We start from the raw sequence: 51,902 nt of genomic DNA on the forward strand, positions 1-51,902 counted from the left end.
GGTATTAGGTCCAACTTTATGGGGTCACCACAAAGATCCAAGGAGTTTTGTTTTACATAAAAGTCAAAGCGTATTTGACACCAATCCCAATCACTGCACCAAGTCCTATTAGCTTAAAGAGGTCTACCTTCTTCATGTAGAGGACAAAGCCAATGACAAAGGAGATAAGTGCAGCCATACTCATACCTTGAAGCTTAAGACCCTCAGGAAAGACTGATGACTGGAAGAGTTTTAGTGTTGTTATAAAGATAAGTGACACAACTCCTGCCTTTATTCCAAGGAGGGAGTAGTCCATGATTTTAAATTTTTTGCCCTTGCTAAAGAGGAAGTAGCCAAGAATCATCATGAGGATGAACTGAGGAAGGACTAAGCCTGTTGTAGCAAGAATTGAACCCAGGATTCCATGGACACTTTGGCCAACAAAGGTTGCCGAGTTAATGGCAATTGGTCCTGGAGTCATTTGTGAAATGGAAATTAAGTCTATAAATTCCCTTGTTGATATCCATGCGTGTTCTTCAACAACGTATTTTGAAATCAAGGGGATAACTGCGTAGCCACCACCAAAGGCGAAGCAGCCGATTTTAAAGAAAATTAAAAATAAATCAAGCATTTTTGTATCTCTCCATTACGCTAAAATAAGAAATTCCTGCCAAAGCACAGAATAAGATGATAAATCCTGTGTTGATTTTTGTAAAGAAGGCTACTAAGAATACGAGGACAATCATAAGTGCAGAGAAGCGCGCATTGTTCTTGTAAGATGAAATCCCCATACGGACCACAGTGATAAATAGGACTGCAGATATTACTCCACTGATACCTTCTAGGGCTGCGTTGATAAAAAAGTTTGCCTTAAATTCTTGATAGAAGTTTGAAATAACTGACAAGATTATAAGACAGGGTAGGGAGGATGCAAGAAGACAAGTTATTGCTCCAAGGGGTCCTCTTAGGTAGTAGCCTGTTAGGACTGAACAAGAGATTGCCATGGCACCAGGGCCACCTTGGGAGATGGCAACTATGTCCATCATCTCTTCCTCGTCAATTAATTCGAGGTCAGATACAAAAATGTCCTTTATAACTGGGACAATTGTATAACCACCACCAAAGGTTATGGCATTTATTTTAAAAAAAGTTAAGAATAACTTTGCAATAGAAATGTTTTTCATGAAATCACCTTGTTAAATTATAGCACAAAAATGAATTTTTAAGGAATATCGTGTATAATCTACTTAAGGAGTGATGCGATGAAAATGGGAATTATAGGCCTAGGCAACATGGGTGCTGCCATGGCACATGGTCTTTTAGATAAGAATATAGAAACTTTTCTTTACGACAGAAATGAAGATAAGCGAGACGCCTTTAAGGTAAGTGAAGCAGCAAGAGTAGTCCAGTCAGAAGTAGACGTAGTGAAGGGTGCCGATGCAATTATACTTGCAGTTAAGCCCTACGCTTATGAAGCTGTAATAGAAAAAATAAAAGATGAAGTAAGGGATCAAATAATTATTTCTATTACTTCAGCCTTTGACCTTAAAAAACTTGAGGAGTGCCTCCCAAATAAAAAACTTATGATGGCACTTCCAAACACGCCAGCAAAAATTTTAAATTCTATGACAGGAATTTGCCCAGGCAAAAATATTTCAGAAGAAGAAGTCGAAGAAATAAGAAAAATTTTATCTAACTTTGGCGAAACTGAAATTGTGGAAGAGAAAAACATAAAAATTTATGAGGCAGTATCAGGTTGTATGCCTGCCTATGTCTATATGTATATTGAAGCAGCAGCAGACGCAGCAGTTTCTTATGGTATGAAAAGGGACATGGCTTACAGGGTTATATCTCAAGCAGTTGCTGGCTCAGCAAAAATGGTGAGAGAGTCTGGCATTCACCCAGGTGAATTAAAGGACCAAGTTACAACACCAGGTGGCACAACTATTAAGGGAGTAAAATCTTTAGAAAGGGATGGATTTAGGTCTGCAATTATAAATGCAGTGGATTCTATTATGAATAAATAGGAGGTCATTATGAAAGATTTATTGGTATTTTTGGCAGAAGGTTTTGAAGAAGTTGAAACTCTTACAATTGTTGATGTCCTTAGGAGGGCAGACCTAAAGGTCGAAACAGTTTCAGTCAAGGACAGACTTGAAGTAAAGGGAGCTCACGATGTTAAAATTTTCGCTGATAAGACTTTTGATGAAATTAACATCGAAGACTACAGGGCAATGTATATCCCGGGAGGTCAACTTGGGGCTACTAATCTCATGAATGATAAAAAAGTTCTTGAGTGTGCCCATGTATTTAATGACGAAGGTAAAGAAGTAATAGCAATTTGCGCAGGCCCACAAGTTCTTGATGCAGCAGGACTTTTAAAAGATGGAAAGTTCACTTGCTACCCAGGAGTTGAAAAGAGACTAAAGGTTAAGGACCCACAAGATGCAGCAGTAGTTGTTGAAGAAAATATAATTACAGCTATGGGACCAGCCCTTGCAATCCTACTTGGACTTAAGTTAGTTGAAGTTTTAGCTTCAAAGGAAAAGGCAGAAGAAGTTGCAGAAGGCCTACTACTTCCAAAACTTAAAAAATTTATTTAAGATAAGTAAATGTGCCAGAGGAATCTGGTGCATTTTTTTGTCTTATTAATACTTATTAATACATATTAATACATATTAAGACTATAGCTAACTTCTTTTCCTTTTATTACCAATATACTAGTGTTATAATGATTGTAACTTAAGAAATCTTAGTAAGTGGGCTTTTGGCCTATTTTTATTTATTATAAAAAACTGGAGGATAAATGTTCGCAAAACTTATTTTAAAGAGGGGGAAGTCAGCCAAGGGTTATGACAGAGAAAAGATCTCTAATGAGACATCCTTTCTCGGATTTATATCAAATATAATTGCAGCAGCCTTAAAGGTTATTCTATATATCTTTACAGGTTCAATTTCAATTTTATCTGATGCAGTTAACAACATTACAGACTGTGTCAGCTCAATTATTGCTATTTTAGGAATAAAACTTGCTGCCAAACCAAAAGACAAGGACCACCCCTATGGACATGGGAGACTTGAGTATTTGATCTCTCTTGTAGTTTCTGGTATCGTACTTTCCGTTGGTTTTCAATTTTTGAAGACTTCTGTGGGAAAGATCCTTCATCCAGTAGCCATTTCCTATCCAAAGTCCACCCTTGCGATTTTGCTTATGACTGTGGTAATAAAATTTTGGCAGGCTTCACTTTATTCAAAGGTTGCAAAAGAGATTGACTCTGTAACCCTAATGGCACAAGAGAAGGATTCACTAAGTGATACTCTTATAACTTCTGTTGTCATTGTTTCTATTGTTATAGAAAAATTCACAGGCAAGATTTTGGATGGTTATGTTGGTTTAATAGTTGCTTTATTTATTTTGTACACAGCCATCTCACTTATATACGAAACAATTTCAATTATACTTGGTCGTGGTCTTAGCGACGAGACTAAGCACGAGATAAAGTCCAAGGTTTCCACTTACGAGGGCATATCCAATGTCCACAATATTATGGTGACAGACTTTGGACCTGACAATATAGTTGTAATTATTGATGCAGTATTAGATTATGATCTGACCTTAGAAGAGGCACATAATATTGTTGACAAGGTTGAGAGGGAGGTCTCTGCCATACTTGGAATAAGGTTAATAATCCATCCAGAACCAAGAGGAAGTGGAAGCAAGATTATTAATTCTATTTCTAGAGATTTGAGAAAAATAGTGAGGGAGTCACTTAACATTTACTCCTTCCATGACATAGTTCTTGAGGACAAGAAAATTTTTATAGACATTGATTACAATGGCGATTTGGTAAAGAAGAGAGAAGAAAAGGATACTCTGAAAAAAGAGATAATAGATAAATTAAAGTCCATCTACCCAGATTACGAATTTGAAATTAAACTAGATGCGATTTTTTAGGAGGAATATATGAAGGCTTTAGTTGTAGGCGCCGGAAAATTAGGATATAGACTTGCAGCTGCATTATTAGATGAGGACTATGAGGTTACTGTAGTTGATAACAATGAAGATGTAATTGAAAACATATCAAATTCATTAGATGTTTTTAGTATTTGTGCAAATGCTTTGGACTTTGGTGTATTGGAAGAACTTGATATTTCTCTATTTGACTATGTTGTTGCAACTACAACAAATGACGAGGCCAATGTTATTCTCTGTACAATTTCCAAAAAACTTGGAGCTAAGTATGCCATTGCAAGGGTAAGGGACCCTGAGTATAGAAAGCACCTTGACTTCATATCAGAAGAACTTGAAATAGATAAGATTATAAACCCTGACAATGCAACAGCAAGATCAATCTTCAAATACTTAATGAAGAGATACCAACTTTATTCCGATGAGTTTGCAGGCGGAAAAATTTCTCTTGTTGAATTTAACATAGGCAATGACCCAAGCTTTGTTAACAAAAAAATCATGGAGATTGATAGCATTAACGACCTTCTTATTGCTGCCATATCAAGAAGTGGCGATGCAATTATACCTAATGGTCGTACTGTCCTTGAAGAAAATGACGTTATCATCCTTGCAGGCAAGTCTGAAAATATTGAGGCCTTTGACAAGGACCACACAGGTGTAAATAGGACAAGGGCCCTTAGGAGTACCATGATACTTGGAGGAGGTAAGACTGGACTTTACCTTGCCATGCTTCTCTTAAAGGAAAATGTTGAGGTTACTATTGTTGAAATAAATAAGGAAAGATGTCTTGACTTAAAGGATATGGTGCCAGAAGCCAACATCATAAATGGAGATGGAACTGACATCGCCGTACTTGAAGAAGAAATGGTCCACACTTATGACTCCTTTGTTGCAGCAACAGGTATTGATGAGGCCAACCTCCTCATGAGTCTTGTGGCAAAGCAAAGTGGAATTTATAAGTCTGTTGCCAAAATTTCTAGGACAAACTACGATAAGGTCCTAGACAAGCTTGACATAGATGCAGTCTTTAACACATCCTATATTACAGCAGCAGAAATGCTAAAAGAAATTAGAGGTAAGAGCTCACTTGCCCTTCACCTACTTTTAAATGGTCAAGTAGAATGTGTTGAGTTAATGATTAGGGCAAGCCATCTTGTTTGCGGTCATGCCCTTGAAGACCTTAGCCTACCTGATGGTACTTTAATTATTTCTATCATAAGAGGTCAAAATATGATAGTCCCTAATGGTAAGACAGTCCTTGAGTCAGGAGATAGGATAATATTATTCTCTATGCACGAAGTTGCCCCAAGGGTTCAAAAGATTTTTACTTCTGAGGGGAAACTAAAGGACGCAATTAAGTTAATTAAGAAGCGAGGAAAGAAAGATGAACTATAAGCTTATTTCCAAAATATTAGGCTATATTTTATTAATAGAAACTGCCTTTATGGCCCCATCTCTTATCTTAAGTTTAGTTGAAAGAGATGGATCGGTCTACGGTTTTTTAATCCCAATGGCTATAGCAGTCTTTTTGGGATTAATTTTAATTAATTTAAAAATAAAGAAGAACTCTCTATCTCCAAGAGATGGGATCTTAACAGTTACTGCATCCTGGGTCTTGGTCTCCATTGTAGGTGCACTTCCACTTTGTATATCTGCAGGTATGACTTACGTTGATTCCTTCTTTGAGATTGTATCTGGATTTACAACTACTGGAGCATCAGTTATCACTGGTATAGAGTCCTTTCCAAGGTCTGTTGTACTTTGGAGATCTATCACCCACTGGATTGGTGGTATGGGTATCTTGGTGTTTACTGTGGGACTTCTTCCCAAGCTTGGAGTTGGAGCCTTTCAAATTTTTAAGGCAGAGTCACCAGGACCAGTTGCTGGAAAAATAGAGTCTAGAATTTCTCAATCATCTAAGAGGCTATACATAATTTATCTTATTTTGACTTTAATATTATTCATTTGCTTAAAGCTTGCCGGTATGCCAGTCTTCGATTCCCTAGTCCATACCTTTGGTGTCCTAGGAACCGGTGGATTTTCATCCTATAACGACTCACTTATGTCCTATGAAGGCAACGCAGTCCACTTTATTCTTGCATTTTTTATGTTCTTGAGTTCTACAAACTTCACCATCTATGCTCTGCTTTCCAAAAAGAAGTTTAAGGAAGTTTTGCAAAATGATGAATTAAAACTCTGGATACTTATAACTGTTGGAGCTATTGCCTTAATAACCATAGACCTCTTCTCAAAGGGTTACTCATCACTTTTTATGGCTTTTAGAGACTCTGCCTTCCAAGTAACATCTATTTCATCTACCTCAGGTTTTGCCAATGCAGACTATGATTTGTGGCCAAGCTTTTCAAAGTTTATCTTGCTTATCCTAATGATATTTGGTGGCTGCGCAGGATCAACTGGTGGTGGAATTAAAATAGTAAGAATTTCAATTCTTTTAAAACTAATAAAAAGAGAAATGAAAAAGGCAACTCACCCCAAGGCAGTCCTTCCTGTAATTGCAGATGGCAAGTCCTTGTCTGATGAGGTGGTCCTAAGTATAAACGCCTATCTTGGAACCTACTTTGTAATAGCAGTCCTATCCACAGGTCTTGTAACTCTTTCAGGAGTAGATGTCATAACAGGATTTTCTTCAGTTGCCACAACCTTATCCAATGTTGGTCCAGGCTTTGGAGAAATAGGTCCTACAAAAAACTTTCATTTTTATAGCGACTTTTTCAAACTCTACTTCAGCCTGCTTATGCTTTTAGGTAGACTTGAATTCTTTACAATAATGGCACTTTTTACTAGGGTAAGACATAGAAAGGAAATCATTAAATTATAATGAAAATTTTAATTATAGGTTCGGGAAAAGTTGGTTCGACTATTGCCAAGACTTTGAGTCTTGAAAAATTTGAAGTTGACCTTGTGGACAGGAACGAAAAAAACTTTGAAGAGATAACAAATAGCGTAAATAAAATAAGGGCAGATGTCTTGGAAGAAGACTTCTTCATAAACCACGACTTAAGCAAGTACGACTATGCCATCATTGCCACTGATTGCGACAAGACCAACCTAATAATGGCATCAATCTTCAAGGGCCTAGATGTAAAAATAATTCTCCGCCTAGATGAAATGGAAAATATTTCCGAAATAGGAATTATAAAAAACTCCCTTCCTAATGTTGTAAATGTATTTAACCTAAGTCTTGAGACAGCTAAACTTGTTACAAAGTTAATTGGGTCCACAAATTACTATGAAGCAGACTACTTTGGCAAGGGAAAGATAGAAGTAACAGGTCACTACATTGATATGGACGAGGAATTTGAAAACCAAAAGATAAAAGACATTGGTTCCCTTTCCACAATTCTCGTTGTTGGAATTTTAAGAGAGGGAGAACTAATCGTTCCTGATGGAGAAACAGTCTTAAAGTCTGGCGACTACATCTACCTAATGGGTCTTTCCTTCGACATAAGAAACTTCAAACGCTCCCACTTTGAAATAAAAGAAAAAGAAGACCAAAGAGAAGTTGTAATTGCATCGGGAGACTACAACTTCAACAGAATCATCTCAAATCTTGAAAATATAAATTTAAAAATAATTGAACCAGATAGGGAAAAATTTGAAAACTACAGGCGAAATATCAACAAGGCCTTTGTTATTAATAAAAAACTTAGAAACGACAAGATCTTTAAGGATGAAGATATTTCTAAAGATGGCGTATTTATTTCTATGACAGACTCTGACGAATTAAACATTGTACTTGGACTTCTTGCAAGGAGCCATGGGATTTCAAAAAATATTGTAATCCAAAAGGACAACAACTACGACACAATCTTAGAAAGCTTGGGGATCTATAGGGTTATTGACCCTAAGGTAATTGTTGCCAATGAAATCATAAAGGCAATTAACACAGATATGAAGGTTTCAATCAACTATATGTTTGGTGGCAAGGCCCAAGTTTATGAAATAAAAATTCCAGATGACTTTGTCTACATTGGCAAGAAGCTATCAGAAATTAATCTCCACAAGGAAATTATTATCGGTGGAATAATCAGGTACGACAACTCAGCAGTTATTCCAAGGGGAAATACAAAAATTGAAAAGGGCGATAGGCTTGTAATCTTTTCAACTAATGAAAGCAGGAAGGAACTTGAAGAGTTAATCGACCCAAGCCTAAAGAAGAGCATCTTTGACTTTTTCAGGAGGTAAGTGGTGAAAGAAATTTTAAAAAATGATTGGCAGGAAATTTTGGAAGATGAGTTTGAAAAGGACTACTACAAGGACCTTAGAAAACTTTTAATCGATGAGTACAAACATTATGAAATTTTTCCAAAGGCTCAAGATATTTTTAACGCCTTTCATTACACAGCCTACAAGGACGTTAAGGTTTTAATCCTAGGACAAGACCCCTACCACAATGTGGGTCAGGCCCATGGACTTGCCTTCTCTGTCAAAGAAGGTGTGGCAATCCCACCTTCACTAAGAAATATTTACAAGGAACTAAAGTCTGACTTGGGACTTGAAATTCCAAGGACAGGTTACTTAAAGTCTTGGGCAGACCAGGGGATAATGCTCCTCAACACAACCCTAACAGTTAGGGCCCATCAACCCATGAGTCACTCAAAGATTGGCTGGGAGATTTTTACCAACGCAGTAATAGAAAAAATTAGCGAGAAGGAAGACCCAGTAGTCTTTATACTCTGGGGCAACCACGCCAAGGCTCGCAAGAAATTTATAAGACCTGGCAACCACTTAATCATAGAAGGAGTTCATCCATCGCCGCTTTCTGCAGCAAGAGGATTTTTTGGATCAAGACCCTTCTCAAGAGCCAACGAATTTTTAAAAAATAATGGAGTCACACCTCCAACTTGGGAAGTTAAATAAAATTATAAATCTTAAGCAAGGAAAATTTATTTCTTTGCTTTTTTTATTAGAATTAAAGTTACTCTTTAAGAAATTTTTTATATCTTTGCTATAATGGAGGTGAGGTGAATTATGGAGTATTTAAAAACAAATTATTCAGATATAAAGAAAGTCATGATAGGGAAGGTCCCTGCAGTAATAATTGAGCCCAAGGAAGCGACTAATAAGACCCTAGTCTTTTATCACGGTTGGGGATCAGACAAGGAAAGGCAAATTTTTAGGGGAAATATTTTTGCATCCTATGGTTACAGGGTAATTCTTCCTGAAGCAAGACACCACGGCGAGAGAAATGTAGAAAAGCTTGACCACGAGGACAAGGATGTAGAAGGCGAATATATTTTAAAAGTCATTATGCACAACATCGAAGAGGCACCTTCCATCTTCAACTACATTGAAGAAAATTATCCGGGAAGCGAAATAGCAGTGGGAGGTCATTCTATGGGAGCCATAACTGCTGGAGGTCTTTATGCTTTTAAAAAAGATTTAAAGATGGCATTTATCTTTAATGGAATAAATAATTGGAAAGAACTTGTTCGTGGAGTCAACGAACTGAAAGGTCAAGACAAGATTGATGAGAGGGGATTTAGGATTAACGAATTCTTCTTAGATATGAACCCAATGGACAGTCCAGAAGCCTTTAAGGACAGACCTCTTGTTCTCTTCAACGGAAGGAATGACGATGTAATTAATCCAGCAGGTCAAGAGTCCTTTGTCAAGGAAGTTGAAAAAGTTTATGAAGACAAGAAGCTTTTGAACTTCAAACTTTTTGACATGACCTACCACCAAATAACAACGCAAATGCTTGAAGAGGCTATAAAGTTCTCAAAGAATCTTGGAGGATTTTAAATCGTATTAAAAACCAATTTTTTAATAACCTCTTAAAGAAAAATTTATGGCTTTTGTAACTTGAAAATTAAAAATCTAAGATAATTAAAATTATTTTTAACAAATATTTTTAAAAAGTTAGAAAGATTTGATATAGACTCCATATTATGGAGTCTTTTTTGTTTTATCTTTTTATTTATTGTACTTAAGTATAGATTTACATCACGAAAGCATTGTGCTATACTGTCAATAATTTATTCAAAAAAGGGAGGAATAATTATGAAAGATCAATGGCAGTTTGCTAACAGTCCACTTATGTATATGGTTTGTTCTGTTGGTATTATCCTAGTTCTTTTTCAAGGTACTTATCTTTTGAGAAAGGCCCTCAAGGCTACAAAAGAAATGAACATGGATAAGAAGAGAATCAGAAAGGGAATAGTGACAGCAGGGATCTCCTCTATTGGACCAGCACTAGGTATTTGTGGATCCATACTTGCGCTTATAGTAACCTTAGGAGCACCAGTCACAGCCCTTAGGATGTCAGTAATTGGTGGAACTAATTACGAAACTATGGCTGCAAACTTTGGTGCCAAGGCAATGGGAGCAGAACTTGCTACCACAATGGACCCAACAGTTTATGCCAACGCTCTTTGGACACCTGCTCTTGGTGTAATGGGATGGTTAATCTTTATGATAATTTTTGGCCACAAGATGGAGTCAGTTAACCACCTTCTCACAGGTGGTAGGAAGGCACTCCTCCCTGCAGTTTCTGTAGGAGCCATGCTTGGAGCCTTCGCCTACTTTTGTGTTGACAACTTGTCAAAGATAAAGGCGAATCCAAAGGTAACTTTTGCAACTGTGTTTGGCTTTATAATTATGTTTATCTGCCAAAAACTTGGCAAGAGGTACACTTGGTTGAAGGATTGGGGTCTTACCTTTGCGATGTTTATTGGTGCAATTGCATCTCAATTAATATTTTAAGGGGGAGAAAAAATGACAGCTTACGAAAAATTTTCACAATCAATCCATAAGTTTGGAAGACTTACAATGCTACTAGGTATGATTGCTGTACTTCTTCCACCTATGCTTATGACTTTTTACTATGGATATAACCCAGGTATAGCAGCTATTATAGCAGGTGCAGTTTCACAAATGTCTGTGTCAGGTGCCTTTTATTTCTCAGAGCCCATTGCTAACTATCCAATAATTGGGGCAGCAGGTCTATATATGTCAACTCTATCAGGTAACAGCGTTAATTTAAAAATACCTGCAGCAGTATCAGCAATTTCTGGATCAGGATATAAGCAAGGAACAGATGAAGGTTCAATGATGGGAACAATAGGTATTGCAGTTTCAATTTATATTGCAACATTTTTTGTAATATTATCAACAATTTTTGCTCAAACAGTAATTGTGAACTTGCCAGAACACATTAAAGAAGTTCTAACTCTTATTATTCCAGCACTTTATGGTGGAATCTTTGCACAATTTTCTGTTAAGTCTTTTAAGACAGGAATTTTTGCTTTACTTGTAGCTTTTGTTATGTCCAAGCTTGTTGCCTTAATACCTTTTAATGCAACTTTCCTTATAACTCTAGTTACAGTATTCTCTTCTATTTACTTCGCAAAAACTCAACTTGAAACTATTAATAAAAATTCATAAGGAGGAAATATGAATGACTTTGAAAGAGAAAAACTCTTAGAAATTTTTGAAGATCTACTAATGATCCACTCTCCTTCTTGCAAGGAAGAAAAAGTTGCAGACTATATAATAAACTTTGTAAAAGAACTTGGGGGAGAAGTTTATCTAGATGAGTCACAAGATAAGTATGGTGGTAATGCACCTACAATCTTTGCAAAGTTTTTGGGTGAGGGAGAAGGAATAACTTTTTCAGCTCACATGGATGTTATTGAACCCAACAAAGATTTAAAAATTATAAAAGAAGATAAGATTTGGAAAACAGATGGCAATACAACTCTTGGTGGAGATGACAAGGGAGGACTTGCTGCCATACTTTATTCCATCTACTACATTTTGAAAAATAATTACAAGCACAGAGATATTTATGCAATCTTTACACCTGGAGAAGAAGTGGGAATGCTTGGTGCAAGAAATATAAATTGGGAGGAAGTCTATAAAAATATGAAGCCTGCCAAAAATATGATTGTTGTAGATAATGCAGGTTCTTGTGACAAAGTGGCATACAAGGCTCCAACATCATATACCTTTACTTTTAAGATAAGGGGGAAGTCTGCTCACGCTGGCATTGAGCCAGAGAAGGGAATTTCTGCGATAATGCTTGCGGCAAAAGCTATTTCTCAGTTTAAGATTCTTAGGATTGATGAATTTACAACAGCAAATATTTCAAATATAAATTCTGATTTCCCAACAAATGTTGTGCCAGACTATGTTGAATTTTCTGGAGAAATAAGGGGTCACGATAAAGATCATGTTCTTGAAATTTTAGAAGAATACCAACAAATAGTAAGGAACTTGACAGAAGATTTTGAATTTGAAAAAACTTTAGACTATCCAGCCCTTGTTCCAAGTGACATGGAATTTTCAAAAGAAATAATAAGGTCCTACAAGAATGTTGGAGTGGATGCAAAAGAAGTTATAATTGGTGGTGGATCTGATGCCAACTTCTTTGCTGACGAGGGATTTAACTCCCTTATAGTTGGTGTTGGGATGGAAAAAGTCCACACGAAAGAGGAGTACCTTGTCCTAGAGGACCTCGAAAACACAAGTAGGGCAATTATAGATTATCTAAAGTTAGACTAATTGATTAAAAATATAAACAAATAAAGCCGTGAGATTTAAGTTATAAAATTCTCACGGTTTTTTATGTAGAAATTTTAAAAGGCAATGTAATTGTGGATAAATAAAATTAAAAATGGAAAATAAATTTGTGGATAGCTATTAAAAAGTATAAAAAAACCCACAAATGTAGATAAAAAAATAAAATTGTGGATAAAAATTTAGATTTTGTAAAAATTTGTAAAAAAAAAAGAAGGCCGAAGCCTTCCGTAATAATATTATTCAACAGGTTCGAAGTCTGATTTTTCAGCTCCGCAAAGAGGGCAAACCCAATCTTCTGGAAGATTTTCAAATGCAGTACCAGCTTCAATGCCGTTATCTTCATCGCCTACTTCAGGATCATAGATATATCCGCAAAGTGTACATTCATATTTTTTCATATTATTTTTCCTCCTAATAAAATTAATGTAAAATTAATGCTTTTTACAAGCTTAATAACATTATAACAAATTACTAAATATAATACAGTAAAATTTTAAAATTAATCAATGCCAAGCTTTTGAGGTTTAAAGTGGAAATTTAATGGGTATTCACTTAGTGGATGGAGTGAGAAGTATGGATACTTTATATAGATTTAAGGGTTTTGTTAATAGCGATTTATCTCTAATAAAGAGCTTTTTGGATTCAGCCATGATGGATTTAAATCCCTACATTACTGACCAAGAAAAATTATTTGATATAAAAGTTATTTTAAATGAACTTGTTATAAATGGAGCAGTCCATGGCAATCAAGAAGACCTTAACAAGAAGGTCTGTTTAAAGTTAGTCTTAAAGGATGACTCTTTAAAAATTATTGTATCTGACGAGGGCAGAGGCGTAAACCACGACACCTCCTTGTACGATTGTGGAGAAAAAAAGTGTAATGGTAGAGGTCTATTAATTGTTGAGGCCCTTACTGACCAGCTTATCCTAAATCAAAATGAAGTCATTGCAATTAAAAATCTTTAAATAACTTGCGACTTATAAGTCCATACATATTTTTACTTAGGTCCTAGGTTATAATTTTTTTTTCGAATTTTAATTTATTATGAAATTATTTGAAACCCTTGTGGGTTTCTTTTTTTATATCTTAAGTTGGGAATTCAATACACCAAAAAATGGCTGCCAAGCTGACAGCCATAATTTTTTTTTATTAAAGAGCTTTTAGAACTTTTACAAGATGGTCGTAGACCCTCTTAGTTGAAGAAATTGAAAGAGTTTCCTTTTGTGTGTGAGCTCCAACAGTGTCTGGACCAATGGAGATAATGTCTAGGTCGCTATTCTTCTTGTAGAAGACACCACATTCAAGTCCACCGTGTGTGAACTCTTCTTCCATTTCTTTGCCTGTTATTTCCTTGTAGATTTTCTTTACGATTTCTCTAAAGTTAGATTCTTTTCTGTATTCCCATTCTGGATAAGGGTTTATGAATTCTCCTTGGCAGTCATATTTTTCAACTATATCCAAGTAAATCTTTCCGAATTCTTCAGAAAGTGAAGAGGATGCAAATCTTAATGAAACGAAAACTTCTACTGCGTCATCAACTTTTTTTGCTATTGAAAGGTTTGATGATGATTCAAGAACTTTCTTAGCTTCATTTATGAAAGTGTGTGGACCAGTTGGAAGTTCTAAGAGATAGTTTGCAAGTTTTTTTGTGTCGTCAGGAGTTAAAATTTTTCCATCGTGAGAAGTTTCCTTACATTCAATTACAAGTTCGCCTGCTACGTCTTTGAATTTTTCTTTTACAAAGTCAATAGCTTCTTTAAGTGCTTTTTCGTCTGCTACAAGGACAAGCTTACCTTCTCTTGGGATTGCATTTTGTTTTGTTCCACAGTTGATGTCAATTAGCCTTGCTCCATCAAGTTTATTAAGGATTTCTGCTATTACCTTGATCATGTTGCCTCTGTTGTTGGCAATTTCCATACCAGAGTGGCCACCTAGGAAGCCATGAAGGTGAAGGTCAAAGGCCTTGCCAGAGTAAGCTTCTTCATTAAAGACAAACTTTGACTTTAGAAGCTTTCCACCTGCAGATGAAACTGTTAAGATGCCTTCTTCTTCTGAGTCGATGTTGATTAGGTACTTGCCTTCAAGATATTTTGCTTCAAGGTCCTTTGCACCGTGCATGTCAGTTTCTTCTGATACAGTTACGATTATCTTTAGGGGACCGTGCTCTTCTTCGGCAAGAGCCATTGCCATGGCAACTCCAATTCCGTTGTCTGCTCCAAGAGTTGTGTCGTTGGCATGAAGAGAATCGCCATCGACAATAAGTTCGATTGGGTCAGTTTCAAAATTGTGTTTAGAGTCCTTGCCCTTTTCACAAACCATATCCATGTGACCTTGAAGGATGACCTTAGGTCTATCTTCCATGCCCTTTGTAGGAGGCACTTCCATAATAATGTTTAGGCTGTCATCTTGAATAACCTTGTAGCCTCTTTCTTCTCCAAACTTCTTTAGGAAGTCAGAAACTCCCTTTTCGTTACCAGATTCTCTTGGGATTTGTGATAATGCTTCAAAATAATCAAAAACTTTTTTTGGTTCTAAATTCATATTAACCTCACTTTATAATAAGCTTGTGGTAAACTTTTTTACCCTTTCTAATAATAATTTCTCCATTCTTGAAGTCGTCCTTTGTGATTTCAAGTTTAGGATCAGTTACTTTTTCATCGTCAATGCTAACCCCGCCTTGTTGAATAAGTCTTCTGCCTTCAGAGTTTGTCTTGATAAGTCCAAGCTCTGTCATAAGGTTTAGGATTCCAACAGGCTCGTCGAACTTTGCAGCTTCAAATTCAGTTGCAGGTATGTCTTCTGATGCCTTGTCGCCACCAAAGAGGGAGTGAGATGCATCAAGGGCAGCCTTAGCGGCTTCTTCTCCGTGAACGTCTTTTACAACTTCGTAAGCAAGAACTTCTTTTGCCTTGTTTATTTCAGCACCTTCCAATTTTTCGTATTCAGCAATCTTATCAAGTGGAAGCATAGTAAGAAGCTTCATGAACTTAATAACATCTCTGTCGTCACAGTTCCTTAGGTATTGGAACATTTCGTAAGGTGTAGTCTTTTCTGGGTCAAGCCAAATTGCTCCAGCCATAGTCTTACCCATCTTGATTCCTGCTGCAGTAGTAAGAAGTTTAAAAGTCATGGCATAAACCTTGTCGCCTTCAAGCTTTCTAACAAGTTCATAACCACCAAGTATGTTGGACCATTGATCAGAGCCACCAACTTCTAGCTTACAGCCATGCTTTCTGTATAGGTATAGGTAGTCGTAGGATTGCATAAGCATGTAAGAAAATTCGAAGAAAGTAAGTCCTCCTTCCATCCTGTTCTTGTAGCAATCAAATTGTAGCATCCTGTTAACAGAGAAGTGGATACCAATTTCTCTTACAAAGTCTAGGAAGTTCAACTTAGTTAACCAGTCAGCGTTGTTTTCAATGTAGCCCTTGCCATCAGAAAAATCTAAGAAGCTAGAAATTTGTTCCTTAAATCTTCTTGCGTTGTAGTTAATAGTTTCTCTGTCCATAAGAGTTCTCATATCAGACTTACCTGATGGGTCGCCAATAGTTGTAGTTCCACCACCTAGTAAAGCTATAGGAACGTGACCAGCCCTTTGCATGTGTTGCATTACTCTTATTTGGATAAAGTGACCAAGAGTTAGGGAGTCAGCAGTTGCATCAAAGCCAATGTAAAAGGGGACTGATTCCTTGCCAAGCATTTCTCTTAGCTCATCTTCGTAAGTGCATTGGTCTAAGTAACCTCTCTCGCTTAAAATATCGTATACATTTTCCATAAAACCCTCCAAAAAAATAAAAAGAGCCCCGTGAACGAAAGGACGCATTCGTGGTACCACCTTTCTTCGCCGAGGCCTCAAAGATTATCAGACTCCAATATTGTAATTCAGCTTTCGCCTACTGTATATCTTCAACGTCTTATATTCATACTATTTATGATATAATAATCGAAAATAAAATAAAAGTCAATGGTGATGAGATGTTAGGCATAGATATAGTAGAAATTTCTAGGATAAAAAAACTAATGGATGAGAATGAAAATTTTCTTCACAAGGTTTTTAATGAAGATGAGATTGAAAGAATAAAAAAAAGGAAGGAAGCCTATGAGAGGGCAGGGGGAATTTTTGCTGCCAAGGAAGCTGTGGCAAAGGCCCTTGGCACTGGCATTGGAAAAATTTCTTTTAAGGACATAAAAATTAAATACAGAGGAGACTCTCCTTACGCAGAAGTCTTTGATGCGAAATTTGATTTATCTATTAGCCACGAGAGGAACTATGCAGTAGCTGTGGCAAGAGTAAGGGGAGAAAACTTAATGGGAAAAAATTATGAAGAAGAAATAATTTTAGATGAAGAAATAAAATCCCTTTGGAAGGATCGATATGACTTTGGTCACAAGGGAGACTTTGGAAAAATTGCAATCATTGGGGGGTCCATGGGGATGACTGGGTCGTCTTACCTTGCATCAAACGCAGCATTAAAGTCTGGTGCAGGTTTAGTTTACAATATAGTCCCAAGAGAAATCTTTGATATCATGTCCATAAAATTCATTGAGCCCATAGCAAAGACCTTTGATGACTTAGATGAAATGGAAAAATTCCTTGAAGGGATTGATGCAGTAGCCATGGGACCAGGTATGGGACTAGGAGCTTATGGAAAAAAAGTTTTTGAGAGAACAATAAAAACAGAAAAAAATCTTTTAATAGATGCCGATGGTCTTAACCTCTTGTCAAAAAATTTGAACTTATTAGAGGAGAGAAAAAATTTTACAAGTATCCTAACACCACATGAGGGTGAGTTTGCAAGACTTACTGGATTATCTATAGAAGAAATAAAAAATAATCGCAAGGCAGTGGCAGAAGAGTTTGCAAAAAAATATAAGGTCATCTTAGTCTTAAAGGGTCATGAAACAATAGTCACAGATGGAGAGAGAACTTACATCAATAGGACAGGCAACTCTGGTATGGCAACAGGAGGATCAGGAGACGTCTTGACGGGAATAATCTCTGCCCTTATGAAAACTTACAACTTGTTTGATGCTGCAAGACTTGGAGTTTATGTTCACGGACTATCAGGTGACATCTATGCGAGAAAAAATTCAAAGACCAGCCTAAGGGCAAGAGACTTAATAGAAGGACTTGATCAAGTATTTAAACTTTTTGAAGAAAAGTAAAGCAATTTGCAAGTAAAAAAGTCAAAAAATTTTCCAATTAGTGTATATAATAAGAAGAAATGTGATAGAATGTTATAAAGGTTGCTAATAGGTTAATCTTTAATTCTCTCTTGCCTTAAAAGGTGAAAAATTATGATGATAAAAAGAGGGGACATATTTTATGCCGACCTGTCGCCAGTTATTGGATCAGAACAGGGAGGGGTTAGGCCCGTAGTTGTTGTTCAAAATGACATTGGAAACAAGTATTCGCCTACTTTAATTGTAGCTGCAATTACATCTCAACTTAACAAGGCGAAGTTACCAACCCATGTTAATGTGAAAGCTAAAGATGTTCCGCTGCCCAAGAATTCTGTGATTCTTCTGGAGCAACTGAGGACAATCGACAAAAAAAGGTTGAGAGAGAAGATCGGTAAATTCGACAAGGATGTTATTGGAGAGATTGACGCAGCAATAAAAGTTAGCTTGGCGATAAAGTAATTGGGCAACATACATATTGACTATCTCGAAAGAGGTAGTCTTTTTTTGTAGAAATTTAAAATTTATTCTTGCGACCTAGTGGGACAATAAATATTAAAATTTAAGTTTTAAAAATTATAAATAATAGAAAAGCTCTTGCCTATGTGATAAACTTATTATCGGAGAGATTTATGAAGAAAGTAAAAATTTTTGGAGTTGAAATTCTAAACATTGATAATTCTGAGTGCGAAAATATTTTAAGGGACTTCCTAAGAGGAGATTCACTTAAAAAAATTTACACACCAAATACTGAAATCGTAATGGCAGCTAAGAGGGACGAAGAACTTAAGAAGCTTGTCAACTCAGGCGACTTAGTCCTTGCTGATGGGATTGGTCTTATCTACGCATCAAAGCTTAGGAAGAAGCCTTTGAAGGAAAGGGTCACAGGTTTTGACACTTCCATTAAGCTACTTGAGCTTGCTGATGAGATGGGACTTAACTTATATTTTTTAGGTGGCAAGGAAGGTGTTGCTAAGGATGCAGCAAGTGCTGTCAATGAAAAGTATAAAAATCTTAAGGTTGCAGGTTTTCACAATGGATATTTCAAATCCAAGCTAGATGGCGAAACATCTAGCGCTGAAGAAGAAATAATTAAAGAAATAAATTCCAAGGCCATTGACATAGTCTTTGTTGGCTTTGGTTTTCCACGTCAAGAAAAGTGGATTGACGCATGGAAGAAGGACATAAATGCTAAGGTCATAATTGGAAATGGCGGAGTCCTAGATATTTTATCAGGTAGGGCAAACAGGGCCCCAGATATTTTTATAAAGCTTGGCCTCGAGTGGCTTTACAGGCTTATAAAAAATCCATCTAGGATAAAGAGACAAATTGATTTGCCAAAATTTTTGTTGGCAGTTATGAGAGATAAAAATTCAGTTGAGTAAGGAGAGTAATTTTGAATATCGAAAATAAAGCAGTTAATACTTTGAGAATGCTATCTGTTGATCAAATTGAAAAAGCAAATTCAGGTCACCCAGGTCTACCCCTTGGTGCTGCACCAATGGCCTATGCTCTTTTTAAGAATCACCTAGTGAGAGATTCTAAGGACTTGGATTGGAAGAATAGGGATAGGTTTGTCCTTTCTGCAGGACATGGATCTGCTCTATTATATTCACTTTTTTACTTATTTGACTATGGTCTAAGCCTTGATGACTTAAAGAACTTTAGACAACTTGACTCGAGAACACCAGGTCATCCAGAGTATGGTCACACTAAGGGTGTTGAAGCAACTACTGGACCTCTTGGCCAAGGGATTGCCATGGCAGTTGGTATGGCAATTGCAGAAGAAAAACTTGCAGCCCTTTACAACAAGGATGACTTGAAACTTGTTGACCACTATACTTATGCCCTAGTAGGGGATGGATGTTTAATGGAAGGAATTTCTAACGAAGCATCGTCACTAGCTGGCACACTTAAATTAAGTAAACTAATCGTACTTTACGATTCAAATAAAATTTCCATTGAAGGATCAACTGACCTTGCCTTCTCAGAAAATGTTTGTGACAGGTACAAGGCCCTTGGTTGGGACACTTTTGTAGTTCATGATGGAAATGACCTAGATGAAATAAATGCAAAAATTGAAGAGGCAAAAAAATCTGACAAGCCTGCACTTATTGAAGTTAAAACAAAAATTGGCTACGGCTCACCAAGAGAAGACTCTGCAAAGGCTCACGGCGAACCTCTTGGCAAGGAAGACAGAAAGTCAACTCGTGAATTCTTTGGACTTCCTGATGAAGACTTTTATGTTGCAGAAGACGTGAAAGCCCACTTCCAAAAAATCGTGGAAGAAAACACTGCAAAGGTCAATGAAAAGAAAAAAATCGAAGAAGAGTATGCGAAAAAGTATCCTAAGGAATATGAGGACTATCTTGGATCCTTTAAGTTAGAAAAAAAGGAATTATTGGAAGACTCCTATTATGATTCCTTTGATAAGGACATGGCAACTCGTTCCATATCTGGCGAAGTTTTGAACAAGATTGCCAAGGACAACATCCACATCTTTGGTGGTTCAGCTGATCTTGGTCCATCAAACAAGACTATGCTAAAAGGAGAAGAATATTTCACAGCTGAAAATAGACTTGGAAGAAATATAACTTTTGGTGTTCGTGAAAATGCTATGGGGGCAATCACTAACGGAATCCTTCTTCATGGAGGTCTAAGGACTTATGCATCAACCTTCTTGGTTTTCAGTGACTACCTAAAACCAACAATTAGGTTAGCAGCCCTTATGAACATTCCAAATGTCTACATCTTCACTCACGACTCCATTGGAGTTGGCGAAGACGGACCTACTCACCAACCAATAGAACACCTTGCAATGCTAAGGTCTATTCCAGGAATTGTTGTAATAAGACCTGCTGATGGACGTGAAACTGCAGCTTCACTTAACCTTGCCTTCAATTCAAAGAACACACCTTTTGTTCTTGCCCTATCAAGACAAAATCTTCCACAACTTGAAAATTCTTCAAGGGATGTTTACAGGGGTGCCTATATAATTAAGAAGGAAGAGGGAGAACTTGAAAAAATTGTAATCGCTACAGGTTCAGAAGTTTCTCTTGCCCTTGAAGCAGCAGAAGGACTCAAGGGAGTTCGTGTTGTTTCAATGCCTTCTATGGAAATGTTTGATGCCCAATCCTCTGACTACAAGGAAGAAATTCTTCCATCAAAGATCACTAAGAGGATTTCACTTGAAGCCCTATCATCCTTTGGCTGGCACAAGTACATTGGCATAAAGGGAATGGCAATTTCCATTGATACCTTTGGAGCAAGTGGAAAGGGATCAGAAGTCTTTGAAAGATTTGGATTCACTAAAGAAAACATTAGAAGAAAGATTCAAGAATTTTAATAAAATATAAAAGGGGAGGGCGACCTCCTTTTTTAATTTAAAATTTTATTTGCCTTAATAATTTATTTTTAAAAACTTATTAAGAGCTTAAAAATTATTTTTAAATCTCATTAAGACTTTGCAATTTTATTTTTATGAAATGCAAAAATTTATGAGATGGGAGGAAAAAATGAAACTTATAAAAGAAAAGAAATGGGCAATAGTGTTTTCACTTTTTGCCATGCTACTTTGGGGTTCTGCTATACCCTTAATAAAGACAACTTACATCCACGCTAATATCATGCCAGATGATACAGGTGGAAAAATTTTAATAGCAGGGATTAGGTTCTTTATGGCAGGCATCTTAACCTTTATCTACTTTGGACTCTTTAACAAGGAAGAAGTGAAGAAGGAAAATATAAACATAAAATTCATCTTGGTCTTGGCACTTTTTCAAACTTGCCTTCAGTATATGTTTTACTATATTGGACTATCCAACACACTTGGATCACTTGCAGCAGTTATCCAGGCATCAAATGCCTTTATTACAGTTGTGATTTCTGTCCTCTTAATTAGCGAAGAGAAGTTTACCAAGAGGAAGCTTTCTGCTCTTCTAGTTGGATCTATTGGTATTTTAATCATCAACCTAAAGGGAGGGGGAGGCTTACACTTTAAGTTAAGTGGAGAAGGCTTTGTCCTTATAGCTACAACTTTTAACGCCCTTTCCAGCGTCCTAATAAGAAAGTATGGAAGAAAATTAAATGGCTTTCTTCTAACTGCATCGCAATTTGCCCTTGGAGCAACGCCCCTAATAATTATTGGAGCCATCACTCACAAGTCCAATGTGAACTTTGACTTCCTTCTATTTGTAATGCTATCTTACGGAGCCTTTATATCGGCAACATCCTTTACAATTTGGACCTTTGTCCTTCAGACTCACAGTTCCAGCGAGTTTGGAATTTATAAATTATTTGTTCCAATCTTTGGGACAATTTTATCCATCATAGTGCTTGGCGAAGACCTCACAATAAATATTGTCTTGGGACTTATCTTCGTCCTAACAGGTGCCATAATCTTAAACAAAAAATAAACTTTAATGAGGGTGAAGAGCCCTCTTTTTTTATTTCAATTCAATGCAAAATTAAAAGTATAAATGTTATAATGAAGTCGGGAGTGGTATTTTGAAAATTAAAAAAAATCACGCAATAATTTTATTTTTGTTATTTATATTTTTAGGATTTATATATATTAACCATAAAAATTTTTCTAAGGACAGGACCATAGTAAGACTTAAGGGAGTAAGTGTTAATGAACCCATAAAGGACTTTAGCCTTGCATCCAAGTCTGTCTTTTTATGGGCTGATCCAGTTTTATATATAACAGACAGGGAAGGAAACATTGTAAAGAAGATTCAAAGGGAAGATGAAAACATTGAGGCCTTCTTTGCCAACAACTACGCCTTCTTGTATGAGAAGGACCTTGGCAAGGTCCAAATGTATTCAGAGATGGGCGAGCTTCTTTCCACAATAGATGTTAAGGGCGACATCTTTAACATAAGCTATGAGAATGCAAATATAATTTTCCACGTAGTGGATGATAAAAATGAAATTTTATACTTAATGGGCAACGATTCAACTCTAACTGAAATCTATAGGACTGGCAATCAAATCTTGGCCCATGATGTAGTTGACGATAAAAATCTTTCTGTTGCAGAGATAAAAAATGAAACAACTGGTTACTCTTCTCTTGTTTATAATCTAAACAAGGGTGAAAAGACGAGTCAGGTCCTAAACCACGAAGTTGTTATGTACCTAAAGAGGGATAAGAGGTCAGTCTTGGCACTTACAGACAAGGCTATTTATAGGTTTATGAATTCTGGCACAAAATATGAGGACAGGGTGCCAAATATTTCTGACATCTTGGTAGAAGGCAAGAAGACTTACCTTCTTCACTCAGGTATTATCACTGAATACAATTACATCTTGAAGGCTGGCAAGAAAAAAATAATTGCAGCTAATGTAAACAAGATGGAAAATATTTCTGGCTCAATTTATGTCTATGGACCGAGTGATGTTGGTGGAGAAATTGGAAATTCGGGAGAATTTTACACAAGACTTGGCTACTCCCTAGACAAGATTAAGATTAATGGGCTTTTGATTGGGGCTTTGAGAAACGGCAACCTAAGTCTTTATTCTGTTGTGAACACAAACACAATAAGAGAAGATGATAACAAGATAGAGACAACTTACAAAGAGGTGTAAAAGTGAACATAGAAAAGAACACAGGTGCTGTTGCAAGTGAAGCAGACCAGGCTCTGAGATCGACCTTTAGAGGTCTAGAGTCCTGGGAGAGGCTCCTTGTAGTTGCCCTTGTAGTTATTGGAACTTTTGTAATTTTAAAATTAATAGATTCTTTTATAGGTAGGCAACTTAATTCAAACAAGATAAAAGAAAAGGGATCCTACAATAGGATTGTAACAGTTACAAACTTAATCAGACGCATCATAAAAGTAATCCTAATTTTTATTGGGCTTACCATAGTTATGAGCGTCTTTAACATTTCCATCACACCGATTATTGCAACTCTTGGTGTGTTTTCACTGGCAATAGGTGTTGGCGCCCAAAGTCTTGTTAAGGACTTTATCAATGGCTTCTTTATAATTTTTGAAGACCAATATTCTGTTGGCGACCTTGTTAAGATTGACGACATTGAAGGAGTAGTAGAGGACTTGGGACTTAGGGTTACAAAAATTCGTGACTTTGACAAGGTACTTCACATCATACCCAACAGCAACATTTCGATTATTTCCAACAAGGAGAGGGCAAATGTCAGGACAAAAATTGAATTTTACCTAGACAATTCTTGTGATCCAGACTTTGTGGAGGAAAAAATCAAGGCAGCTATAGAAAAGTACAGGGACCACGAAGATATGGTTATTGGACCAAACTTGTGGGGAGTTACTGAAAATGGAAAGGATGCCTACAAGATGGCTCTTGTCTATTACACAAGACAGGGCAGACAATATGACTTGGAGTATGCTCTTAGGTCAGAGATTTTAAAAACAATGCAGAGAGAAAATATTAAGTCACCTATGATTAGGAATAAATTTATAGAAGGGGAAGATGATCATGCTTTACTATGAACTAGGCGATATAGTAACCCTAAAGAAGGGGCACCCATGTGGTGAGAACAAGTGGGAAATAGCAAGAAAGGGCGCCGATATGAAATTAAAGTGCCTGGGCTGTGACCGAGTTGTTTGGATGAGCCGCATAGATTTTGAAAAGAGAGTTAGAAAAATTTTAGAAGGGGACAAATTTATAAGTATTGTCCATCATAAAAAAGAGGGTGAGTAAAATGGACGTCAAAGAAGTTTACGAAGCTAGAGAGAGACTAAGGGGTCACATAAAAGAGACTCCTGTAGTTTATACACCAAACCTTGGAGAAGGCATTTACCTAAAGGTTGAAATCCTACAAGACACAGGGTCCTTTAAGCTTAGGGGAGCCTACAATAAAATTGCAACCTTATCAGATGAAGAAGCTGCAAGGGGAGTTGTGGCTTGCTCAGCAGGGAATCACGCCCAAGGTGTTGCCAAGTCAGCAAGTGAGAGAGGAATAAAGTCTATTATCTGCATGCCATATCACGCACCCCTATCCAAGGTCAAGGCAACAAGAAATTACGGAGCTGAAGTTGAACTTGTAAAAGATTCCTTTGACGATGCAGCAGCCTTTGCAAAAAAATTATCTGAAGAAGAAGGCTACACTTTTATTGCCCCCTTTGACGATGAAAAAATTATCGCAGGCCAAGGAACACTAGGTCTAGAAATATTAGAGTCCCTTCCTGACGTCGACATAATAGTAGTGCCAATTGGCGGTGGAGGACTAATATCTGGAGTTGCCCTTGCAGCTAAGTCCATTAAGCCTGACATAAAAATAATTGGAGTTCAAACTCAAATCTCACCATCAATGTATGAATCAATTAAGGAAGGAAAAATTATTACAGTCAAGGGTGGGTCAACAATTGCTGATGGAATTGCAGTTAAGACTCCAGGAAAAATTACTTATGAGATAGTAAAGGAATATGTGGATGAAATAGTTCTCGTAACTGAGGGAGAAATTTCTTCTGCAATCCTAACCCTTCTTGAAGACAACAAAATCATCACAGAAGGAGCAGCAGCATCTACAGTTGCAGCTTTAATGTATAGGAAGTTCGACCACAGGGGCAAAAAAGTTTGTTGCGTACTATCTGGTGGCAACATCGACGTCACTCGAGTTTCAAAGGTAATCGAAAAAGGACTCTACAAGACCAACAGGCGAATGGAGCTTAGGATTAATTTAGATGATCAACCAGGACAATTAACTAAGATCTCAGGACTTCTTGAAGAACAAGGTGCCAACATCGTTCAAATTTATCAAAACGTAGACCTAGTTGGAGAAACAATAGACTCTATGATCGTAAGCATCATTATCGACACCAAGGACAAGGACCACCAAGGTCAAATCTTAACAGCCTTAAATCAAAACTCCTATGTCTACAAGGCAAGATATAACGATGCCCAATTTTAATTTTTTTGACTTAAGTGTAAAAAATTTTGAAATTAAAATCTAAAGAAATTAAATAGTTTAAAAATTAATAAAATAAAAATCGAGAGGCATGGACCTCTCTTTTTTGATGACAAAAATTGCTGGTCTCTTAGACAAAAATAAAAAGTAGATGAAAAATTTTTTATTTATTATAATGAAGGCGGAGGGATTATGTTAAATTCAGATAAAATCGCAAGACTTGCTAGCTACGCTCTCATCTACGAAGTCTCTTTAAGTCCCAAGCCAGGACTTGTTAGCCTAATAGATGTGGGTGCTCATGATGACATGGACTACATGGACTTCTTAAAGTCATCACTTGTCCTCTACGACTATTTTAAAATTGCCTACGAGCTTGGAGAAAAATCTAAGGGAGAGGACTTCTTGGAGCTTAGAGAATATGGAAAGCTTTATGAAGTCAAGATGAAAGAAGCAACTGGTGGAGCCAACACCCACAAGGGAATTATTTTTTCTCTTGGCCTTATGGTTTATGCAAGTGCAATAGAAATTAGAAGAGGAGACTTTTCTTTTGAAAGGGTCATTGATCGAGTGGCTTACTTAAATCGTGGTATAAGTGACGAGTTAAAAGTTAAAAGGGCAGAGACTCACGGCGAAAAAAATTACAAAAAATATGGACTAAAGGGGATAAGAGAAGAGGCGGAGGAAGGTTTTAAGAAGGCTCTTATGGGACTAGACTTCTTAAAGGAAGCTGAGAAGAAGACAAATTTTGACTACGCCCTCACTGGAACCCTATTTTATTTTATGTCCCTTATCGAGGATTCAAACATAATCAAAAGAGGAGGGCTTGAAGGTCTTGAATTTTTAAAAGAAACTTCGAGTCGTGTCCTTGAAAATAAATTGTACGAAAATGAAGCTGGAATGAAAGAAATCCAAAAAATAAATGAGGAGTACAAGAGGAGAAACCTAAGTCCAGGTGGCTGCGCTGACTTTTTGATTCTTAGCTTGTATTTTTATCTCTTGGAGGGAAACATTGATTGACTATAGAGAGGTTATGAAGTTTGAGAAAAAGAATGTTGAGAAATTCTTGGAGGGCTTCGACATAAATTATGAGAGGGACGTGGACTACACTCTTGTTGCACTTGATGGTGACAAAGTTATTGGGACGGGGTCTTGTGCTGGCAGGGTCCTAAAGTGTTTTGCCATTGATCCAGCTTACCAAGGTATGGGAATTACCAATGCAATAATCACAAGGCTGCTTGATCACCAATACGAGATTGGCAACAAGCATCTCTTCATCTTTACAAAGCCAAAGAATATTAAGATTTTTACAGACTTTGGTTTTTCTCTAGTTGAAGATACAGAAGACGTTGCCCTCTTGGACAATAAGATAGATGAACTTCACAAGCTTTTAAAAAACATTGAAGATGAGAGGGAGTCTGGTGCAATTGTCATAAACGCCAACCCCATGACCAAGGGTCACCTCTATTTAATTAACGAAGCTAGAAAACAAACTGGCCTCTTACACATCTTTATGGTAGAGGAGGATGGGTCTACCTTTCCTTACGACTTTAGGTACAAGATTGTGAAGGAAGAGTTGGAAGAGTATGATGACGTCATTGTCCACCCAGGCAATGACTACATTATTTCAAAAAACACCTTCCCAACATATTTTTATAAGGACGAAAAGACAATCCTAAAGGCCTATTCAGAACTTGACACAAAAATCTTTGGAAGCTACTTTGCCAAGGCTTTAAACATAAAGAAGAGATTTGTGGGAAGCGAAGACAAGGATGTAGTTACAAAAAATTACAACGAAACCATGAAGAGAATCTTGCCAGAATATGGAGTTGAAGTTGTAGAAATTCCTAGGATAAGTCTTGGCAATGAAATAATTTCTGCTTCAAAGGTTAGGACACTTTTAAAGGAAAGAAAATTTGAAGAAGCCTACAAGTTTTTGCCAGAAGCAACGGTAAGGGCTTTAAAGTCAGAAGAAGGGCAGAGGATAATAGATGAAAGACTCTAAGATACTTGCTATGAATAGGATGCTTGAGGCAAAAGAAAAAAGATATTACAAGATCAAGGCTCTGACAGAAAAATATGAGGCTCCAGTCCTTTCCTTTATGTTAAACATTCCTGGCGAAGACAAAAACTTTGAAGAGGCCGTAAGCTTCCATAAAAAATATGTAGAGAAAATTAAAAATCTTTTGGAAGAGAATAAAATAAAAATTTTATTTGAAGATTACCAAAATTTAATTACAGGTATGGAATACCTTGCAGTCCTTGATGGCGATGGAAGACTCATAAAAAAACTCATGATGGAAGTGGAAGAAGAATCCTTAGGAGGAAGACTCCTTGACCTCGACATATACGACAAGGACTTCTCACAAATTTCACGATCATCACTGGGACTTCCGGAGAGAAAGTGCATTCTTTGTGACGACACAGCAAGAACCTGCATCAAGGAAGAAAGACACAAGATAGAAGAACTCGAAGTGAGAGTAAGGGAAATTATAAGAGAGACTATTGAATAAACCCCTGAAAAATTTTTATAAAAATCTAAGAACAGCTTGTTTTCAAAATAAATTAGGAAAGGTAAAGTGGTCCTACAAATTAAATTTGTTACTGTAACAATTTTATATTTGTCTAAGATGGATAATTCACGGCTTTAACATCTTGAATAAAAAAGCCTTCCTAGGGTATCATAGAAAAAAGGAGGTTTTTATAATTGAAGAAAAAATATTTCGGACTTAACCTTCCAATGTTATTAGTTTTATCGATAATTGTTTTTATCTCAACATACATGGGAGTTTTGTCTAAAGATTTAGCGGGGGGCATTGCCCTTATGTTCGCAATAGGTATCATTTTATATGAAATTGGTGAGAGGATTCCAATTTGGAACACTTATGTTGGTGGTGGGCTTGTTCTTGCCTTCTTGGGTTCAGCAGTTTTAGTTTATCTACATGTTATCCCAAAAGAATATGTAGAACTTATTTCATCTGTTAACTCTAAGCCAATGGGACTACTAAACTTCTTCATCATTATGCTTATCTCTGGTTCACTTCTTGGACTTAACAGAGAGCTTATGATGAAATCTTTTGCAGGATATATTCCAGCAATTCTTGGCGGAGTTTTAGGTGCTGCTATCCTTGGTATTATTGGTGGACTTTTCTTTGGAGTTTCTCCAGCAAACACTGTTTTAAAATATGTTCTTCCTGTAATGGGTGGAGGTAACGGTGCAGGAGCTGTTCCTCTAAGTCAAATTTATGAAAGAGTTACAGGAGATGCTGCTGCAAACTATTACGGCTTTGCTATTTCAATTCTTACAATTGCAAATATCTTTGCTATTATTGCTGGTGGTATTTTAAATAAAATTGGTAAGAGTAAGCCAAGCCTTACAGGAGACAAGAAAACTCTTATGAGATCTGCTCCTGAAATTGAACAAAACGAAGAAAAGTTTACTACACAATTAAAGGATTATGCTGGAGCAATTTTAATGGCTCTTACTTTCTATCAACTTGGTAGACTTGTAGCTGATAAGCTTTGGGATCCACTAGTTCCTTCAGTGCCAATTCACCCCTTTGCTTTTATGATTATTATCGTTGCTCTTGCTAACGGACTTGGAATTGTTCCTGGCCCACTTAGACAAGCTGCAAAGGAAGTTCAATCTTTCTTTACAAAAAATATTGTAATCTTAGTAATGGTTGGTGTTGGTGTTGAAACTGACTTAATTGAACTAAGGGATGCTATCACTTTTGGTAATGTTGTTATGGCATTTTTAATTGTTGTTGGTGCTGTTATTGGTTCAGGACTTGTTGGACACCTTGTTGGATTCTTCTTTGTTGACTCTGCTGTTACAGCAGGCCTATGTATGGCAAACAGAGGTGGATCTGGTGACTTAGCAGTTCTTGGAGCAGCTGACAGAATGGATTTAATTTCTTATGCACAACTTTCATCGAGACTTGGTGGAGGAATTATACTAGTTATAGGTTCAATACTCTTTGGAACGCTCATGTAGACGTAGGAGGGATTTTTTTGAAATTAAAAAAAGAAGCAATGGCCGGAACTCTTGAGTCAAATGATATTTTAATCACTATTGACAATGGAGAAGGCATATCTATTGAACTGGAAAGTTCAGTAAAAAAACAATTTGGTAAACAAATTGAAAAAGTTATAAGAGAAACTTTAAAAGAATTAGATGTAGAGAATGCAAAAGTTACTGCAGTAGACAAGGGTGCCTTGGACTACACAATCAAAGCAAGAGTAGCAGCAGCATGCTTTAGAGCAGCTGAAAGCACAGAATATAATTGGAGCTGATATTTTGAAAGAAAGATTAAGAAGAACAATGATGTTCCTTCCAGGTAACAACCCTGCAAACATCACTGATGCTCACATCTATGGCCCTGATTCAATTATGATCGACCTTGAAGATGCTACGAGCATAAATCAAAAAGACGCAGCAAGATTTTTAGTTTATAATGCACTAAAAACTTTAGACTACGGAAAAACTGAAGTTGTTGTAAGAATTAACGCCCTTGATACACCTTTTGGACGTGAAGATATTAAGGCAGTTGTAAAGGCTGGGGTAGATGTAATTAGACTACCAAAGTCAGAAACTGCACAAGATGTTAAAGATGTAGATGAAATCATAACAGAAGTTGAAGAAGAAATGGGTTGCCAAGGAAGAACTCTTATGATGGCAGCTATTGAATCTCCAACTGGAGTTATTAATGCAGTTGATATTGCTAAGGCATCACCAAGGATGATGGGTATTGCTCTTGGTGCAGCTGACTATGTTACTAACCTAAAGACTCAAAGGTCTAAACACGGTTGGGAACTTTTTGCAGCAAGAAGCCAAATTGTTTTAGCTGCAAGAAACGCAGGCATTGCTTGCTTCGATACAGTTAACACAAACCTTGATGATATGGATGCCTTTAGGGAAGAAGTTCAATTTATTAAGGACCTTGGATTTGATGGAAAGTCAGTTATCCACCCTAAGCAAATTGCTGTTGTAAATGAAGTTTACACACCAACTGAAAAAGATATTACGAAGTCACTTCGTATTATTGCAGGTTCTAAGGAAGCTGAAAGAAGGGGCTCTGGAGTTATTACTGTTGACGGCAAGATGGTTGACTATCCAGTTATTGCTGGCGCACAAAGAGTTCTAGACCTTGCAGTTGCAAGTGGAGTGCTAAAGAAGGAGGATATTGATGAACTATAATAAAAACGCAGTAGGAAGAGATATCCCTGAATACCTTGAAGGCATTGGTGAACTTGTTCCTTTCAAAGGCGAAGGCAAATATCTTAGAACTGATAGAAAGGCTTCTCCAAAAATTAGATATGGCAATAGAAGTGAGAAAAAACTTCTAGGTTCTATTGAAGAAGCAGTTAAGAAAAGTGGACTTAAGGATGGAATGACAATTTCCTTCCACCACCACCTAAGAAATGGTGACTATGTTGTAAATATGGTTATGCAAGTTATTGCTGATATGGGCATCAAGGACTTAACACTTGCTCCATCATCACTTTCACCATGCCACGACAAACTAATTCCATTAATTGAACAAGGTGTTATCACTGGAATTCAATCATCTGGACTAAGAGGAGAACTTGGAGAAAAAATTTCACAAGGTATCCTTAAAAAACCTTGTATCATTCGTTCACACGGTGGACGTGCAAGAGCTATCGAAGATGGAGAACTTCATATTGACGTAGCCTTCCTTGCAGCTCCAGCCTGTGACGAATATGGAAATATGAATGGTAGAGAAGGGAAGGCAGCTTGTGGATCACTTGGTTATGCAATTGTTGATGCAGAGTATGCTGACTGTGTAGTTGCAATTACAGACAACCTTGTACCATTCCCAAATATTCCTGCTTCAATTGGCATGATGTATGTTGACTATGTTGTAGAAGTTGATGCAATTGGTGATCCAAAGGGAATTGTTTCTGGATCAATTAGATTTAACGACAACCCACGTGACCTATTAATTGCTAACAACGCAGTTAAGGCAATCAAGGCATCTGGACTTTATAAGGACGGCTTTAGATTCCAAACTGGTGCAGCAGGTTCAACTCTTGCAGTTGCAAAACTTCTTCGTGAAGAAATGAAAAAAGATGGCGTTAAAGCATCAATGGCCCTTGGTGGAATCACAGGTTATATGGTAACAATGCTTGAAGAAGGTCTTATCGATGGTATCTACGATACACAATCCTTTGACCTTGACGCAGTAAGATCAATTCGTGAAAATCCAAAACACTTTGAACAAACTGCATCATCTTATGCAAACCCTAACAACCCAACACCAGCGGTTAACACACTAGACTTTGTATTACTTGGAGCACTTGAAGTTGACACAGACTTCAACGTAAACGTAATGACAAGATCAGACGGTGTTATCAACCAAGCAGTTGGTGGTCACCAAGATACAGCACCAGGTGCAGAAATGTCACTTATACTTGCACCACTTGTAAGATCAAGAAACCCAATTGTCAAAGACAAGGTTACAACAGTTTGTACACCAGGAGAATCTGTTGACGTAATCTGTACTGACTACGGTATAGCTGTAAATCCTAAGAGACAAGACTTAATCGAAAAATTCCAAAAAGCTGGAATCGAACTTAAGGACATCAAGGAACTACAAGAAATGGCAGAAAAACTTACAGGCAAGCCTGAAGAAGTTAAATTCTCTGACGAAGTAGTTGCAGTTGTAGAATACAGAGATGGTTCTATAATCGATGTAATTAAGAAAGAAGCTTAAAAATAAATTCTAACTATACTCATAAAAGGGAGGCAAGAGCCTCTCTTTTTTCGTAGAATTTCATAGGTTCATAAGAAATTATGAAGTTATAAAAAGTTATGAAGTTATAAAAATTTATGAAGTTATAAAAAATTGCAAGGTCACAAAAATCTATAAGCTTATAAATTTTTAATAATTGACATAAAAAATTTTTGATGCTATTATAATAAAAAATAACTCAATAAGAGGAAGAGTATCCTTTTTGACTGATTAAAGAGAACTTCGTTTGGTGAGAGAAGTAGAGGAAGATTAGGAGAACATGGTCCTACTTGAGGGTCTATCGATATTTAGATAGGCACGGGAGCGCCCGTTATAGCGATAGAGTATGATAGTACTTGAAGAGTCTTTCAATGCGAGTTGTAAGAGAATTAAGGTGGTAACACGAAATAGCTTTCGTCCTTTATGGATGGAAGCTTTTTTTATTGTCATCCTTCCTCAAGTACAAATAAAAAAAGAGGAGAATAGAAATGCCGTTAATAATACCTAGAGATTTAATTGTTGAAGAAGTTTTACAAAGAGAAAATATTTTTACAATGAGGGATTCATCTGCCATTAAGCAGGACATAAGACCCCTTAGCATTGCCATTGTAAACTTGATGCCCAAGAAGGAAGAAACTGAGCTACAACTCTTGAGGATGCTTTCCAACACAGCCCTACAAATTAACATTGATCTTGTGAGGATGGAGTCCTACGACCCAAACAACTCCGACACAAAGAGGTTGAAGTCCTTTTACAAGACCTATGATGATATAAAAAACAACAAGTATGACGCTATGATAATCACGGGGGCACCTATTGAGACCTTAGCCTATGAAAAAATAAAATACTGGGATGAGCTAAAGACGATTTTTGAATTCGCCAAGAAAAATGTCTACTCCACAATGTTCATCTGCTGGTCTGCCCAAGCTGCCCTCTACCACTACTACAAGATTGAACACAAGCTTAGCGATGAAAAAATCTTTGGAGTCTTTGAATTTGACAAGTTAAAAGAAAATAAAATTGTAAAGGGCTTTGATGACAGCTTCTTGGTTCCAACATCAAGACACACCTATGTTGACATAGAAGATTTTGAAGACTTTTCTGACTTGGAAGTCCTTGCGGCAAGACCTGACACTGGAGTTTCCCTTGTGACAACAAAGGACAACAGGTTCGTCTTTAACTTTGGTCATTGGGAATACGACAAGGACACCCTCCACAATGAGTACATCAGGGACCTTTCACAAGGCAAAAAGATCAGCCCACCAATAAATTATTATGAAGACAACGACCCAAAGAAGGACATAAAAATTAGGTGGAGGTCTGCGGGCAACCTCTTTTTCTCCAACTGGCTCAACTATTGTGTCTACCAAGAAACACCCTTTGCTATTGACAGCATCGAGGGCAAGTCAGTTTCAAAATTTGGTGGCAGCTCCCTAAAGGATGCAGGACAATTTGCCAAGGTGAAGAAAATTATCTTCTCCAAGGAAGATAGGGATGTAATTGTGGTTTCTGCACCGGGAAGAAGATTTAAAAAGGATACAAAAATCACTGATGAATTGATTTCTCTTTCAGACAAGAACTTGAGGATTGAAGAAGTTAGAGAAGTCATCAAGTCCCTCGAAGAAGAGTTAGAAGTACAGAACTTAACTCGTGACAAGCAAGTAGAAAAAATTAAAAACAGGTTCTTGTCCATAGCGGAAGACTTAGGTCTTGAAGAATTTTGGGATGATGAATTGAAATTTGTCTTTGATGAGATAAAAAAATCTAGGGACAAGGACTTCATTGTGTCCAGGGGAGAATACTTAAACGCCAAGCTACTTGCAAAGTATTTGAACTACGATTTTATTGATGCCAAGGACCTAATCATCTTTGATGAAAGGGGACAAGTTGACATAGAAAAGTCTAAGAAGGAAATACAAAGGCACATTGGAGAAAATAAAAAGGCAGTTGTGCCAGGCTTCTATGGTAGCGACCAAAAGGGAAACATTGTGACCTTCACCAGAGGAGGCAGCGACTACACAGGTAGCCTTATTGCCTATGCCCTTGACTCCAAGGTCTATGAAAACTGGACTGATGTAAATGGGATAATGACATCTGACCCCAACAAGGATCCAAATGCCAAGACAATTGACAAGCTATCCTACACCGAGCTCAAGGAAATAATTGGCGAAGGCGCCCAAGTCTATCAAGAAGATGCCATAAGCCCCGTAGCCAAGAAGAACATAACCATAAAAATACTAAACACCAATAACCCAGAAAATCACGGGACAATTATAAAGGATTAAAGAAAAAAGCTGAGAAAACAATACACCTATAAGATTGAAATTAATCACCAAAGTAGGTTGAGTTTAAAACTCAGCTTTTAATTTAATTACTGAAAAATTGTACATAAGCAAGTTATGTTTTTTGCTATAATTAGTTGGCATTTATTATCGTTTAGTGAGTTTATAAAATAAATATTAATGGATGATATCAAATGTTATGTGGATTATTAGAGTAATTCATAAATCTAATTTTAGGAGGACATATAAATGGAAAAAAATAGTATTTTTTCAAAATTGGTATTATATTTATTAGTTTTAACGATGTCAATATCTATTTTACCTATTACGTGTTTTGCAAATTCTTCTGAAAAATCTTTAAAATTTAATGATGTATCAGAAAATTATTGGGGGAAAAATAGTATCAAAAAGTTGGCAGACAAGGGAATAGTTAAGGGATATTCTGATGGGACTTTTAAACCCTACAAAGATATAACTAGAGGTGAGTTTATTAGCTTAGTTAACAAATCATTTGGGTTTTCAAAAAAGTCTAGTGTAAAATTTAAAGATGTATTATCGGATTCTTGGTGTTATGATGCAATTTCAGTTGCTGTAGGAGAAGGTTATACAAATGGATATCCAGATGGAACTTTCAGACCTAATGCGGAGATGTCTAGGGCTGAAGCAGCTACTTTTTTAACAAGAATATTTATGAAAACAAATAGCGAAAAAGTAGAAAGTAGGGTAGATTTTAAGGATAATCTTCCAGCATGGGCTAAAGATTCAATAAATTATGTAGTAGAAAAAGGGTACATGAAAGGTTATCCAGATGGAACTTTTCAAGCTAATAAAAGCATAACAAGAGCGGAAGTTTGTAGTTTAATAGATAATGCGGAAGCAGATATAAGAGATTTTAGAGTAAAAAATTCTAAGACAAATGAAGATATTAATAAGAAATTAGAAAAGGATAAAAAAGAGAATAATGTTGATGGGTACAAATCAAGCCATTCTAATAACAAATCTAGTTCTAACAATAAGGGTACTATAAACATAGAAAATGAATCGAAAGAAAATAATAATGAAGATACTAAGGAATCTGAACATTCTGTAACACCAAGTAGTCCAAAGAAATCAGAAGATTCATCTAATCCTTTATCCATGGTTCAAGTTGATAAAAACTTTTTTATTTTTGATGTAAAAGATTCAGATAATAAAGATGCTATAAAAAATATTTTAAAAGAAAAGTACTTATCTTCCGATAAATATTTTATTGGAAAAATTTTCAAAGATAATTCAAAAGTTTTATTATATGCTGACAATATTAAAATAAAATGCAAAAAAGACACTAATCAGTTACCAGAAACGATAAGTGGTATTTATATGGGCAAGGAGAATGAGTTTGTTCCTTATGATGAAAAAAACAATAATATAGATATAACACTTTTTGTTGGTAATGTTAAACTTGATAAACCATTTGAAACAAGTAAGATTGTTCTAGGTTTCAAAGGTAATAATGTTAATGGCGGATTGGATTTGTATAATTCTACAAAAATAATAAATGGATTAAATTTTAATCTTGAGAAAGCGCCTAAAGAAAGTATGATATATGATTCAGCTATAAGTCAATCAAGTAAGAATGGTAAAAATACGATATCAGACCTTGAAATTATAAACAATACATTTGATTTTGGTAAAAATACAGCAAACGCTAAAAATGCTATAAAAATTATGAGTACCTTAAATCAAGGCTCTTTAAAGATAAATAATAATATTATAAAAGGTACTGGAGCGGATATTAATAGTAAGCAATACAATTCATCTGCAATATCAATTAACAAAGCCACTGGTAATGATACATTAACAGAAATAATAGGAAATAAAATTTCAGATTATGCTTATCATGGTATAGGGGTTACTGTAAAAGAAAATGCAAGTTTAACTGTAGAAGATAATATTTTGGATAATATTGGTCAAAATGGAATTGATATAACACTATTTGGCAAAGGAAAAGAAATAAATATAAAGGACAATATTATTTCTAAATATGGTTCTAAAGAAATAATGAGCAAAGAAAAATTTAGTGACCCTCTAGAAAAGCCTTCTAATAAATTTGAAGTAGGGTTTGGAATTGGCTACATTGAAAAATCGGTATATGGTGTAAAAATAAATAATCAATACTATAACGATAAGAACAAGTTATTAAAAGATTTATTTATGGTTAATACAATACAAGAAAAGGAATTAAATGATAAAAATCAAGGAGTATTAAATTGCACACCCATATACTTTAAATATGAAAGTTGGTTTAAGAATCCTATTAAAGAACTTAATAAGGAATATTCTCGTCTTCAAAAAGAGGATTTAGTAATTGTAAAAGATGATGATAATGATTTAACGATACCGAGTGAAAATATTAAAAGTAAAATAATTAAATCCTTAAAGATTGTTGGCAATGGCAGTGGAAAGGTGAAAATAAATCCATCCTTGATTATTTCAGATAACTTAACAATAGATCTACCTAATGCTAATTTACAAAACAATGCAAATATTGATAAAGAAAAAGTTAATATTCTAAAAATTAGAGATAATGACTATTCTAGTTTTTCGATAAAGCCAGAATTTACAGAAATAACTTTTAAAGATGCCACAGAACTTCCAATAGAGATTTCTAGTATTAAGAATAAATCTGGAGAAGATGTAACAAAAGATAAATCAAGAATTAAAGATAATATTAAAGTATTTGTTAATGATAAAGAAACAAATGATTTTAAAGTTAATGATGAAGAAGATAAAGTTATTTTAGGGGAAAATTTATTAAATAATATTTTGGAAAATTGTATAGTTAAGTTGGAATATACTGATGTGCAAAACAATATTTCAAAATTACAAAAGACTTTTTATATTTCAGTTAAAAATAAATCATCAATGCAAGGGGATTTTGTAAATAATAAAGCTACTATCTATGAGAGATTTGCACCTGAAGAAGGATTAAAAGTAAGAATAAATTCGGTAAAAAATTCTAAAGGAGAAAGCGTTGATGTATCGAGAATAAATTTAGCGAAAGGATTAAAAATTAAGTTATCTTACAATAATTTAAGAGAAAATGATTTTTCTGTAGATGGGAATATAATCACGATAAAAAAATCATTTTTAGATAAAATATCAGCTCCGGTATATGGATCATCACATAACTTAGAAATCCACTTTACAGATACTGATAATAAGATTTTAAATGCAAAAGAAACATTAAAAGTAGAATTTTTAAATAATTCAACTGTGACAGTTACACCTTTAAGTACTCTTACCTATACGCAAAAGAAAGCACCTCAAGCTGGTATCGTGTTTGAAATAACTGGAATTAAAAATTCTAAGGGAGTTGAACTGAAAAAGAATGAAATTGATTTAGAAAGATGTGTTGATATTGAACCATTCCCAGTAGATTGGAAAGATGATACTCTTGAAAGACTTAATGATGGTACATTTAGGTTTAATAGAAAATATTTAGATATAAATAAATCTAAGAACACAATTTCAATAAAAAAAGAATATTTAGATAAGCTAGAAATAAATGATAAAGATACTGAGTTTGGAACAAAACAAATTATTGTTAAGTATATAGACCAAAAATCAGGAATAAACTTTAGAAGTGATAAATTCATTATTCATATAAAAAAAGCCTTAAATCCACTAAGTGAAGACACAAAGATTACTTCTGAAAAATATTTAGTTTCTGATAGTACAATAAAATCAGGAAGTGAATTAATCAGTAATAGAACAAAAGTAGCTGATTTCATTAAAAATATTTTAAAAGAAAATCCAAGACAAGTAGTAAGAGTTTATGAAAAATCTTATATAAATAATGGAAGATTAGATGCTGGTAATGTTTATAAATATAAGAAGAATTATGAAGACATTTCAAATGAAGATTACTTGGTAGTAACTGCTGAGAATGGGGAAAAAGTTGGAGTATACAAAATAATAACTGAGGATGTACCATCAAAGCCTTTGATGAGTATAAAGAATAATAGTGTTATTTCTAAATTAGGTACAACATTCATAGAACTTGTTGAGAACACTACATTGGATAATTTAAAAAATTCTATTGAGCTTACTGAGGGTACAAGCATTAAAGTTTTAGATGATAAAGGATTAGAAACAAACAATATCAAAGAAGGATATAAATTTATACTTGAAAAAGGAGAAACAAGAGAAGAAAGAGAGATAAGAATCAAGTATGCTAAAAGGACTTATAGAGCTTTAATCGTTGCAAATAGCGATTATGGAAATAGCAAGCTAAATTTAGTAGGTCCAAAAAATGACAAAGATTTGATGAAAAAAGTTTTTGAAAATCAAGAGATAGATTCTAACAGGTTTGAGAATATTGTTGTTGCTGAAAATCTTAAAAAGGAAGAATTTTTAGAAAAAATAAAAGAATCCTTTAGAGGAGCAAATGATAACGATGTAAGTTATTTGTATTACTCAGGGCATGGAAACAATATAAATGGTGTTAGTTATATTTGTACTGTAGATTCTGCGAAAGATAAGGAATCTCAAATAAAGGCATGGATAAGTGTCGACGAATTAAGAAAAGCCTTGGATCAAGTACCCGGAACAAAAGTATTGATTTTCGATTCATGTAATGCAGGGGGATTTATAGGTAAAAAAGTTGATGCTGTAACATCTCCTACACCAAGCTCATCAAGAAGTTCTAGAGAGTTTAATGAAAGTATTCAAAGAGTATTTTCTACATCATTGGGACAGGACCGTTCAATAGGATATTTAACAACGAATGAATATAAAGTTTTAACAGCAAGTTCAGAAGATGAATATTCTTTTGAAGATAAAAAAGAGGCCGTTGGTAAATTCACAAAAGTTTTATCTCAAGTTGCTGGAATAAATGGGAAAATATCAGGAGATAATGATGGCGATGGTAAGATTTCTCTTGAAGAAGCCTACGAGTATTTAGAAGATAATGTTGTGTACACTTCTCACATTCAAGCTTTCCCAAGAAATGATAAGTTTACATTATTTGAAATTGGACCTAAAAGAGAAGCCCTTAGCAATGAAATGAGTATATCTTCTACAAATAATGTAAATGGAAAACAAAATTTAAAAAATAACTAAGTAATTTCAAATAATAGAAAATGATCAAGTCTTGCACTTGGTCTTTTTTTTTATTTTTTCTAAGTTCCATATCTTTATGTTTGCTATCTTAGAAGTCTATATTGATGTATAGAGAATAATTTCTTTGCATTAAAATAATTTTAAGCAAATAAAAAAGGCCTGCCTGCGCAAGCCTTGTAATTAATTTTTTATAGGGAGTCTACAATTTTTTCTGTTAGGTCAATAACTCTTTCTGTGTAACCCCATTCGTTGTCGTACCAAGAAATAAGTTTAACCATTTTGCCGTTAACAGTTGTTAGGAGTGAATCGAAAATAGATGAGTGAGTGTCGCCAATAATATCAGAAGATACAATTTCGTCTTCAGAGTAAGCAAGGATTCCCTTTAATTCATTTTCAGATGCCTTCTTGATAGCTGCGTTGATTTCTTCAACTGTTGCTTCTTTTTCAAGTTCAAAAGTAACGTCTACTAGGGAGCCAGTTGGTACAGGAACTCTTAGGGCAAAGCCTGTTAAGATTCCATCAACTTCTGGAATAACTTTTCCAACGGCCTTAGCTGCACCAGTTGATGTTGGGATTATATTTTCTGCACCCATTCTTGCACGTCTCATATCTTTCTTGTGAACTCCGTCGTGGATGTTTTGGTCGTTAGTGTAAGCGTGAACAGTGGACATAAGTCCCCTCTTGATTCCAAAGTTTTCTAAGATAACCTTAGTCACTGGAGCAAGACAGTTTGTTGTACAAGATGCGTTAGAGATAATGTCGTCCTTTTCTGGGTCGTACTTGTCGTCATTAACTCCCATTACAACTGTAAGCATCTTGCCCTTGCCTGGAGAAGTTAAGACAACTTTCTTCGCGCCACTTTCAAGGTGACCTCTTGCTTGTTCTTCGTCCTTGAAGGCACCAGATGAATCGATGACAACATCAACACCAAGATCCTTCCAGTTCATCTTGTCTGGAGTTTTTGATTCAACGAAAGTAACTTTCTTTCCATTAATTATCATTCCGTCATCGGTGAATTCAATTTCACCAGGGAACTTTCTATAGATTGTATCGTATTTAAATAGGTGAGTTCTTTCTTTTAAAGTTTTTTCTAAATTTCTTACAGCTACGTGAGTAACTTCAAAATTAACATCGTCTCTTAGGGCCCAGATTCTTAGTGCGTCTCTACCAATTCTACCAAAGCCCATTATGCCAACATTTTTTTTCATAAAAACCTCCATTGTTCATTGCATTCTTACTTTCATTATAACATAAGTAGATAAAAGTGAAATTCAAAAATTATTGTGATAAAGAGAGGAGCAGAAAATCTTGGCTGGGAACTTGATGGCTTAATAGAAAAACTCTTCTTGCAATGCTTGATAAGGAGGACTTAATCGAAAAATCCTTAAAAAATGAGTTATCTTGTTAAAAAAAGCCAAAATATCCTATAAATTCGTTGATTAGCAAGCCTTGCTGTGTTAGAATTTATATGTTATAGAAATTTAAGGGAGGTATAAGTTTGCAAACTTTATTATCTATTATAATTATTATTGCGAGCATAATTGTAATAACTGTAGTTGCACAAATGGAATCAGAACAAGCTGGTCTAGGAACTCTTCAAGGTGAAGAAACTGCTATGTGGGGATCTCACAAGGGTTCTAGTAAAAAAGATATTCAAAATAGAGTTGTTATTGGTTCAAGCATCGTTTTTGCACTTGCACTTATTGTACTAGCTGCAATTTAATTAGAGTTAAGGGGGAGAAAATAAAATTGATAAATTTTTCTTCCATTTAGTGATTATTTTAGCAATTCTATTTATAAAAGTTAGTGTTTTATAAGTAGTTTGTAATTAAAATTTAAGGAGGATTATAATGAATATGTTATATCTAGCTCCTATTGTCGGCGTTTTGGCACTACTATTTGCTGGTTACAAGGCTGGCTTTGTGTCAAGACAAGATGCCGGAAATGAAAGAATGAAGGAAATTTCATCTTACATTTCAGAAGGAGCTATGGCATTTTTAACAAGAGAATATAAAGCTCTTGTTGTATTTGTCGTTGTACTTGCAATTATCTTGGCAGTAGGACTTAAATCAATTCCAACTGCTATTTGTTTCGTAGTAGGAGCTATCTTTTCAGTAGCTGCTGGTTATGTTGGTATGAAGGTTGCTACAAAAGCAAACGTTAGAACAACAAACGCAGCATGGAAGGGTGGCCTAGGTAAAGCCCTTGACGTTGCCTTTTCAGGTGGAGTTGTAATGGGAATGTGCGTTGTTGGTCTAGGAATTATTGGTATTACCGGCGCATACTTCTTAACAGGTGGACAAACTGAAATCATTACAGGATTTTCACTTGGAGCATCATCTATTGCACTTTTCGCAAGAGTTGGTGGTGGTATCTACACTAAGGCTGCAGACGTTGGAGCTGACCTTGTAGGTAAAGTTGAAGCTGGTATCCCAGAAGACGACCCAAGAAACCCTGCAGTTATTGCTGATAACGTAGGAGATAATGTTGGGGACGTTGCTGGTATGGGAGCTGACTTATTTGAATCATACGTTGGAGCCCTTCTTTCAGTTATTACTCTTGGAGTTGTAGCTTACGAAGAAAAAGGCGTTGTATTTGGTATGCTTGTTGCAACAGTTGGTATTCTTGCATCAATTGTAGCTGCTTTCTTTGTAAAGGGAGACAAGAACCCACAAAAGGCTCTTAACGCAGGTGAATATGTAGCAGCTGCTGTTACAATGATAGCTTCAGCACTTTTATCAAACTACATCTTTGGAAGTTTTTCACCATTTGCACCAGTAATCATTGGTATTGCAGTTGGTCTAATAATTTCTAAATTCACAGAATATTACACAGCAGATGATTATGCACCAGTTAAGAGAATTGGAGCAGAATCAGAAACTGGTTCTTCAACAAATATTATCGCTGGACTTTCTGTTGGTATGATGTCAACAGTTGGACCAATCATCATTATCGCTGTTGGTATTATTGCATCTTACCTTGGAGCTGGTGGAAGCACTAATTCAATCGTAGGACTTTACGGAATTTCTCTTGCAGCTGTTGGTATGCTTTCAACAACTGGTATGACAATTGCCGTAGACGCTTATGGACCAATCGCAGACAACGCTGGTGGTATTGCAGAAATGTGTGAACTACCAGAAGAAGTTCGTGATATTACAGACTCACTTGACTCTGTTGGTAATACAACAGCAGCTATAGGAAAGGGATTTGCAATTGGATCAGCAGCACTTACTGCCCTTGCACTTTTCGTTTCTTACATTAACGCTACTGGTCTTAGTGGAATTGATATTTCAAAACCAGAAGTTATAGCTGCAACATTCGTTGGTGGTATGCTTCCATTTGCCTTCTCTGCACTTACTATGTCAGCAGTAGGTAACGCAGCATCAGAAATGATTGACGAAGTAAGAAGACAATTTAGAGAAATCCCTGGAATCATGGAAGGTAAAGCAAGACCTGAATATGCAACTTGTGTTGACATCTCAACAGGTGCTGCTCTTAAGCAAATGATCGTACCAGGACTAATCGCTGTAATTGTTCCAATCCTTGTAGGTCTACTACTTGGTACAGAAGCCCTAGGCGGACTTCAAGCCGGAGCTCTTGTAACAGGCGTACTAATGGCAATCTTTATGTCAAACGCTGGTGGAGCTTGGGACAACGCTAAGAAATACATTGAAGGTGGAGCACACGGTGGTAAAGGTTCAGAAGCTCACAAGGCAGCTGTAACTGGAGACACAGTTGGTGACCCATTCAAAGATACATCAGGACCTTCTCTTAACATTCTAATTAAACTTATAACTGTTGTATCCCTTGTATTCGCACCACTATTTGTTGCACACGGTGGACTATTCCTATAAAAAATAAATCTGTTAGAGAGAAATCTCTAGCAGATTTTTTATTGCAAACTATATTAAATTTACGACTCTGTCAGAATTTATTTGGCAGAGTTTTTTTTAATAATAAATTTGACAAGACAAAAAAGTTTTATATAATTTAGTTAAATAATAGGATGAATTGTTAGGATAATTTTATGGGAGGTATTATTGATGCGAAAAAAATTAGGAGTAGCTTTAATAATTATTTTATCTTTATCAGCATTAATATATTTTCAGAAAAAAACTAATAATGAAAAAATAGATGATAAGAATAATTCCAATGTTATGAGTGAAGAAGTAAAAGCAAATATTATCAATAAAAATTCTAATGACCTTTATAGAGATGTAATCATTAGTAAAGATAACGACTTTCATGGAAGAAAGTTTAATAGCCAGTTTTCTTTTACATTATTACTAGAAAAAGATGATAAAATAAAATTCCAAGACCCTAAAGATTATGAAATTAATTTCAGATTGTTAGAAGATAAAAAAATGAAAGCATCTTATGATTATAAAATTCTTTCTGAGGATTTTGAACTTGCTAAAGATTATCAAGGGATTGAACACTTTAGGTTTTATCTTACTTATTCTATAAGAGAAGAGGGAACATCAGAAGATAATGGTCCGGAAATTTATAGCTTACATGGTGAAATAAATTTAGAAGATATATGAGAACTCATCTTAGAAATAAGGTGAGTTTTTTGAATACAGAAAAACCACTAGCCTGAGCCAGTGGTTTGTAGTTTAAAATTTTTAGCAATCTGTTGGGTCTAATAGGTTGTTTAAAGTCTTTACGTGGATGCCAGTTGCATTCTTAGGAAGGTAGCCTGACTTTTTATCCCTATAAGCTGTTGCTGCTATGTCTAGGTGGGCCCAAGGTGTTCCTTCTTTTACAAACTCGCCAACGAAGAGTCCTGCTGTAACAGATCCTGCTTGTCTACCAGATGTGTTCTTGATGTCGGCAACTTCTGACTTATTAAGCTTCTTGTAGTCTTCGTCATAAGGGAAGGCCCATATTTTTTCTCCAGCTAGCTTGCCAGCTTCAAGGACTTCATTGTAGAAGGCTTCGTTATTTGTAACTGCGCCAGTGTAAACTTCTCCAAGAGCAATTGTAACTGCACCAGTAAGTGTTGCAAGGTCAATAATTTTTTCAGCTCCAAGATCATTTGTCGCATAGTGAACTGCATCGGCAAGGGTGATTCTTCCTTCGGCATCTGTGTTTGCAACTTCAATTGTAAGTCCCTTCATAGAGTCGATTATGTCGCCAGACTTGTAAGCCTGACCTGAAATCATATTTTCGCAAGCTGCCACTACACCAACTATATTTGTCTTTGCCTTGTTCTTTGCAAGGGCATAGATACTTCCAATAACTGTACCTGCACCACCCATGTCGCAGTGCATATAGTTCATGCCAGATGGAGACTTGATGTTATAACCACCAGAGTCGTAAGTTAGTCCCTTACCAACAAGGGCAACTTTTTCTGTGTCGGCATTCTTGTATTCCATTACAATAAGTCTTGGACGGTTTGTGGCGCCTGCTGCAACTCTTAAAAAAGCCTTCATTCCAATTTTTTCGATTTCGTCTTCTTCATAAACTGTTACCTTAACGCCAAGATCTTCTAATTTTTCCTTTGCAATCTTAGCAAGAGTTTCTGGATACATTACATTGGCCCTTTCGTTAACAAGGTCCCTTGCAAGGAAGACTCCGTCCATAATATTTTCCATCTTATTAATGCCTTGTCTTAATTTTACTTCGGGACCCTTAAAGGCAGAATAGTTGACAGTTATTTCAAAGTCTGCCTTCTTTTCTTTTACGTCAGTTTTCTTTGTGAATTCATATTCACCTTGGCGAAGTCCTTCGTAGGCTGCCATAATAGTTTTCTTGTTGCACATTCCAAGGTCTGGCATTTTTATTTCAACTTCATGCTCTTCATTGTTTCTTAAAATATTTCCAAGTTCGAAGAAAAGATTTCTTACATCTTCAAGGTCAAGGTCTCCATCGCCAAGTCCCATAAAAATTTCAGATTCTTCTTCAAAGCTAGGAAGGTATAAAGCTTCTTTAAACTTATAAGCGAACTTTTTCTTTCCAAGGTAGTCCTTAATTTCAAGTGGAAGCTCTTGATCTTTTTTAACGAAGTGGACCTTTAGTCCTCCTTCTTTATACAAATTAAACTTAATCATAATTCACCTCTTAACTTAATTATACATGAGATTTTAAAAAGGTCTAATTTAAAATATTTACAGTAAGAAGTATTGCATTACTATTTTTCTTAGATAAATTATGATAAGATTAATTATAGAATTTTAACATCAATTTGGGCTTAAACTTCTGAATTGGTGTTTTTTGGGTGGTGTAAAAATGAAAAGAGAGTTAAAAGCATCAATAATGTTATTTGCAACAGCAATTATCTGGGGACTTGCCTTTGTAGCACAAGCAGCTGGCATGGAGCATTTAGGGCCCCTTTCTTTTACTGCCTCAAGATGTTTTGTAGCAGTTGTATTTTTATATCTAACCTATAAATTTTTTATGATGAAGTCGGCATCATATAGGGAAGATAAATTTGATATGAAGAGGACTCTCGTGGGTGGAAGTATTTGCGGCTTGGTCTTTACCCTAGCCATCAACCTTCAACAGGTTTCTCTAATTTATACAACAGCTGCCAAGGCAAGTTTTTTGACAGCCCTCTACATAGTTTTTATTCCGGTCTTGGGACTACTTTTTGGCAGGAGACCAAGTTTAAAAATTATAATTTGCATCTTCCTAGCCATGGTGGGTACCTACCTCTTGTCCATCAAGGGTGGACTAAACATTAATAGGGGAGACTTAATTGTAATCCTATCTGCCCTTGTCTTTGCTATCCACATCTTATTACTGACAAAGTACTCAACTAATACCAATGCAGTTTTGGTTTCCCTAGTTCAGTTTGCAGTTTGTGGGGTCATATCTTTAGTGGGAGCCCTTGTACTTGAAGATATAAGTATGGAAGCAATTTTAAAATCTCAAGTCACAATTCTCTATGTAGGAATCTTATCATCAGGAGTTGGATTTACAATTCAACTAATGGCACTAAAGGACCTAGAGCCAGTTGTGGCATCTATGATCTGTTCACTTGAATCAGTTTTTGGTGCCCTCTTTGGTTGGCTCATCCTATCCCAAGAGATGAGTGAAAGGGAAATTTTTGGAGCTATAGTAATTTTTGTGGCAACTATATTTGCTCAAGTCCCAATAGAAACTTATATCGAGAAGAGGATAGAAAGGAAATTAGATAGGGGATAAAATTTCACAAGAATTTTAAATAGAATAAAAAAATTTTCACATTGCTAGGGTATAATTAAAGAGAGGTGAGGATATGTCACTATTTAAAAAAATTTTCCAAAAAGATGGAGAAAAATTAATAACAATTGATGGAGAATATGGATCTGGGGCAAATGAAATTGCCAAGACAGTTGCCGATAAATTAAATTACGAATTTTATGACGAAAAATTAATAGAGCTTATGAGCCTTGAAAAAAAGGTTAAGCCTGAAGAAATAAAAAAAGATGACTCCTTCTTGCAGGGAACCATCTACGACCTATATAGACAAAACTACTCCTACTCCCAAGAGGATATAGCAGTTGATGATGCAGCCTTTCTCTTGGACTCAAGGACAATTAGGGAGCTTGCAAAAAAGAGTAGAGTTGTGATCTTTGGCAAGTGCGGTGACTTTGTCTTGGAAGACTTTCCAAAGCTCTCAGTCTTTATCTACGCATCAAAGGACTTCAAAGAAGAGAGAATTTTAAATACTTACAAGGTTAAAAAAGATAAACTTGATATAAAGATGACTCGTGAAAACAACAGACGTGCCAACCACTATTCTAGAAATACTGGAAGAGTTTGGGGCGAGTCTGCCAACTACGACCTCTTAATAAACTCATCTTCCTTTGACTTCCAATGTATAGCCGACCAGATAATAAACTTGGCACAAAATAAAAAATAAGGATCCTGACGAGAGTCGGGATTTTTTATTGACTAAACTCATTTGATTGACTTGGAGTCTTATGAATTAATGAGATTTATATTTTTCAATTTCTTATCTATAAATTGGGGTAGACATTAAAAATAATTAAGAAGATGGTGATATGATGAAAAGAGATGATTTTATAATTAGCAAAGTGATAAAAAATGTTGGGATTATTTATTTTAATAGGCCCAATAAAATAAATGCTATAAACTTAAAGATGGTAAAGGATATAAGAAATATTTTAGAAAAATGGGAAAAGGACGATGGAATAAGGGCTATCCTTTTCGAAAGTTTATCTGACAGGGGATTTTGTTCTGGTGGCGACTTAGTCCACCTCTACAAGGACTTTATCACTAATGATGACTGTAAGAATAAAGACGAACTTTTTATCAAGGAGTTTGATCTGGATAAGTATGTAGCCTCATATAAAAAACCTATTGTATCCTATTGGAAGGGCATTGTAATGGGTGGTGGAATTGGAATTAGTATAAATTCTGACCTTATAATTTGTGACGAAAGTGTACAATGGGCAATGCCAGAAACAAGCTTGGGATTCGTCCCCGATGTAGGTGTGGGGAAATTTATCTCTAGCTTGCCTCAAGCTCTTGGACAATACTTAGGGCTCTGTGGAGGACGTCTAGCATCCCCGGACTTGATAAAGCATGGACTTGCTCATGTCTTTATAGATTCAAAGGATTATGAAAAGCTAAGAGAAAAGTTTTTTGAATTATCAGAAAGTTATAGGGACAATGAACTAATAGAGAAGTTAAGAAAAGAAGCAGAAAAATATAAAAAGGAAAGTCACGATACCTTTGTTGAAAAAAATTATGACAAGATAGAAAAATATTTCTGTAAGGATAGCTTGGCAGAAATTTATAAAATTCTAGAAGAGAACCAAGAGGATGAATTTGCAAGAGATGTTTTAAAGAACCTAAGAGGCAAATCCCAATTTATCTTGGCTTTGCAGTTTGAAAAATATTTTCTTGGCAAGGGCTTGACCTACCATGAAACTGTGGATTTGGATTTAAAAATTTTAAGACAATGCCTAGAGCTTGGCGAGATGGAAGAGGGCATAAGAGCCAAAATGATTGACAAGGACAATAATCCAGATTGGAAGCACAAGAGCCTAGATGAAGTAAAGATTGAAGAAGTAAAAAATTTATTAGTTAAGTAAAAAGAAGAAGGGCAATAAAGTAGAAGGCCCTTCTTCTTTTGTTTTAAATTTTCATCCAAGCCCACCAAGCTTAGTCATGAATAACTAACACCAGAGGGCGAAATTCTTAAAGCTTAGGAAGTGAGTAAAAAAGCTTGATAAGATTAATTATTTTATTGTCACAAATATAAATTCTTTGATATAATTAGGCTAAAAAGATAGGGAGGAAGATTTTATGGACGATGGCGCCTTGTGGGCTAAGCTCATATTAATAGCAATACTTACAAGCATTAACGCATTTTTTGCGTCAGCTGAAATGGCGATGGTTTCAATAAATAACAATAAGATAAAAGAAATGGCAGAAGAAGGAGACAAGAGAGCAAAGACTCTTTTAGATATCTCAGAAGATCAAACGAGATTTTTATCAACAATCCAAGTTGCAATAACCTTGGCAGGATTTTTCTCATCTGGATCTGCAGCCACTTCTATCTCAAAAGTATTTGGAGAATTCTTGAGAGGATACGGGATTCCCTATGGTGGGACAGTAGCCTTTATTTTGGTGACACTTGCCCTATCTTATATAACACTTGTTTTTGGAGAGCTAGTGCCAAAGAGAATTGCCCTACAAAATTCAGAAAGAGTTGCCCTTAAAGCATCAGGTGCAATTGCCTTTGCCTCAAAAATATTTTATCCCTTTGTAAAATTACTATCATTCTCAACAGTAATAGTCTTAAAGATTATGGGAAAATATTCAGAGGACGTAGAAGAAAAAATTTCAGAAGAAGAATTAAAATCCTATATAAAAGTTTCAACCCAACAAGGAGTAATCAACTCAGCTGGGGAAGAAATGATAGTTAACATAATGGACTTTGACGACAAGCTAGCCTACGAGATAATGACACCAAGGACGTCAATTTACATGCTAGACTACGACGACTTCACAACAGAAACAATAACAGAAGTCTTGAAAATGGGTTACTCAAGGATGCCAGTCTATCGTGAGAACACAGACAACATTCTGGGAACAGTTTATATCAAGGACCTCTTTGTTGAATACGCAAAAAATGATTACGAGTCTATAAACTTGGACAACTGTATCAAGTCCCCTTACTATGTACCAGAAACCAAAAAAATTGACATGCTTCTAAAAGAACTTCAAGCATCCAAAAACTATGTAGCAATCCTAATTGACGAGTACGGAGGCTTCTCAGGCATGGTAACAGTAGAAGACATAGTAGAAGAAATAGTTGGAGAAATCGAAGACGAGTATGACAAGGAAGACCACAGCGTAGAAAAAATTAGCGAAAACGAATATATAGTAGACGGATCCATGGACATAGAAGACATAAACGATGCCCTTGGCCTATCACTATATTCAGAAAATCATGAGACAATCTCTGGTTTGATAATAGAAAAGCTTGGCTTTATACCAGACGAAAAACAAAAGAAAAAACTTAGCGTCAAGGCAGGCGGCTGCATCTTGACAGAACTAGCAGTAGCAGAAAAAAGAATAATGAAAGCCAGCATCAAAGTAATACCAGAAGAACAAGAAGAAGCCAAAAGAGAATACAAAGAATTCAATTCATAAAAAACTAACCCCCTAGATCCAAAAGGATTAGGGGGTCTTTTAATGTGAAAGATTTAAATTAAAAATATAATAATAAATTACAGAGAATAGATTTAATTAAAAACTAAAGAATATCCTTCCAGTTTTTTGGAAAGCCCATAAAACTATAATTAAAGTAGCCTTGATACTTATCAAAAGTGTTTTCTAAATCTTTTAAAAGGGATTTCCACTGATTATTAGAGTTTAGAATTCTCTTTATAATTAGAAGAATAGGAAATATTTTGTTTTGTTTGCCCTTATATTGTTCGTTTTCGGAATATAAACGTGGATTTTCTTTTAGAGGCATATTATAGAGTCTAGTGTAGTGGGCACAAATATTTCTAACTTCAACAAGGCATAAAATCCAATTTTTTAAATATTTAGGGTCTGTATTATAATAATCAGAAATTTCTCTCTGATCTTCTAACTTTAAAATGCTGAATAAAGAAGATAAATTTCCAAAAGACATAAGCTCAACAGATACCCACAATGGAAATAATCCGTTATACTTTTTCAAGTGATGTTTAACAAAAGGTTTATTTTTTGTCTATTAATTTCCTTATTCAGATTTTCGTTAATTATGGAATATATGCTTTGACCTTCTTTGGTAGTTTTATAAATAAAATTATTTTCGTGCATAAGAGCATCAGAACCATATTTATTGGATAGGTGATAAGCGATTTGGGTTCTAAGTTCAATTTCAATCTGCTCAATAGTCCTTATAATATTATTTTTAAATTGACTGTCAAAACAGTAAAGATTAAAAAGATGCTCTATACTTACCTTATCTTTGTAGTGTTCCTTATTTTCGGATTTTTTCAAGCCAATACCATAGCCTGAAAGTCTATAATAATTTACTTTTTTTAGAATTTCTTCTGCAAATTCATAGTTGGATATAGAAAGATTGTGATCATTTTTTAGTTTAATAATTTGATTTTTGTAACTTAAAGCAGGCTTTAATTCCATACAAATTCTCCTTATACAAAAAAAGCCCTCTCCGTGGTCCGCATGTAAAAAATCTACATTAAGCGTGGAGAGGTTCTGTTAACTTAATTATAGCATAGGAAAAGCTGGAGTCAAGAGTGTATATGAAAGAAAATAAGGAACCCCTACATCCAAATAGAGTAGAGGGTAGTTTATTGTGTAATAGTGAAAGAGGAAGTAGATAGTTACTTCCTCTTTTTTTGTTTGTGCTAACTTATAAAATTTTATTTAATGTTTAGAACCTCATCTTTGAACTCTTGAATTGTATATTTCCTAGAGTCTACACACTTGTGAGCGCAGGCACGATAGATTAAACCAAAGCGTTTGAGCTCCGTGTTAACAAGTATGAGGGGATAATCATTGTTCCAAGTGACACACTTAAAACCTTTAGATGTTAAGTAGCCGTAGAATGAATTCCTAGCCTTCCTATCCCTTTCATAAACTCCGTAAGGAATAGAAATAGGTTCTTCCCAATAAGCTCCCCTACAATTTTCTTGATAATGTTCATAATAAACTTCCATTAACATATAAACTCCTCCTTTAAAATTAGAGAAGAAAACCTGCTAACAAAAGTCAAGTATAACCTGAA

General features: G+C 35.6%; 47 protein-coding genes and 1 other annotated feature. Of the genes, 37 read left to right on the forward strand and 10 right to left on the reverse strand.

The window, feature by feature from the left end; translation table 11 throughout:
• Window positions 1–52: 52 nt before the first annotated feature.
• Both HMPREF1864_RS01250 and HMPREF1864_RS01255 read right to left on the reverse strand, forming a co-directional pair.
• Window positions 53–610, reverse strand: coding sequence for a chromate transporter (locus HMPREF1864_RS01250; RefSeq protein ID WP_062571030.1), 558 nt, complete (start codon window positions 608–610; stop codon window positions 53–55).
• On the reverse strand, window positions 603–1,163 hold the full coding sequence (locus HMPREF1864_RS01255) for a chromate transporter (protein ID WP_062571031.1): 561 nt from the start codon (window positions 1,161–1,163) through the stop codon (window positions 603–605). The genes HMPREF1864_RS01250 and HMPREF1864_RS01255 overlap by 8 nt, the downstream gene beginning before the upstream one ends.
• 78 nt (window positions 1,164–1,241) lie before the next feature.
• Between HMPREF1864_RS01255 and proC the strand changes: the two genes are divergently transcribed.
• The 11 genes from proC to HMPREF1864_RS01310 all read left to right on the forward strand — a co-directional run bounded on the left by proC (window position 1,242) and on the right by HMPREF1864_RS01310 (window position 12,475).
• Window positions 1,242–2,006: a pyrroline-5-carboxylate reductase gene (gene proC, locus HMPREF1864_RS01260; RefSeq protein WP_062571032.1), complete on the forward strand. Its 765-nt coding sequence runs from the start codon at window positions 1,242–1,244 to the stop codon at window positions 2,004–2,006.
• A gap of 9 nt (window positions 2,007–2,015) precedes the next feature.
• A complete protein-coding gene (locus HMPREF1864_RS01265; RefSeq protein WP_062571033.1) occupies window positions 2,016–2,582 on the forward strand; it encodes a DJ-1 family glyoxalase III in 567 nt (188 codons plus the stop codon).
• A 203-nt stretch (window positions 2,583–2,785) separates the two neighbouring features.
• The gene (locus HMPREF1864_RS01270) at window positions 2,786–3,934 is read left to right on the forward strand and encodes a cation diffusion facilitator family transporter (RefSeq protein WP_082718890.1); all 1,149 of its coding nucleotides are present in this window, start codon (window positions 2,786–2,788) and stop codon (window positions 3,932–3,934) included.
• A 9-nt stretch (window positions 3,935–3,943) separates the two neighbouring features.
• Window positions 3,944–5,344 (forward strand): Trk system potassium transporter TrkA, encoded by a 1,401-nt coding sequence (gene trkA, locus HMPREF1864_RS01275; protein ID WP_062571034.1) that lies wholly within the window; start codon window positions 3,944–3,946, stop codon window positions 5,342–5,344.
• The gene (locus HMPREF1864_RS01280) at window positions 5,334–6,788 is read left to right on the forward strand and encodes a TrkH family potassium uptake protein (RefSeq protein WP_062571035.1); all 1,455 of its coding nucleotides are present in this window, start codon (window positions 5,334–5,336) and stop codon (window positions 6,786–6,788) included. Before trkA ends, HMPREF1864_RS01280 begins: the two co-directional genes overlap by 11 nt.
• Window positions 6,788–8,155: a TrkA C-terminal domain-containing protein gene (locus HMPREF1864_RS01285; RefSeq protein ID WP_062571036.1), complete on the forward strand. Its 1,368-nt coding sequence runs from the start codon at window positions 6,788–6,790 to the stop codon at window positions 8,153–8,155. The genes HMPREF1864_RS01280 and HMPREF1864_RS01285 overlap by 1 nt, the downstream gene beginning before the upstream one ends.
• A gap of 3 nt (window positions 8,156–8,158) precedes the next feature.
• Window positions 8,159–8,830, forward strand: a complete 672-nt coding sequence (locus HMPREF1864_RS01290; protein WP_062571072.1) for a uracil-DNA glycosylase — start codon at window positions 8,159–8,161, stop codon at window positions 8,828–8,830.
• Window positions 8,831–8,941: 111 nt separating this feature from the next.
• Window positions 8,942–9,715 (forward strand): alpha/beta hydrolase family protein, encoded by a 774-nt coding sequence (locus HMPREF1864_RS01295; protein ID WP_062571037.1) that lies wholly within the window; start codon window positions 8,942–8,944, stop codon window positions 9,713–9,715.
• Window positions 9,716–9,973: 258 nt separating this feature from the next.
• Entirely contained in the window at window positions 9,974–10,675 is a 702-nt protein-coding gene (locus tag HMPREF1864_RS01300; RefSeq protein ID WP_062571038.1) for a DUF5058 family protein, read from the forward strand.
• Window positions 10,676–10,687: 12 nt separating this feature from the next.
• On the forward strand, window positions 10,688–11,356 hold the full coding sequence (locus HMPREF1864_RS01305; protein WP_062571039.1) for a hypothetical protein: 669 nt from the start codon (window positions 10,688–10,690) through the stop codon (window positions 11,354–11,356).
• 9 nt (window positions 11,357–11,365) lie between these two features.
• On the forward strand, window positions 11,366–12,475 hold the full coding sequence (locus HMPREF1864_RS01310) for a M20/M25/M40 family metallo-hydrolase (protein ID WP_062571040.1): 1,110 nt from the start codon (window positions 11,366–11,368) through the stop codon (window positions 12,473–12,475).
• A gap of 254 nt (window positions 12,476–12,729) precedes the next feature.
• Here HMPREF1864_RS01310 and rd read toward each other — a convergent pair whose 3' ends face one another.
• Complete coding sequence (rd, locus tag HMPREF1864_RS01315; protein WP_062571041.1) at window positions 12,730–12,891, reverse strand: rubredoxin; 162 nt, start codon at window positions 12,889–12,891, stop codon at window positions 12,730–12,732.
• Between the two features lie 175 nt (window positions 12,892–13,066).
• On the opposite strand from rd, the gene HMPREF1864_RS01320 reads away from it, so the two are divergent.
• Complete coding sequence (locus HMPREF1864_RS01320) at window positions 13,067–13,459, forward strand: ATP-binding protein (protein ID WP_231723487.1); 393 nt, start codon at window positions 13,067–13,069, stop codon at window positions 13,457–13,459.
• Between the two features lie 184 nt (window positions 13,460–13,643).
• Here HMPREF1864_RS01320 and pepD read toward each other — a convergent pair whose 3' ends face one another.
• Window positions 13,644–15,035 carry a beta-Ala-His dipeptidase gene (gene pepD, locus HMPREF1864_RS01325; RefSeq protein WP_062571042.1) on the reverse strand — a complete coding sequence of 464 codons (1,392 nt, stop codon included), beginning with the start codon at window positions 15,033–15,035 and terminating at the stop codon, window positions 13,644–13,646.
• A 7-nt stretch (window positions 15,036–15,042) separates the two neighbouring features.
• A complete protein-coding gene (gene tyrS, locus HMPREF1864_RS01330; RefSeq protein WP_062571043.1) occupies window positions 15,043–16,269 on the reverse strand; it encodes a tyrosine--tRNA ligase in 1,227 nt (408 codons plus the stop codon).
• 200 nt (window positions 16,270–16,469) lie between these two features.
• Here tyrS and HMPREF1864_RS01335 point away from each other — a divergent pair, with 200 nt between their 5' ends.
• The 18 genes from HMPREF1864_RS01335 (at window position 16,470) to HMPREF1864_RS01420 (ending at window position 39,697) form a co-directional block, all read left to right on the forward strand.
• The gene (locus tag HMPREF1864_RS01335) at window positions 16,470–17,660 is read left to right on the forward strand and encodes an NAD(P)H-hydrate dehydratase (protein WP_062571044.1); all 1,191 of its coding nucleotides are present in this window, start codon (window positions 16,470–16,472) and stop codon (window positions 17,658–17,660) included.
• 132 nt (window positions 17,661–17,792) lie between these two features.
• Entirely contained in the window at window positions 17,793–18,137 is a 345-nt protein-coding gene (locus tag HMPREF1864_RS01340) for a type II toxin-antitoxin system PemK/MazF family toxin (protein WP_005956990.1), read from the forward strand.
• Window positions 18,138–18,307: 170 nt separating this feature from the next.
• Entirely contained in the window at window positions 18,308–19,060 is a 753-nt protein-coding gene (locus HMPREF1864_RS01345) for a WecB/TagA/CpsF family glycosyltransferase (protein WP_062571045.1), read from the forward strand.
• An 11-nt stretch (window positions 19,061–19,071) separates the two neighbouring features.
• Window positions 19,072–21,021, forward strand: coding sequence for a transketolase (gene tkt / locus HMPREF1864_RS01350; protein WP_062571046.1), 1,950 nt, complete (start codon window positions 19,072–19,074; stop codon window positions 21,019–21,021).
• A 169-nt stretch (window positions 21,022–21,190) separates the two neighbouring features.
• Entirely contained in the window at window positions 21,191–22,090 is a 900-nt protein-coding gene (locus HMPREF1864_RS01355; protein ID WP_062571047.1) for a DMT family transporter, read from the forward strand.
• Between the two features lie 91 nt (window positions 22,091–22,181).
• Window positions 22,182–23,261: a hypothetical protein gene (locus tag HMPREF1864_RS01360; protein ID WP_062571048.1), complete on the forward strand. Its 1,080-nt coding sequence runs from the start codon at window positions 22,182–22,184 to the stop codon at window positions 23,259–23,261.
• Between the two features lie 2 nt (window positions 23,262–23,263).
• Window positions 23,264–24,142, forward strand: coding sequence for a mechanosensitive ion channel family protein (locus tag HMPREF1864_RS01365; RefSeq protein ID WP_062571049.1), 879 nt, complete (start codon window positions 23,264–23,266; stop codon window positions 24,140–24,142).
• Entirely contained in the window at window positions 24,129–24,353 is a 225-nt protein-coding gene (locus HMPREF1864_RS01370) for a DUF951 domain-containing protein (protein WP_062571050.1), read from the forward strand. The genes HMPREF1864_RS01365 and HMPREF1864_RS01370 overlap by 14 nt, the downstream gene beginning before the upstream one ends.
• Before the next feature lies 1 nt (window position 24,354).
• Window positions 24,355–25,563, forward strand: a complete 1,209-nt coding sequence (gene ilvA, locus HMPREF1864_RS01375) for a threonine ammonia-lyase (RefSeq protein ID WP_062571051.1) — start codon at window positions 24,355–24,357, stop codon at window positions 25,561–25,563.
• Window positions 25,564–25,752: 189 nt separating this feature from the next.
• Window positions 25,753–26,577, forward strand: coding sequence for a triphosphoribosyl-dephospho-CoA synthase (locus HMPREF1864_RS01380; protein WP_062571052.1), 825 nt, complete (start codon window positions 25,753–25,755; stop codon window positions 26,575–26,577).
• A complete protein-coding gene (citC, locus tag HMPREF1864_RS01385) occupies window positions 26,570–27,562 on the forward strand; it encodes a [citrate (pro-3S)-lyase] ligase (RefSeq protein WP_062571053.1) in 993 nt (330 codons plus the stop codon). Before HMPREF1864_RS01380 ends, citC begins: the two co-directional genes overlap by 8 nt.
• Entirely contained in the window at window positions 27,549–28,070 is a 522-nt protein-coding gene (citX, locus tag HMPREF1864_RS01390) for a citrate lyase holo-[acyl-carrier protein] synthase (RefSeq protein ID WP_062571054.1), read from the forward strand. Before citC ends, citX begins: the two co-directional genes overlap by 14 nt.
• Window positions 28,071–28,264: 194 nt before the next feature.
• A complete protein-coding gene (locus tag HMPREF1864_RS01395; RefSeq protein ID WP_062571055.1) occupies window positions 28,265–29,554 on the forward strand; it encodes a 2-hydroxycarboxylate transporter family protein in 1,290 nt (429 codons plus the stop codon).
• Between the two features lie 17 nt (window positions 29,555–29,571).
• Entirely contained in the window at window positions 29,572–29,853 is a 282-nt protein-coding gene (citD, locus tag HMPREF1864_RS01400) for a citrate lyase acyl carrier protein (RefSeq protein ID WP_062571056.1), read from the forward strand.
• A gap of 4 nt (window positions 29,854–29,857) precedes the next feature.
• Complete coding sequence (gene citE, locus HMPREF1864_RS01405; protein WP_062571057.1) at window positions 29,858–30,757, forward strand: citrate (pro-3S)-lyase subunit beta; 900 nt, start codon at window positions 29,858–29,860, stop codon at window positions 30,755–30,757.
• On the forward strand, window positions 30,747–32,294 hold the full coding sequence (gene citF, locus HMPREF1864_RS01410; protein ID WP_062571058.1) for a citrate lyase subunit alpha: 1,548 nt from the start codon (window positions 30,747–30,749) through the stop codon (window positions 32,292–32,294). The genes citE and citF overlap by 11 nt, the downstream gene beginning before the upstream one ends.
• Window positions 32,295–32,505: 211 nt before the next feature.
• Window positions 32,506–32,737 (forward strand) — a binding site (T-box leader).
• A gap of 63 nt (window positions 32,738–32,800) precedes the next feature.
• Window positions 32,801–34,597: a homoserine O-acetyltransferase/O-succinyltransferase family protein gene (metA, locus tag HMPREF1864_RS01415; protein ID WP_062571059.1), complete on the forward strand. Its 1,797-nt coding sequence runs from the start codon at window positions 32,801–32,803 to the stop codon at window positions 34,595–34,597.
• 246 nt (window positions 34,598–34,843) lie between these two features.
• On the forward strand, window positions 34,844–39,697 hold the full coding sequence (locus tag HMPREF1864_RS01420; RefSeq protein ID WP_062571060.1) for an S-layer homology domain-containing protein: 4,854 nt from the start codon (window positions 34,844–34,846) through the stop codon (window positions 39,695–39,697).
• A gap of 188 nt (window positions 39,698–39,885) precedes the next feature.
• Here HMPREF1864_RS01420 and gap read toward each other — a convergent pair whose 3' ends face one another.
• On the reverse strand, window positions 39,886–40,905 hold the full coding sequence (gene gap / locus HMPREF1864_RS01425; RefSeq protein ID WP_062571061.1) for a type I glyceraldehyde-3-phosphate dehydrogenase: 1,020 nt from the start codon (window positions 40,903–40,905) through the stop codon (window positions 39,886–39,888).
• Window positions 40,906–41,195: 290 nt separating this feature from the next.
• Between gap and HMPREF1864_RS01430 the strand changes: the two genes are divergently transcribed.
• From HMPREF1864_RS01430 to HMPREF1864_RS01440, 3 genes are all read left to right on the forward strand, one after another.
• On the forward strand, window positions 41,196–41,420 hold the full coding sequence (locus HMPREF1864_RS01430) for a preprotein translocase subunit SecG (protein WP_062571062.1): 225 nt from the start codon (window positions 41,196–41,198) through the stop codon (window positions 41,418–41,420).
• A 127-nt stretch (window positions 41,421–41,547) separates the two neighbouring features.
• On the forward strand, window positions 41,548–43,551 hold the full coding sequence (locus HMPREF1864_RS01435) for a sodium-translocating pyrophosphatase (protein ID WP_062571063.1): 2,004 nt from the start codon (window positions 41,548–41,550) through the stop codon (window positions 43,549–43,551).
• A 189-nt stretch (window positions 43,552–43,740) separates the two neighbouring features.
• Entirely contained in the window at window positions 43,741–44,241 is a 501-nt protein-coding gene (locus HMPREF1864_RS01440) for a hypothetical protein (RefSeq protein WP_062571064.1), read from the forward strand.
• 81 nt (window positions 44,242–44,322) lie between these two features.
• On the opposite strand, the gene HMPREF1864_RS01445 is transcribed toward HMPREF1864_RS01440, so the two are convergent.
• Window positions 44,323–45,750, reverse strand: a complete 1,428-nt coding sequence (locus HMPREF1864_RS01445; protein WP_062571065.1) for a leucyl aminopeptidase — start codon at window positions 45,748–45,750, stop codon at window positions 44,323–44,325.
• A gap of 178 nt (window positions 45,751–45,928) precedes the next feature.
• Between HMPREF1864_RS01445 and HMPREF1864_RS01450 the strand changes: the two genes are divergently transcribed.
• From HMPREF1864_RS01450 to HMPREF1864_RS01465, 4 genes are all read left to right on the forward strand, one after another.
• Window positions 45,929–46,846 carry a DMT family transporter gene (locus HMPREF1864_RS01450; RefSeq protein WP_062571066.1) on the forward strand — a complete coding sequence of 306 codons (918 nt, stop codon included), beginning with the start codon at window positions 45,929–45,931 and terminating at the stop codon, window positions 46,844–46,846.
• A 73-nt stretch (window positions 46,847–46,919) separates the two neighbouring features.
• Complete coding sequence (locus HMPREF1864_RS01455) at window positions 46,920–47,546, forward strand: cytidylate kinase-like family protein (protein ID WP_062571067.1); 627 nt, start codon at window positions 46,920–46,922, stop codon at window positions 47,544–47,546.
• A 145-nt stretch (window positions 47,547–47,691) separates the two neighbouring features.
• On the forward strand, window positions 47,692–48,744 hold the full coding sequence (locus HMPREF1864_RS01460) for an enoyl-CoA hydratase/isomerase family protein (RefSeq protein WP_062571068.1): 1,053 nt from the start codon (window positions 47,692–47,694) through the stop codon (window positions 48,742–48,744).
• A gap of 214 nt (window positions 48,745–48,958) precedes the next feature.
• Window positions 48,959–50,311 (forward strand): hemolysin family protein, encoded by a 1,353-nt coding sequence (locus HMPREF1864_RS01465; protein ID WP_062571069.1) that lies wholly within the window; start codon window positions 48,959–48,961, stop codon window positions 50,309–50,311.
• A gap of 103 nt (window positions 50,312–50,414) precedes the next feature.
• Here the strand turns inward: HMPREF1864_RS01465 and HMPREF1864_RS08740 are convergent, their stop codons facing one another.
• The 3 genes from HMPREF1864_RS08740 to HMPREF1864_RS01475 all read right to left on the reverse strand — a co-directional run bounded on the left by HMPREF1864_RS08740 (window position 50,415) and on the right by HMPREF1864_RS01475 (window position 51,834).
• Window positions 50,415–50,846, reverse strand: coding sequence for an Abi family protein (locus HMPREF1864_RS08740; RefSeq protein ID WP_369817830.1), 432 nt, complete (start codon window positions 50,844–50,846; stop codon window positions 50,415–50,417).
• Entirely contained in the window at window positions 50,843–51,295 is a 453-nt protein-coding gene (locus tag HMPREF1864_RS08745) for an Abi family protein (RefSeq protein ID WP_197415046.1), read from the reverse strand. Before HMPREF1864_RS08745 ends, HMPREF1864_RS08740 begins: the two co-directional genes overlap by 4 nt.
• A 242-nt stretch (window positions 51,296–51,537) precedes the next feature.
• Window positions 51,538–51,834: a hypothetical protein gene (locus tag HMPREF1864_RS01475; protein WP_231723488.1), complete on the reverse strand. Its 297-nt coding sequence runs from the start codon at window positions 51,832–51,834 to the stop codon at window positions 51,538–51,540.
• Window positions 51,835–51,902 lie beyond the last annotated feature (68 nt).

It is taken from the genome of Peptoniphilus sp. DNF00840 (assembly GCF_001553125.1).
Lineage (GTDB): Bacteria > Bacillota > Clostridia > Tissierellales > Peptoniphilaceae > Peptoniphilus_A > Peptoniphilus_A vaginalis.

Excerpts from the sequence above, each read along its gene's own strand:
- HMPREF1864_RS01250 (WP_062571030.1), bottom strand. The coding sequence starts at position 610 with ATGCTTGATTTATTTTTAATTTTCTTTAAAATCGGCTGCTTCGCCTTT.
- HMPREF1864_RS01255 (WP_062571031.1), bottom strand. The coding sequence starts at position 1,163 with ATGAAAAACATTTCTATTGCAAAGTTATTCTTAACTTTTTTTAAAATA.
- proC (WP_062571032.1), top strand. The coding sequence starts at position 1,242 with ATGAAAATGGGAATTATAGGCCTAGGCAACATGGGTGCTGCCATGGCA.
- HMPREF1864_RS01265 (WP_062571033.1), top strand. The coding sequence starts at position 2,016 with ATGAAAGATTTATTGGTATTTTTGGCAGAAGGTTTTGAAGAAGTTGAA.
- HMPREF1864_RS01270 (WP_082718890.1), top strand. The coding sequence starts at position 2,786 with ATGTTCGCAAAACTTATTTTAAAGAGGGGGAAGTCAGCCAAGGGTTAT.
- trkA (WP_062571034.1), top strand. The coding sequence starts at position 3,944 with ATGAAGGCTTTAGTTGTAGGCGCCGGAAAATTAGGATATAGACTTGCA.
- HMPREF1864_RS01280 (WP_062571035.1), top strand. The coding sequence starts at position 5,334 with ATGAACTATAAGCTTATTTCCAAAATATTAGGCTATATTTTATTAATA.
- HMPREF1864_RS01285 (WP_062571036.1), top strand. The coding sequence starts at position 6,788 with ATGAAAATTTTAATTATAGGTTCGGGAAAAGTTGGTTCGACTATTGCC.
- HMPREF1864_RS01295 (WP_062571037.1), top strand. The coding sequence starts at position 8,942 with ATGGAGTATTTAAAAACAAATTATTCAGATATAAAGAAAGTCATGATA.
- HMPREF1864_RS01300 (WP_062571038.1), top strand. The coding sequence starts at position 9,974 with ATGAAAGATCAATGGCAGTTTGCTAACAGTCCACTTATGTATATGGTT.
- HMPREF1864_RS01305 (WP_062571039.1), top strand. The coding sequence starts at position 10,688 with ATGACAGCTTACGAAAAATTTTCACAATCAATCCATAAGTTTGGAAGA.
- HMPREF1864_RS01310 (WP_062571040.1), top strand. The coding sequence starts at position 11,366 with ATGAATGACTTTGAAAGAGAAAAACTCTTAGAAATTTTTGAAGATCTA.
- rd (WP_062571041.1), bottom strand. The coding sequence starts at position 12,891 with ATGAAAAAATATGAATGTACACTTTGCGGATATATCTATGATCCTGAA.
- HMPREF1864_RS01320 (WP_231723487.1), top strand. The coding sequence starts at position 13,067 with ATGGATACTTTATATAGATTTAAGGGTTTTGTTAATAGCGATTTATCT.
- pepD (WP_062571042.1), bottom strand. The coding sequence starts at position 15,035 with ATGAATTTAGAACCAAAAAAAGTTTTTGATTATTTTGAAGCATTATCA.
- tyrS (WP_062571043.1), bottom strand. The coding sequence starts at position 16,269 with ATGGAAAATGTATACGATATTTTAAGCGAGAGAGGTTACTTAGACCAA.
- HMPREF1864_RS01335 (WP_062571044.1), top strand. The coding sequence starts at position 16,470 with ATGTTAGGCATAGATATAGTAGAAATTTCTAGGATAAAAAAACTAATG.
- HMPREF1864_RS01340 (WP_005956990.1), top strand. The coding sequence starts at position 17,793 with ATGATGATAAAAAGAGGGGACATATTTTATGCCGACCTGTCGCCAGTT.
- HMPREF1864_RS01345 (WP_062571045.1), top strand. The coding sequence starts at position 18,308 with ATGAAGAAAGTAAAAATTTTTGGAGTTGAAATTCTAAACATTGATAAT.
- HMPREF1864_RS01355 (WP_062571047.1), top strand. The coding sequence starts at position 21,191 with ATGAAACTTATAAAAGAAAAGAAATGGGCAATAGTGTTTTCACTTTTT.
- HMPREF1864_RS01370 (WP_062571050.1), top strand. The coding sequence starts at position 24,129 with ATGCTTTACTATGAACTAGGCGATATAGTAACCCTAAAGAAGGGGCAC.
- ilvA (WP_062571051.1), top strand. The coding sequence starts at position 24,355 with ATGGACGTCAAAGAAGTTTACGAAGCTAGAGAGAGACTAAGGGGTCAC.
- HMPREF1864_RS01380 (WP_062571052.1), top strand. The coding sequence starts at position 25,753 with ATGTTAAATTCAGATAAAATCGCAAGACTTGCTAGCTACGCTCTCATC.
- citX (WP_062571054.1), top strand. The coding sequence starts at position 27,549 with ATGAAAGACTCTAAGATACTTGCTATGAATAGGATGCTTGAGGCAAAA.
- citF (WP_062571058.1), top strand. The coding sequence starts at position 30,747 with ATGAACTATAATAAAAACGCAGTAGGAAGAGATATCCCTGAATACCTT.
- metA (WP_062571059.1), top strand. The coding sequence starts at position 32,801 with ATGCCGTTAATAATACCTAGAGATTTAATTGTTGAAGAAGTTTTACAA.
- HMPREF1864_RS01420 (WP_062571060.1), top strand. The coding sequence starts at position 34,844 with ATGGAAAAAAATAGTATTTTTTCAAAATTGGTATTATATTTATTAGTT.
- gap (WP_062571061.1), bottom strand. The coding sequence starts at position 40,905 with ATGAAAAAAAATGTTGGCATAATGGGCTTTGGTAGAATTGGTAGAGAC.
- HMPREF1864_RS01435 (WP_062571063.1), top strand. The coding sequence starts at position 41,548 with ATGAATATGTTATATCTAGCTCCTATTGTCGGCGTTTTGGCACTACTA.
- HMPREF1864_RS01440 (WP_062571064.1), top strand. The coding sequence starts at position 43,741 with ATGCGAAAAAAATTAGGAGTAGCTTTAATAATTATTTTATCTTTATCA.
- HMPREF1864_RS01445 (WP_062571065.1), bottom strand. The coding sequence starts at position 45,750 with ATGATTAAGTTTAATTTGTATAAAGAAGGAGGACTAAAGGTCCACTTC.
- HMPREF1864_RS01450 (WP_062571066.1), top strand. The coding sequence starts at position 45,929 with ATGAAAAGAGAGTTAAAAGCATCAATAATGTTATTTGCAACAGCAATT.
- HMPREF1864_RS01455 (WP_062571067.1), top strand. The coding sequence starts at position 46,920 with ATGTCACTATTTAAAAAAATTTTCCAAAAAGATGGAGAAAAATTAATA.
- HMPREF1864_RS01460 (WP_062571068.1), top strand. The coding sequence starts at position 47,692 with ATGAAAAGAGATGATTTTATAATTAGCAAAGTGATAAAAAATGTTGGG.
- HMPREF1864_RS01465 (WP_062571069.1), top strand. The coding sequence starts at position 48,959 with ATGGACGATGGCGCCTTGTGGGCTAAGCTCATATTAATAGCAATACTT.
- HMPREF1864_RS08745 (WP_197415046.1), bottom strand. The coding sequence starts at position 51,295 with ATGGAATTAAAGCCTGCTTTAAGTTACAAAAATCAAATTATTAAACTA.
- HMPREF1864_RS01475 (WP_231723488.1), bottom strand. The coding sequence starts at position 51,834 with ATGGAAGTTTATTATGAACATTATCAAGAAAATTGTAGGGGAGCTTAT.